This is a genomic window from Nocardia albiluteola (assembly GCF_018860155.1).
Classification (GTDB): domain Bacteria; phylum Actinomycetota; class Actinomycetes; order Mycobacteriales; family Mycobacteriaceae; genus Nocardia; species Nocardia albiluteola.
On record NZ_JAHKNI010000016.1, the window covers coordinates 57,672 to 113,947 of the forward strand.

Consider the following 56,276-nt stretch of genomic DNA (forward strand, 5'->3'; position numbering starts at 1 on the left):
CACGCGCGGCGATCCGCTCCACCCGGGGCCGGCGGATCCGCTCGTAGGCGGCGAAAGCCGTTGCCGGATCGTCGAAGTCGCGCAGGCAGCGGGCCAGCTGAATCGCCGATTCGATGGCTTGCGAGGCCCCCTGGCCGGTGCTGTTGGACGGGGCGTGCACCGCGTCGCCGACGAGTACCATCCGATCGCGGTACCAGGTCGGGACCGGCGGCATGATGTGCATTCCGCCGATGACGACCAGATCCTCCGGGCGGGTATTGCGGGCGAATTCGCCGCCCGGGGTGTCCTGGCCGTAGGTCTCCCGCAGGATGCGCAGCCAGTCCTCGCTGGGCACCGCGCGGGCCTCGGACATGCTCATGTACTCCTTGTTCGGCAGGTTCGCACCCCACCCCACCCGGCCGTCGGGCAGCGCGTAGTACAGGTAGTAGGCATTCTTGCCGAATGCGAAAATCATTGTCTCCGAGGGGACATCGATCGTGCAGTCGGTGTTGGCGCCGAAGCCGAGCAGTCCGGTGTAGTTCGCCTCGGGGGCATTCGGATCGACCAGCGTGCGAACCTGCGACTTGATGCCGTCCGCACCGATCAGAATGTCCGCGGTGGCGCTACTGCCGTCGGCGAACCGCGCCGTGACGCCGTCGGCGTGCTCCTCGACGCCGACCAGGCGCTTGCCGTACTCGAAGGGGACACCCGCGGCGACGGCGTGATCGTGCAGCACCCGGTGCAGATCGCCGCGTTCGACCACCTGCAGCGGTTCGATGCCCGTCAGGCCGGGCATCTCGACCGTCTTGTGCCCGAACGACATTGCCGTGTGGCGCATCGGCAGGGCCACCTTGCGCACCGGATCACCCGCGCCGATGACATCGAGCGCGGCCAGGCCGTTGGCGGCGAATCCGAGGGTGCTGCCGATGTTGTACGCCGGACCCGGATAGGCCTCGTAGACGCGGCCCTCGATACCCGCCATCTGCATCGCGGTGCCGGCGACCGGACCGGCGACGCCGCCGCCGATGATGAGTGCGGAGCGAATTGCGGACATGAGAATTTCTCCCTTGTGGATGGGTGTGGATGCCCGATCCGATCCACGCACAGGGAGCCCGGTTATCCTGTAGTTGCCAAACTTGGGCCGGGTTCACCTGCACGGATGCGGTTCGAGACGGTGATTCGATCGGGCCCGGTGGGGTGTTGCCGCACCTTGCCGGGCTCGGTTTCATTGCGTGCCTGAGGAATTCAGGCCGGACGGGTGAAGTCCCCCCTTTCGACCTGCTCGACGATCTCGGACATCGCCATGTTCGTGGCATGAAAGTTTCGCCACATCTCGATGTGGGGGAAGGTGCCCTCGGCCAGCTCGGTGCGCAGGCCGCGCACCCAGGCGATCTCGGCGTCCAGGATCGCGATGTTGAATTCGGCCTCGATCAGGAACAGTCGCGGCACTTCGGGCGGGCATTTCGCGAGCTCCGCGCGGGCGGCGGCGACATCGCGCTCCAGCCGCTCGAGCCGGGTGCCGAGCAGGGCGATGACCTCGTCGGGCGGCAGCATCGCCACGACGGACAGGCCCGCGGAGAACCGGTGATGCTCGAGCTCGGGGGTGGAGACGATCTCGCGGATCCAGTCGACGGCCTCGGCTCGGCCGGCCTCGGTGATGGCGTAGATGGTGCGCTCGGGGCGTGCGCCGTCGCGTTCGCTGCCGACGATCTCGAGCAGGCCGTGCTTCTCGAGATTCTGCACCACCGTGTACAGCGACCCCATCTTGATGTCCATGTCGCGGTCCTTACCGCGCTCGACCAGCAGGGCTGCGATCTCGTACCGGTGCATCGGCCGCTCGGTGAGCGTCGTCAGCACGGCCAGGGCCAGCAGGTTGCCGACCTTCCGCTTCTTCGCCATGTCACCTCCTAATATTCGTCTACAAATATACGGCTACGAGTATTCGTGTGCAAGTATTGGATGCGGAGAAACGACGGCAGCTCAATAGACTCGGAGGCGATGGTTGGTCGCGGCGCCGGACGGGCCGCGACCGCGCCGGATTCGAGCGTGAGGTGGGGCCGGTGGAACGCAATGCCGAGGGCGGACTGGACCTGATCCAGCTGCGTACCTTCCTGGCGGTCTATCGGGCGGGGTCGGTGACCGCGGCCGCGCGGCTGATCGGGCTGTCCCAGCCCACGGTGACCACCCAGCTGCAGACACTCGAAAAGCGTTTCGGGCGGCAGCTTTTCGAGCGGCTGCCGCGTGGGGTGACCCCCACCGCCGCGGCCGACGAGCTGGCCGCGCGACTGGCGGGACCGCTGGACGCGCTCGAGGCGATCGCCGGCGGAGGTGTGCAGGCGCCCGCGGCGCAACCGCCGGTGCAGCTGGCGGGTCCGGCCGAAATGCTGGCCCTGCTGGTGCTGCCCGCGCTGGCCGCGGCGGTGGCCCAGGGCGTGCGGCTGACGGTGACCAGCGGTCTGGCCGAGGATCTGCTGGCCGGGCTGCGCACCGGGCAGTACGACCTGGCCGTGTGTACGGTGCGGCCGCGCGGGCGCACCGTGCACGCCGAGGCCCTGATGGACGAGGAATTCGTGCTGGTCGCCGCCCCCGACGTGGCCAAAGGCATCGATACCGAGCGCCTGCGGCGCGGCGCCCCCGCGGCCCTCGAGGCGGCGCCGCTGCTGACCTATGCCGCCGATCTGCCGATCCTGCGACGCTACTGGCGGCACGTGTTCGACACCCGCCTCGACGCCGAACCAGCCGTGATCGCGCCCGATCTGCGCGCGCTGGCCGCGCTCGTCGCGGCGGGTGCGGGAGTCACCGTACTGCCGCGTTATCTCATTGCTGCGCAGTTGGATTCGGGCGATGTGGTGCCGCTGCTGGAACCGGCCGACCCGCCGATCAACACCGTCTTCCTGGCCCGGCGCATCGGTGCGCCCGCCCGTCCACACGTGGACATGGTGCACGACGCCCTGCTCGCGGTCGGACGCAGCTGGTGAGGGCCCCAGCGGGCCTCGATTCAGCCGGCCCGCTCCGCTCGGTCGCGCAGGATCCGCGCGGATACCTCGTCGGCCGGTAGGAAGGCCTCGAGGTGGAGTTCGGCGAGGGTGATGTCGGTGGCCGTGGCGAAGGAGGTCAGGGTGGTGATCAGGCGCAATTCGCCTGCCTCGCTGTGCAATCGGAGCGGCACCGCGAATCCGAGATAGCCGGGGCCCGGATCGGATTGCGGCAGATAGGATTCCAGCTCGGCGATGAACTCCTCGAGTTCGGGGTCGGGGCTGATCCGGACCCGGTTGCGCAGGGCTTCGGTGACGTGGCGGCCCCATTCGGCGAGATTGGCTATGCGCGGGGCGAGGCCGTCGGGATGTAGCGCCAGGCGGCGCACATTGATCGGCGCGCGAAGCAGTTCGGGTGCACAGCCCTCGGTGAACAGGTTGAAGGCCGCATTGGCGTCGATCATGATGCTGTGCCGGTCCACCACGAGGGCCGGATAGGGCATGTGGCCCTCCAGGATCGCGCGCAGCGCGGTGCGGACCGGCGCCAATTGTGGTGTGTCCATGCCGGATTCGCCGAATATCGGCGCGTAGCCCGCCGACAGCAGCAGCGCGTTGCGCTCGCGCAGCGACAGCCCCAGCGATTCGGCCAGCCGCACCACCATCGCCCGGCCCGGCTGGGAACGGCCCTGTTCGAGGTAGCTCAGATAGCGCTGGCTGGTGTCGGCGCGCAAGGCGAGATCGAGCTGACTCAACCGCCGCATGCCGCGCCAGCGGCGCAATTCGCGGGCGAAGGCGGGCTCGGCCAGGGTTGTCGTCATGGTTCCATCGTCAACGCCGCGGGCGAGCCGCGCCATTCCCCGCAGGGAATCGCGCGGCGGCACCGGCCTCGGCACACTCGACGCCATGAACGACGAACTCACCGACAACACCGTGAAAGAACTGGCCGACCGCTATGTGGCCATGTGGAACGAGCCCGATCCCGACCGACGGCGTGCGCTGGTCCGCGAGGTCTGGTCGGTCGACGCGCACCAGGTCGTGGTCAATCCGCCCGAGCCGATCCGCGATGCCGCCCGCAACCACGGGATCGTCCCCCCGGCCCTCGAGGTCCACGGCTACGACGCGATGGACGAGCGGGTGACCCGCGCCTTCGAGATGTTCGTCGAGCCGGGCGAATACGTCTTCGAATTGGACGGTGCCGCCGCAGCGCAGGCCGGGGGAGCCGTGACACTCACCTGGGTCATGCGCACCCGGGCCGACGGTGCGGTGGCGGGCTCCGGCTTCGACGTGTTCACCCTCGACGCCGACCACCGCATTCGCACGGACCACCAGTTCGTGGCGTAACCCGCCCGGGCAGAACGGGTGCCGCGAGTACCGTCGAGGCATGGTGAATCCCGCTTTCCAGCATCGCGTGGTGACTACCTTCCAGCGGTATATCGGTAATCCGATGCTGCGCCGCTCGCCCGCGCAAACGCTGCTCGAGACGACCGGCCGGGTCAGCGGGCAGCCCAGGCAGACCCCGATCGGCGGCGCCCGCGTCGGGAACTCGTTCTGGCTCGTCTCGGAATTCGGCGAGCGATCCCAGTACATTCGCAATATCCAGGCCGACAACCGGGTGCGGCTGCGGCTGCGCGGGCAGTGGCATTCCGGGACCGCACATCTGCTGCCCGAGGACGATGCGCGGGCGCGGCTGCGCACCCTGCCGCGCTACAACAGCGCGGCGGTCCGGGCCGTCGGCACCGACCTGCTGACGGTGCGGGTCGACCTGGACTAGCGGGTGCGGACGGATCACGGTCTGAACAAGATCCGCGTCAGACCTCCCAGCCTGCAACGATCTTGGTAACGTGCCTGGTGAATGGGCTTTCGAACCAGCAGTGCAACTGGTGAACGAAAGGTTCCGGCTATGGCATCACCGAACGAGGCACCACAGGGCGGTGAGAGCGACACCGCCCGGAACGTAGCCGTAGCCACGGTGGCCGTTGCCATCGTCGGCGTCGCGATTCTGGTCGGGGTGCTGTTGAACCGGTCGAACAAGGATGTGCAACCCGCGGACTCCTCGACGCCGGCGGCCGCGACCACCCGCAATCCCTATGCCGCCGTCCCGGTCGCCACGGCCGGCGCCACCCAGCCCCATGCGGAGGGCGACGACTGCTCGCACGATCACGTTGCCATGCGCTGGCAGCGACGCGAGGACAAGTGGGTGTGCGCGGCACCCGGGCTGGTCAGCGCCGACCACCGAGTCGGTGACGACTGCTCGCACGACGGTCTCCTCGCGCACTGGGTGATCGGCGCCGGACCGGCGTGGGCCTGCGCAACGATCCCGGCTCCGGACGCGGGTGCCGCCGCGCCGCCGCAACCCGCGCCGCAGCCGGTGGAGGCACCCGCCCCAGTGCCGCACCGTCCACCGCCGGTCGCCGAACGACCTGCCCCGCCGCCGGTGGCCGAACGCCCCGCCCCGCCGCCGGAAGCCGAACGCCCCGCCCCGCCGCCGGAAGCCGAACGCCCCGCGCCTGCCCCGGTGCCCCAGCCTCCGCCACCGCCGCCGCCGGTATTCCAGCTCCCCCCGATCCAGCTGCCCCCGATCTTCCCGCTGCCGCCCGCGCCGCGACGGTAATCGCGCAGGCCCGCGCTACAGAGGTCACCGCGGGCCTCCGCGTCGCCGAGGTAACCCGAGAGCCCACGCCACCGGCTCGGTAGGGTGCAGGAATGCCCCGCGACCTCGCCGACCTGCCGTACGCTCGCTTTCTCGAAGCGTTCGACAGCGTGGTCGAGCCCGACTGCGAGTACGAGAGCGTGCACCTGGACGGCCTCAGCATCGAGGCGCCGGACGCCCGCGGCGCGCGCTTTACCGAATCGGCGTTCACCACGGTCGATTTCACCGGCGGCGCGATGAGATACGGCCGGTTCGATGACGTCTGGTTGCGCGCGGTCCGATTCATCGGGACCAATCTGGGCCAATCCGGCTGGCTGAACTCCGAATTCGTCGAGTGCGCCCTGTCCGGCGTCGAGGCCGTCGGCGTGCAGCTGCGCCGAATCCGTTTCGAGGGGTGCAAATTCGATTCGGTGAACCTACGCAACGCGGCCCTGCAGGACGTGACGTTCGCCGACTGCGTGCTGCGTGACACCGATTTCGCCGAGGCCACTCTGCGCCGCGTCAGCTTCCCGGGAACCCGCCTGGACGGCATCACGCTGCACGGTTCGAAGCTGCAGGATGTCGACCTGCGCGGCGCGACCACCCTGGACCTGACCGCCGGGATCGACGCGCTGAAGGACGCGACCATCAGCACCCCGCAACTGCTGGACCTCGCGCCGGCCTTCGCCCGCGCGGCGGGAATTATCGTGCGCGACAACTGAAGCCGTTAGGCGTGCGCGGTCTTGTCGCCGTCCACGACCAGCTGCGCGCCGGTGAGGTAGGTGTAGTCCGGCGAGGCCAGAGCCAGGCTGAACTCCCGCCGGTTCCCGCGCTCGAATCCGGTGGGCCGCTGGCGGATTCGGCCGGATCAGGCCGGAGCGGGCTCGGGGGTCCGCGGCCGGACGGTGGCGAAGCCCGGGAGCCACCGGTTGACCAGTGGGATCAGCAGATGGATGAGGGGGCCGATGCCGAATGCGTAGACGACGGTGCCGACACCGACACTGCCGCCGAGTAGCCAGCCGGTGAGCAGCACGGTCGCCTCGATCGAGGTGCGGATCGGCCACACCGACCAGCCGGTGCGGGCGACGAGGCCAGTCATCAGTCCATCGCGCGGGCCGGGGCCCATTCCCGCGCCGATGTACAGCACGGTGGCGACGGCATTGAGGAGCACCGCCGCGGCCATCGCCCCGATCTGCAGGCCCAGGTTGTGCGGGTGCGGTAGCCAGCGCAGGCCGTTGTCCACCGCGACCGCGATCACCACCACATTGCTCACCGTGCCCAGTCCGGGCTTCTGCCGCAGCGGAATCCAGGCCAGCAGCACGGCGATTCCGGTCAGGGCCGTCACCGTCCCGAAGCTGACCGGCACATGCCGGGCGACGCCCTGATGGAACACGTCCCACGGATCCAGGCCGAGCCCGGCGCGGATCATCACGGCCATCGAGAAGCCGTACAGCCAGAGTCCGGCGTAGAGGGCGAGCAATCGGCGAAACAGCATAGCGGCAATCATGCGGCATCGCTGGACCTTTGAAACAGATCCAATCGGAGACCACTGGACTCTCATTGGCTGACGAGTTCCGCTCGTCATTAATTCGGATGACCGGGTGGAGGAGACCGGCTACCGTGGCCGTATGCGGAATCGCCTGAGCACATCCTGGTGGCTGCCCTGAGGGCGGCGCCGATTTCCGCGTGATCATTCACCCCGCGGCCGCCCGAGTCGGGCGGCCGTTTTCGCATCTGCGACACCGTGGCGTCCGGCCGAGCGGCATACTCTCGAAAGGACTCCCATCATGTCTCGGCGCATCACCGGACTCACTCCCTCGGGGGAGCTGCATCTGGGCAACTACTTCGGTGCGATCAAACCCCTTGTCGACCATCAGGTTCCGGGGAAAACCATCACCTTCGTCTCCGACCTGCACGCGCTGACGCTCGATCACGACCCAGCCCAGGTGCGCAGGCGAACAATGGAATTCGCCACGATGCTGCTGGCGGCCGGGGTCGATCCCGAGCGCACGGTGCTGTTCGTGCAGTCCCACGTCGCCGGGCACGCCGAACTGCACTACCTGCTCGAATCCGCCACCGGATACGGCGAGGTGCGGCGGATGATCCAGTTCCGGGAGAAATCCCGCAACCGCCGGCACACCCGGGTGTCGCTGCTGACCTATCCGGTTCTGATGGCCGCGGACATTCTGCTCTACGACGCGCTGGAGGTGCCGGTGGGCGAGGACCAGCGCCAGCACGTCGAACTGGCTCGCGATATCGCCGAGCGCTTCAATGCCGCATACGGCCCGGTGTTCACCCCGCCCCGCATGGTCAATCCGCCGGTCGCGGCGCGCATCATGGATCTGACCAGGCCCACCGCGAAGATGAGCAAATCGGTCTCGGCCGCCGGGTCGCTGCGGCTGCTGGACCCGCCGGAGGTGTTGCGCCACACCGTGATGCGTGCGGTGACCGATGCCGGTGACACGGTCGAGTACGACCCCGCCTACCGTCCCGGCCTGGCGAATCTGCTGACCATCCTGGCCGCGTGCACCGGCGAGGATCCGGCCCGCCTCGCCGGGACCTTCCGCGGCTACCGGCAGCTGAAGGAGGCCGTTGCCGATGCCGTTGTCGCCGTGGTCGAACCGATTCAGCGCCGGTACGCAGCGCTCGGCGAGGATCCCGATCAGGTACGGAAGATCCTGCGGGACGGTGCGATCCGTGCGGGGGAGATCGCGCGCGGCAGAGTGGACGAGGCGAAACGAGCGATCGGGCTGCTTTCGGCTTGAAGCGGTGCGTCCCTGTCTGTTTCGAGGCGAGGTGTCGGCCGTTCAGAGCCCGGAAATGCCCGCCAGCTGGCCGATCCCGTCGGTGACGGCCATGGCGACCGCGCCGCCGACCACCACCCGCATGATCGCGCGGCGCGGGTTGCTGCCGCCGAGGCGAGCGCTGGTCCAGCCGGTCAGCGCCAGGGCGATCAGCACCGCGCCGAAGGTGACCGGGATCCGCCACGACACCGGGGGCAGCAGGATCGCCAGCAGCGGAAGCAGCGCGCCGGCGGTGAACAAGATCGCGGAGGAGATCGCCGCCTGCCAGGGGCTGGTCAGCTCGGTGGGGTCCAGGCCCAGCTCCGCCTCGGCGTGCGCGGTGAACGCGTCGTGGGCGGTGAGCTCCCGCGCGACCTGGCGGGCGGTCTCGGGGGACAGGCCCTTGCCCTCGTAGATCTGGGTCAGCTCGGCGAGCTCGAAGTCGGGTTCCTCGGCGAGTTCACGGCGCTCCTTGGACAGCAGGGCCCGCTCGGTGTCGCGCTGGGCGCTGACCGAGATGTATTCACCGGCCGCCATCGAGATCGCACCGGCGGACAGGCCCGCGATGCCCGCGGTCAGGATCGCCGAGCTGCTGGTCGTCGCGGCCGCGACGCCGACGACCAGGCCCGCGACCGAGACGATGCCGTCATTCGCGCCGAGCACCCCGGCCCGCAGCCAGTTCAGTCGCGACGTCATTCCGTCGCCGTGGGGTTCGTGCGGATGCGTTCCGGTCTCGGAGTTCTCGTCCACGATGAGCAGGGTAAACCCGATCTGCGCGGAGGTCCGGTATCCCATTGTTTCCGCCAGGGGTGCGGTTCGTGTCACCCGGGTGGGATACCGCTGCGGTGTGGTGCGGCTGTTGCGCCGATCGACCGCGCGGTAGAGATCGGTAATTACCCTGAGGCGCCGGAGGCGATCTCGTCAGTAGCATCCGAAGGGTGGCGAATCCTCTTCTCACGCGAGTCATGTCCACCGTTGCCGGTCAGCTCGGGAATCCGCACGGTCCGCTGGGACGGGTGGTGGGCACGGTCCTCAATCGTGGCAACCGGTTCCTGATCGACGCGAGTATCGATGCTGCCGAGGTCGCGTCGGGCGCGGCCGCCGCCGATGTGGGATTTGGTGGCGGCGTGGGGTTGTCGGTGCTGCTCGAGCGGGTCGGCGCCGAGGGCACCGTGCACGCGGTGGAGCTGTCCCGGGAGATGCTGGCGGGGGCCAGGTCCCGGTTCACCCGGGAAATCGGACAGGGACGGTTGCGGGTGCTGGAGGGCTCGCTGACCGAGCTGCCGCTCGCCGATGCGAGCCTGGACTCGGTAATCACCGTCAACACAGTGTATTTCGTGCCCGAGCTGGATCGGGCCTGCGCGGAGCTGGCGCGGGTGCTGCGGCCCGCGGGGCGGGTGGTGATCGGCATCGGCGACCCGGACGGCATGGAGAAAATGCCGTTCACGGCCCACGGGTTCCGGTTGCGCCCGACCGCCGAACTGACCGCCGCGCTCGAACGGGCCGGGCTCACCGTCGAGCACCGAGTCGTGGAGAGGAAGCCGCTCCCCGGACATCTGCTCATTGGCAGCCGGGCCTGACCTCCGATCGAGCTGACCGGACTGCTCCGCTGCACGACTCCCCGCTCCGGTGTCCAACCCGTCACCTGTGCAAAATTTTTCGCCTCGCCGTCCAGCGACACTCGACCAGTGGTCGGCTCCGCGTGGCCCGCTCTATCGTCCCTGGGCGGTCGCCGAATCCATCTCTTGTGCAAGCGCATCGGTGAAGGCATCGACATCCTCCGGGGAGGTATCGAAGGCACACATCCAGCGGACCTCGCCGGTGCTCTCGTCCCAGATGTGGAACGCGAAGCGCTTGCGCAGGCGTTCGGTGACTTCCGATGGCAGCACGGCGAATACGGCGTTGGACTGGACGGACCGGGTGATGCGCACACCCTCGATCCTCTCGGCTGCCGCGGCCAGTCGCGCCGCCATGGCATTGGCGTGCACCGCATTTCGCCGCCAGAGATCGCCCGCGAGGAGCGCCTCGAATTGCGCGGAGACGAACCGCATCTTGGACGCCAGCTGCGTGGAGGACATACGCAGGTACTCGATGTCGCGGATCCGGTCCGCGTCCGGCACGACCACCGACTCGGCCAGCATCAGGCCGTTCTTGGTGCCGCCGAACGAGACGATGTCCACGCCCGCGTCGGTTGTCAGCTCGCCCAGCCCGGCGCCCAGATACGCTGCGGCATTGCACAATCGGGCGCCGTCGAGGTGGACCAGCATGCCCCGCTCGTGGGCATGGTCGCACAGTGTGCGAATCTCCTCGACCGAATAGCAGGTACCCAGCTCGGTGCTCTGGGTGATCGAGACGGCCAGGGGCTGGGCCCGGTGCTCGTTGCCGCGCCCCCACGCCTGCCGGTCGACGAGCTCGGGAGTCAGTTTGCCGTCCGGCGTGGCGACGGGATAGATCTTGATCCCGCCCACCTTCTCCGCGGCCCCGCACTCGTCGCCGTTGACGTGCGCCGACTCGGCCGTGATCACCGCGCCCCACCGGGGCAGCACCGCCTGCAGCGCAACGACATTGGACCCCGTGCCGGTGCAGACCGGATAGAGCCGGGCACGCTCGCCGAAGTGGCGGGCGACGATGTGCTGCAGGCCCGTCGTGTAATCGTCCGCGCCGTAGGCCGGCTGGTGACCGCCGTTGGCCAGGGCCAGCGCCTCGAGCACCTCGGGGTGCACTCCGGCCCAGTTGTCGCTGGCGAAATTGCGCACGTCCGGATCGTGTTTGCGCATCGCATCGGTCAACGGAAGGTCCTTTCGTCCACGCCGGTCGTGGGTCGGTGCCGCCCGCACGGCCATGGGCGTTCCGGCGAGTCCGGCCCACGATCGGGCGTGTTGTCGGCGATCACCTCGGTGAGGGTACGCGCGTTGACCGGTCGAAAATGCACCCGCCGGGCACGTCGAGATGTGGTGTGGGCGGCCGCGGCGTCATCGGGATGTGGTTCAGGCGGTCGGCTGCGCGGTCGGACGCGGCACTGTCGTCCCGATCTCGGCCGAGGCCCGGACGGCATCGAGCAGGCGGTGCACGTGCACGCCGTGGGCGAAGTCCGGCACGGTGGTGGTGCCCGAGCGGATGTCCTGTGCGAGTGCCGCATAGAGTCTCGCGACGTTGCCGGCCTCGATGTCGAGGGGCGTGCTCGCGAGCGGATCCCGGTCCGGGAGCTCGGCCCAGGCGCCGCCGTCGCGGGCGCCCAGCAGCCGCAACTCGCTCATCTGCAGCCCGCCCGGGCCGTTCTCCCCGGACACGATCGCCAGATCACCGGCGGTGCCGCTGATTTCGATCCTGGTACGGCCGTCGGTGACCTTGGCGTCGTGGAGATGGACCGACACCGGGACGCCGCCGCGCGTGAATGCGCTGAGCAGCAGCTGGTCCGGGCTGGTGACCTCGATGCCCGCGCCGGTCTCCGCCACGACCGCGCGCGGATGCCGGATCGCCAGGCGCGCCGAGACGTCGGCGAACTCGCCGACGAGGTATTCGACCGCGTCCAGCGTGTGCCCGCCACCGATGTCGACCATGCCCGCGCCGCTGCGGTGATCCAGCGTGTAGGCCGCCCACGCCGGTACCGTCCCGCCCGCGCGCAGCCCGCGAGCGGAATAGACGGTCGCTGAAATCAGCTGTCCGACATAGCCTTCCGATATCAGCTGCCGGGCGCGCACGATCGCGGGCGCATAGCGGGCCTGCAGGCCGACGGCGTGATGCACCGTCGTGGCCGCGGCGAGCTCGGCCAGTTCCGCCGCCGCCGCGGTATGCCCCGTGAGCGGCCACTCGCAGTAGATGTGCTTGCCCGCCGCCAGCGCCGAGCGGATCGGTTCCGCATGTGCCGGCGCCTTGATGGTGACGGCCACCAGATCGACGTCGGGTTCCTCGGCCAGCGCCCGCGGGTCGGTATAGGCGTGCTCGGCGCCGAAGAGACGGGCCGCCTCCCGCGCGCTCTCGGGGCGGCTGGTGGCGACGGCGGTGATCCGGAAGTCCGGAAGTGCCTGCAGCGCAGGAATATGCGCGCGTACCGCCCAGCCGCGGTCGGGGCTGGCGCCGATGATGCCCACTCGGATGGGGTCCATGCCCGGTTCCTCTCATAAACGGACTGTGCAAGTCCGTTTATACCTAAGCGGACTCGATGAGTCCACTTTGATAGGATGGTTGCCGTGCCCACCGCCGTGGATCGGCTGCTCGCCGACGAATCCGCCGCCGCGCCGCGCGCGGATGCCCGGCGCAACCTGGAACGCCTGGTCGCCGCCGCGCGCTCGGCCCTGGCGCAGGTCGGAGTCGAGGTCACCGCGCAGGAGATCGCCGAACGCGCCGGAGTCGGCAAGGGCACCTTCTACCGCCGGGTGCCCTCCCTCGAGCTGCTGCTGCAGGCGGTGCTGGCCGAGGTGCTGGAGGAGATCCTCGCCCTGGGCGACCGCGCCCTCACCGATGTGGACCCGTGGCACGGTTTTACCGAATTCGCCTCGGCCTACGTCCGATTGCGCGCCGAGAGCTGCGGGGTGAACGATGCCCTGGGCGGCACGGGATTCCCCGGGCTCGACGGTGTACTCGCCGAAATCCGCACGCGGCTGCGGCATCTGGTCGAGGGCGCGCAGCGCGCGGGCGCGCTGCGCGGCGACATCGCCTGGCAGGACGTGGCTTTCCTGCTCGCGGGGGCCGCCACGGACGCGAACACCATCGGTTTGCGCGCCGCGCCCGACCAGTGGTCACGCAACCTCGCGGTCGTGCTCGACGGGCTTCGCACACGCTGATCCCGTCGGGCCCGAGAGGGGGGAGCGGCTGCCGGTCATCATCGGACGGCCTGGGAAAGCTCGGTTGCTCGAGAACTCGTGCGGGCGGCCGGGCTTCGCCGATGGATGCGGTCGTGTTGGCCTCGGCGGCCGCGCTTGTGGCCGGGCGTCCGCACGCGGCCGGGCTTGGCGGGAGGTAACCCAGGTCAGGGACGCTCGTAGAACCCGTCCGTGCGGGCACGGGCATGCGAGACCGCCGCGCTCATCACGTCGCGGGGCTTGGCCCCGGCGGGGGACTTGCCGTTCACCGTGGTCAGTGGCTCGGTCAGGGCGAAGAGCTGGAAGGCGTAGCGGTGCGGGCCGTGGCTCTTGACCGGGGCCGGGCCGGTGTAGCCGCTGCCCCAGCCCGAGCGCAGCAGTTCCACGCCCGGCGCCGGATTCGTGGCGGTGAGGCCACCGCGGGGGAGCGCGGTGAGGGCGGGGTCCAGCAGGGCGAGAGCGTGTACGAACGGCAGGCCCATGGGTGCGTCCGGATCCTCGACGACCAGCAGGAGCTGTGCGGTGCCCTCCGGCGGGGTGGACCAGGCCAACGCGGGCGAGAGATCCTGGCCGCCGATCCGTTTCGAGGCATGCCGCGGGTCCAAAGTCGTCTCGTGCCCGAAGTCGGGGCTGGTGAGCTCGAAACTCGCTCCGCCGCGCAGGTTTTCCAGCTCCCAGGCGAGGTTGTGGTCACCGGCCCTGCGGTTCTTCAGCAGCTTTCCGATGATGGCCATGAAGGATTCTCCCTTGATGTCGTAAAGGTCAGAGCTTGCGTGCGGCGGCAGGTGACAGCAGCGGCTGTGCGAACCGCAGGATCTCCTGCGCGGCATCGAAATCCGTGGAGGTGTGGGTGTTCGGACCGTCTTCCCATTCGGGCGGAGTGGGCTTGCCCGGCCAGGTGTGCCCGCCGCCGAACACGGTCCAGTCCGCGACCCGGGCACCGCCCACGCCGCCCTCGACGGTGTGACGGCTCGATCCCTCGGTGGTGATCGTCGTGCCCTCGCCCGCGCATCGGTCGATGTCGCGCCAGTGCGCGGCGGTCTCCGCCAAGCCCAGTGTCTGTCCGCGTAATTCGCCGTCGGGACCCCGGTGCCGCGAGAAGCCGCCGGTGATCGGCACCGCTTCGTCGGCCGTGCCGTTGATGAGCAGCGCCGAGACCGCATGGGTGGGCTCGTGCCCGCGCAGCGCCACCGGCAGGCCACCGGCCACCGCCGCGACAACCGGTACCAGCTCGCTCAATTCGTGCCCCGCCAGGTGCGCCATGAATGCGCCGTTGGAAATGCCCGCGGCGACGGTCTGCTCTCGTTCGGTGCCGTATTGTGCTGCGCACCAGTCGATCAGGGCTCGCAGGAAGGCGATGTCGTCGACCCCGTCCGCGTCCGCGACGGTGACTCCCCGCCCGTCCGCCCAGCAGCCTTCGTGGCCGTCGGGGTAGACCACGGCCACGCCGTAGGCGTCGGCGAATTCGCTGAAGCGCATCCAGGAGTCCATCAGCGGTCCGGCCACCGGCGGCCGCTGCGGCATCTCCGACATGTTGCCGTGCAGCGCCACGATCAACGGCGCCCCGCTGTGCCGCGGCGGCCGCACGCTGAACGTGCGCGCCCGTCCGTCCACGGTCAGTTCGCCGGTCTTCAGGTCCTCGGCCATCGGTATCCCCTCTCGTCAGCTGGACTGCACAGTTCAACTGCGCAGTCTTACTGTACTTTAGGGAGTTATGACCGATCGCACAAACGAACCCGTGGGCCTGGCGGAGGATCTGCAGCAGTTGGTCGGCGTCCTGGTCCGGCGCATGCGCACCGCGTCGCCGGCTCGCGAGCTCTCGCTGACCCAGGTCTCGATCCTCAAGCGCCTGGACCGCGAGGGCCCCGCCACCGTCGCCGATCTGGCCCGCGCCGACAAGATTCGCCACCAGTCCGCGGCCACCGCGGTCGCTACCCTCGTAGACCGCGGTCTGCTCCACAAGTCCCCCGACAAACACGATCTACGCCGCAAACTCCTGCACCTCACCCCGGAGGGCCACCGCATCCTGGCCGAACGCCGCGAAGCGGGCCACGAACACCTCGCCGACCTCCTCGCCGAGCGCTTCACCACCGCCGAACGCGCCCACATCGCCGGATCGCTGGTTTTGCTGCGGCGGTTGCTGGACTGAACCGTCCCTGGCGACGTTGGTGGTTGCCTCAACTTCGCCGCGGGCGTGTCGTCGCATCCGTGTGCCCAACGCGCCGCCGATCCTGCGAGATCGCCGTCGGCGCACCGGGTACGCTCGTGCCATGGTGATGCGATCGACGGCACCGATGGTGTACGCCTTCGTCGTGTCACTGTGGACCGCGTGGGCGGCCGCGCTGCTGATGGTGGCGGGTGAGCCCAATTCGCTGCTGGCCGTGGGCGCCGCGGTCCTGCTGACACTGACGGTTGCGGCTTCGCATCCCACCGGGATGCGGTTGCTGCGGGTCGTCGCGCGGACCGGTCCGCCGGTCTCGGCGCAGCGGCGGCGGCGCGGATCCTTTCTGCGCCAGAGCAATCCGGACACCGCGGGGCGCGCGCGGCCCAGGGCGCCGGGACACGCCGGCTGATCGTGCCCCGTCGCGGTCGGCCTCCTCGCTGACCCGTTCACCCATCGGCCCGTTCGCGGGTACCTCGCAGTGAGGTCTTGTCCCATGCTCGATGTTGTCTACTACCCTCTCTCAGCGGTGCTGTGGTTGTGGCACAGCGCATTCACCGCCGTGCTCGGCGCCGCCAGCGGCCTGGCCTGGGCGCTTGCGATCGTCCTGTTCGTCCTGACGCTGCGGGCGGCGCTGTTCAAACCCTTTGTGGCGTATGTCCGTTTCCAGCGGACGATGTCCGTGCTGCGGCCCAAGATGAAGGAGCTGCAGGCCCGGCACGCCGACGATCGCGAGCGGCTCACCGCCGAGATGCGGGCGCTGCAGAAACAGCACGAGTTCAGCGTGTTCAGCGGCTGCCTGCCCATCGTCGCGCAGATGGTGGTGTTCCTGGGGCTGTTTCATGTGCTCGCCTCGTTCGACCGCACCGGTTCCGGATCCCTGGTGGTGCGGCTGCTGGGGCATCCGCCGCGGATGAGTGCGGCCCAGAACGCCGCCACCGCCAACTACCTGTTCTCGCCCGCGCAGGTGCAGTCGTACGTGCACGGGCAGCTGTTCACCGCACCCCTCTCGGCGACCCTGCTGACCTCGGGCGCCGGGTGGGTTTCGGTTGCCGCGGTGGCGATTCCGCTGGTGGTCCTCGGCGCGGTGTGCACGCATCTGACCGCTCGCGCCTCGGTGACGCGCCAGACCGAATTCACCCCGCAGACCCGGCTGATCAACCTGATGACGATGTGGCTGTTTCCGGTCTTCACGCTCGCCGCGGGCCTGGTGATGCCTGTCGGCATCCTGGTGTACTTCGCCACCAGCAACGCCTGGACATATCTGCAGCAGCTGATGGTGCACAGGCGGTTGGGCCCGGTCGGTGGGGAACCGGCATCGGCCGCCACCGATGCCGGACCCTCGGACTCCGCGCCGCCCGGGCTGCCGGAACGCTCTGTGCAATAGCGCGATTCGCGCCGCCCCGCCCCGGTGGTGTTCCCGTTCTACCCCACGGAGCCCGATGCCTGCGGTAACGCCGCGGAGGCGCCCTCAGCGTGGTTCGCCCGGGCGGGCAGATCCACCGCCGCGCCCGGGCCCTCGGGGTGGGCGATCACGACCATCGCAACGAGCAGAATCTGTTCGAGCTCCACCCTGTTCGCCGCCATCCGGGCGATGATGCCGAAGCGGCGTTCGGGACCCTGCGGCGGGATCAGGACCTCGCGGCGCCCCCGCGTGGCCACGAACATCTGCCAGCGGGAGTCGAACCGCGTCGGCCAGCCGTCGCGCACGGCCCGGTACACCTCGAGATCGAGATCGTGGTGACGGGATGGGTCGATCATCAGATCGGCGATGCGTTCCTCGGCCCGTTCGAGCAGGGCCTGGCCCTGCATCGGCACATATCGAGCCTGCAGCGCGATCCGCCGCCGGTACTCCTCGACCGGGCCGCGCAGTAGATCCCGGTGACGCTGCGCCTCGGCGGTCAACTCGAAACTGCCATCGGACGTCGACGAGCGGAGCTCGGACATGAACACGCCTTTCCTAGGGTTGCGGATTACCTTGTGGTGCAACCTGACCGGCGTCCGATGCCCCCAGTATGCCGCAGGGGTACGACAAGTTTCGCCGCCGCCCGCACCTGCGCGATGCGGACACCGGCGCAGCTCCGCGATCGGGGCTGTGCGATCGCGGCATCCGATCATGGATGCGAGCTAACTGCGCCGACAGAGTATATCGAACATGCGTTCGAATTCCTACGATTCCGGTCGGCGGACTCGCGCGATGCGTGCCCGGGGGTGGACGATGCGCTGCGACCGCCGGGATACGCCGCCAACCCACGGGGATCACGGGTGATGTGATCTCCGCATCAGGTCACTCGGCCGCGTCGGTGATCTCGGGCTCGAGTGTCCGGGGCCGGTGGGACCCCCAGCCCGCCTCCGCCTCCGCGCGCATGCGTTCGACCATGTGCGGGTAGTGCAGCTCGAAGGCCGGTCGCTCCGAACGAATTCGGGGTAGCTCGTAGAAGTTGTGGCGCGGTGGCGGGCAGGAGGTGGCCCACTCGAGGGAGTTCCCGCTGCCCCACGGATCGTCGATGTCGACGACCTGGCCGTAGCGATAGCTGCGGAAGACGTTCCACACGAACGTGATCATCGAGAAGCCCAGGATGAACGACCCGATGGTGGAAATCGTATTGAGCGTGGTGAATCCGTCGGTCGGCAGGTAGTCCGCGTAGCGGCGCGGCATGCCCTCCGCGCCCAGCCAATGCTGCACCAGGAAGGTGGTGTGGAAGCCGACGAAGGTGGACCAGAAGTGCAGCTTGCCGAGTCGTTCGTCCAGGAATCGCCCGGTCATCTTCGGGAACCAGAAGTAGATGCCCGCGAAGGTGGCGAACACGATGGTGCCGAAGAGCACGTAATGGAAGTGCGCGACAACGAAATACGTATCCGAGACGTGGAAGTCCAGCGGCGGGCTGGCCAGGATGACCCCCGACAGGCCGCCGAACAGGAATGTGGTCAGGAATCCGATGGACCACAGCATGGGCGTCTCGAACGTCAATTGGCCCTTCCACATGGTGCCCACCCAGTTGAAGAACTTCACCCCCGTCGGCACCGCGATCAGGAAGGTCATCACCGAGAAGTACGGCAGCAGAACCGCTCCCGTGGCAAACATGTGGTGCGCCCACACCGCCACCGACAGCGCGCCGATCGACAGCGTCGCGTACACCAGTGTGGTGTAACCGAATACCGGTTTGCGGCTGAACACCGGAATGATCTCGGTGATGATCCCGAAGAACGGCAGCGCGACGATATACACCTCGGGATGGCCGAAGAACCAGAACAGATGCTGGAATTCGATCGCCCCGCCGTTGGCCGGGTCGTAGATGTGGCCGCCCAGGTGCCGGTCCACCTCCAGGCCCATCAGCGCCGCGGTCAGGATCGGAAAGGCCAGTAGCACAAGCACGCTCGTGACCAGAATGTTCCAGGTGAAGATCGGCATCCGGAACATCGTCATGCCCGGGCAGCGCAGGCAGACGATGGTGGTGATCATGTTGACCCCGCCCAGAATCGTCCCGACGCCCGACAGCGCCACGCCCATGATCCACAGGTCACCCCCGACGTCGGGGGAGTGCGTGCCCGCGCTCAGCGGCACATAGGCCGTCCAGCCGAAATCGGCTGCGCCGCCGGGGCTGATGAATCCGGCCGTCGCGATCGTCGCACCGAACAGATACAGCCAGTAGCTCAGCGCGTTCAGGCGCGGGAAGGCCACGTCGGGGGCGCCGATCTGCAGTGGCAGTACGCAATTGGCGAACCCGAAGACGATCGGGGTCGCATAGAACAGCAGCATGATCGTGCCGTGCATGGTGAACAGCTGGTTGTACTGCTCCGGCGACAGGAACTGCAGCCCCGGCCGCGCCAGCTCGGCCCGCATCAGCAGCGCCATGAGCCCGCCGATCAGGAAGAACGAGACCGACGTGACGATATACATGACCCCGAGCAGCTTCGGGTCGGTGGTGGTGACGATATTCCAGATGTAGGAACCCTTAGGGGCGACCCGCCTGGGATACGGCCTCACGGCGTCGATCTCGGCGGCGCCCGGAGCCGGTACTGTAGCCACAGATCCTCCTCGCGCCCACCCGCCTTCGAGTGTGGCACCGCGGGAAGATCGTTTGGCCGGAACCGATCAGTGATCGGCCCGCTGCGGGCGCGTCAGGAAATGCCGGCGGTGAGCTCGCGCATGCTGCGCACCACCAGCGGGGTGGGGGATCCCGCGATGTCGTCGTCGGCCCACTCCTCGAGCGCGACGCGGATCGCCCCGGCCGCCGCCGCCGCGGTCAGGCGCCGCCGCAGGGAGTCGGCTTCGGGTGCACGCTCGGTCAATATGTCCAACAGGGCCCGCTCGCCGTTCAGATTGACCCGGTGCCAGACCGCGCGCAGGGCTGGATCCTCGCGCATCGCGCGGAGCAGGCCGCGCGTAATCTCCAGTTCGTGGCCGTCATCCTCGGGGGTCATCGCACGCGCCGCGGCGGCCTCCAACTCCGCGGGCGTCGGCAGCTGAGCCGGTCCCGCGGCGAGCCTGTCCAGCCAGCGGGACGCGCCCATCGAAAGCAGCGGTTCCACGGCATCCTCTTTAGTGCGGCAGTACCGGTAGAAGGTGCGCAGGCCGACCCCGGATTCGCCGGCGATCCGCTCCGCGGTGACCGCGGCGGTGCCGTGCTCGGCGAACAGGCGCGCGGCGGTGCGGGCGATCTCCAGACGGGTCTGTGCCTTGCGCCGCTGCGCGAGCGTCGGGCGGGGCGTGTGCGCGCCCGGCGTGGCCATCATCGGGCACCTCCTTCTCCGGCGCTATCGTACCCGGTCTTGCCATAGTGGCACGGCGTGCCACATCGGCGTAATGTGTCAGTTGACAGCTATTTCACCTGGTAAAGGAGAGTTTCACCATGGAGCGTTTCGCGAATCGTCGTGTACTCATCACCGGCGCGGGCTCCGGCATAGGCCGCGCCACCGTGCATCGGATCCTGTCCGAGGGCGGCACCGTCGTGGGCGCCGACGTCAACGAGGCGGGCCTGGCCGAGACCGCCAAGCAGGCCGCAGAGAAGGGCGCCGCCGACCGCCTGACCACCCTGACGATCGACATCTCCGACGAGGCCTCGGTGCAGGCCGGCGTCGGATCGGCCGTATCCACCCTCGGCGGCCTGGACGTCCTGGTCAACGCCGCGGGCATCCTGCGCTCCGCGCACACCCACGAGATGCCGCTCGCCGACTGGAACCGCATCATCACCACCAACCTGACCGGCACCTTCCTGATGATTCGCGAGTCGTTGCCCGCGCTGCTCGAGTCGGGTCACGGCGTCATCGTGAACTTCGCCTCCACGTCGACCTTCTTCGCGCACCCGTACATGTCGGCCTACGCCGCGTCCAAGGGCGGCATCATGTCGATGACCCACGCCCTCGCGGCGGAATACGCCAAGCAGGGGCTGCGCGCGGTGGCCGTGGCGCCCGGCTCGATCTCCAGCGACATGACCGACGGCCGCGGCCCCGGCATCCCCGCGGACGCCGACATGAGCCTGTTCATGAAGCTGATCCCCGCCATCGGCCAGGGCTTCGCCTCGCCCGACACCGTCGCCGGCGTGGTCGCGATGCTGGCCTCGGACGACGGCGCCTTTATCACCGGCACCGAGATCCGCATCGACGGCGGCACGCACGCCTGAATTCACCCACCCCGCCGGGCTCCGCAGGCTCCGCCGGCTCACCGTCCCCGCGGATCGCCGCGCCCGGCCGCCGCGGCGGCCGGCGGACCCGAACGGCTCCCGGGTGCGGGAAAGCCGGGACGTAGAGCGGAACGTGTTCTACTGTTTTCGGCATTCGAACCGAGAAGGGAGCCGCGATGGATCTCGTTGCGCTCGAGCAGATCCGTGCGCTCAAGTACCGGTACCTGCAGGCCCTGGACCTGAAAAACTGGGACGCGTTCGCCGAAACGTTCGCCGAGGACGCCACCGGCGATTACGGCTCACCGTCCGGCGGGCGGCCGCTGCAGTTCAGCGGCCGCGACGCCATCGCCGGATACATGCGCACCTCGCTCGAGGCGAACATCATCACCGTCCACGTCTGCACGCATCCGGTCATCGAGGTCGACGGCGAAACCGCCAGCGGCACCTGGTGTCTGGAGGACACCGTGATCGTGCCCGAATTCGACGTCATGATCCGCGGGGCCGCCTACTACCACGACCGGTATCGAATCGTGGACGGCGAGTGGAAGATCGCGCACACCGGCTACCAGCGGATCTACGAGGCGCGAATGTCGCTGAAGGCCACGGAATTCACGCTGTCGGTCAATCCATGGGCCGACCGCGGTCGCTGAGAGTTCCCGCTCCGGTGACGGTCACGGCACCGCCAGCGCGTGATCGCGGCGGACCGCGGAAGGTGTTGCGTCCCACCAGCGTTGACAGCAGCGCGTGAAGGTGGACTGCTCCGACAGGCCCAGCAGCGAGGCGATCTGGCTCATCGGCAGATCGGTCGTGGTCAGGTAGCGGTGCGCCTCGGCGCGGCGCACATTGTCCAGGATCGTCGCGAAGCCGGTGTGCTCGGCGGCCAGCCGGCGCTGCAGGGTTCTCGGATGCAGTGTCAAAATTCTTGCCACGGCGGATATTTCGGGCGCGGTCGTGCCCAGCATCTGCTGAACCGCGGCGCGCACGCGCGGCACGATGGAATCCCCCTCGCCCGCGGACTGCTCGTTGAGAAAGGCGATCGCCAGGCGCGAAAGATGTTCGTCCCCACCGGGCACCGCGCGTGCAGCCAGGCTGCTCGGGACGCGAAGTAGCGCGGCCGGGCGATCGAATCGCACGGGGGCGCCGAAGAATTCCTCGTAGGTCTCGCGCGGGGCCGGCGGGCGATAGGGCAGTTCCACCGAGCGCAGTCCATAGGGCCCGTCGACCAGCAGCAACAGGGTGCGGTGCAGGAATGCCAGGCCCAGGTCGGTGCCCTGGACCGTGACCGCGCGTCCGAGCTCCACGCCGTAGTGCAGCGCGGTGATGGTGCGGTCCCCGTACGGGTCGGGCTCGAGCGTCAGGCTCAGCGCCCGGGCGTGCACGAACAGGTAGCGTGAGGTGCATTCCAGCGCGTCGGCCAGGGTCGGGGAGTTGCGGATGGCCAGTGCGAGCGGGCCGAGCATGCTCAGGTCCTGCCGGGTCGCGATGCGCAGGCCCAGGTCCGGGCAGTTCAGCTCGGCCGCGGCGGTCTCCAGGGTCATCGCCATCAGGTGGTCGGGGACCAGCAGATCGTCGGCGTCCAGCGCGGCGACCGGCAGCCCGGCCCGGGTCGCGAAGTCCTCCGCATTGCCGCCCAGCTCGGCTACCGTGGCGCGAAACCCCCGCAGCCCGGCGGATCTGATCACCGACATGTCGTCCAGAATCAAATACTTGTCGCGCAGAGTCAAGAAGGAGGCCGTGTGGCCCAGCACACTGAGGGTATGGAGCATGTCGACGTCGTCATCGTCGGTGCCGGTCTGTCCGGTATCGGCGCCGCCTATCGGTTGCAGACCGAGCTGCCCGGCAAGAGCTACGCCATCCTCGAGGCCCGCGAGGCGATGGGCGGCACCTGGGATCTGTTCCGGTATCCCGGCATCCGCTCGGACTCGGACATGTTCACCCTCGGCTACCCGTTCAAGCCGTGGCGCGACGCGAAGTCCATCGCCGACGGGCCTTCGATCCTGCGGTACGTCCGGGAAACCGCGGCGCAGTACGGCATCGATTCCCGGATTCGCTACGGCACCAAGGTGATCGCCGCGGAATGGTCCACCGCGGATGCCCGGTGGACGCTGACCCTGCAGCAGGGCGGCGAGACCCGCACGCTCACTTGCGGATTCCTGTACAGCTGTGCGGGCTACTACGACTACGACCAGGGGCATGCGCCGCACTTCCCCGGCGTGGAGAGCTTCGCCGGGACGATGGTGTATCCGCAGTTCTGGCCGGAGGACCTGGACTACGCGGGCAAGAAGGTGGTCGTCATCGGCAGCGGCGCCACCGCGGTCACCCTGGTGCCCGCCATGGCCGAGCAGGCCGAGCGGGTCACCATGCTGCAGCGCTCGCCGACCTGGATCTCGGCGGTGCCCGGCCGCGACAAGTACGCCGACAAGATCCGGGAGCTACTGCCCCCGAACCTGGCCCACCGGGTCATCCGCACCAAGAACATCCTGTTCAACGTCGGTTTCTACCAGTACTGCCGGCGGCGGCCCGAGTCGGCGCGCAGGCTGCTGACCGGCATCGCCGCCCGCATCCTGAAGGACGAGGCCCTGGTGGCCGAGCACTTCACGCCCAGCTACAACCCGTGGGACCAGCGGTTGTGCGCGGTCCCGGACGCCGACTTCTTCAAGGCGATGCGCAAGGGCAAGGCGGATGTGGTCACCGATCACATCGATTCCTTTGTGCCCGAGGGGATTCGGCTGAAGTCCGGCCGCGTGCTCGAGGCCGACGTCGTGGTCTCGGCGACCGGGCTGAAAATGCTTGCGTTCGGCGGCATCTCGCTGACCGTCGACGGTGAACCGGTCGCGCTGCCCGAGCAGTTCGTCTGGCAGGGCGCGATGCTCACCGGCGTGCCGAACTTCGCGGTGTGCATCGGCTACACCAACGCCTCGTGGACGTTGCGCGCCGATCTGAGCTCGCGCCTGGTCTGCAAGGTGCTCGCGCACATGGACCGCCGCGGGCTCGACGCGGTGGTGCCGGAGCCGCGCGGTGAGCTGAACGAGCGCCCCCTGCTGGATCTGAGCTCGGGATACATTCAGCGCTCGATCGGCGATTTCCCGCGTCAGGGCGACCGCACCCCGTGGAAGGTGCGGCAGAACTACATCCTCGACTCGGCCACCACCATGCGCGCCGATCTGGACAAGACCCTGCGCCCGGTAACGAAATCTGCTGCGCTGCAGCGGGTCTGAGGTAGTCGGAGGCCGATGGCAGCGTCGGTACGACGGTCGGGCTACCTGTGATCGCGATGTCTGATTTCCGCCGGTGTGGGCGGCGCTCCTGCGGCAGATTGGTAGTGGGAAACACGACGAGATCTGCGAAGGGACGTGCGATGACCGTGTACACGACGATGGACAGCCCGGTCGGGGAGCTGCTGCTCGCGGGCGAACCGTCCGGGGCTTCGGTGGTGTTGACGGTGGTGTCGATGGCGGGCGGACGGGGCGCCGCGGTGCGGCCGGACTGGGTCCGGCATCCCGGCGCCTTCGCCGAGATCATCGCGCAGCTGCGGGCGTACTTCCGGGGCGAGCTGCACCGGTTCGAGATCGAATACGACGGCGCCGGAAGCGATTTCCAGCAGCGCGTGTGGGATGCGCTGGACGAGATCCCGTACGGCGACACCGTCACCTACGGGCAGATCGCCGCGCGGATCGGTGCGTCCCGTGCCGCGGTGCGGGCGGTGGGTGCGGCGATCGGTGCGAATCCGCTGCTGATCGTTCGGCCCTGTCACCGCGTCATCGGTGCGAACGGGTCGCTGACCGGCTACGCGGGCGGAGTGGAGCGCAAGCGCGAGCTGCTGGAGCTCGAGGGCGCCCGCGTCGCGGTGTGAACAGGGGTCCGGCTGCGGGCCGGACCCATCACCGCGCGATAGTTTTCTCAGCAAGGTTTTAATCAGGTCGCCTTGCCTGTAATGCAGTCTGGATGCAATATAAACGTATGGCTTACACCGCCTCCTCATCAGTGAGGCGGAGTCTCGACCAACCGCGTTGATATTCGTCGTCCGTATCGGTGGCACGCCCATGCTTCGTGTCGTGTGGGTCACCTCGATCCGGTCCACCAGGTGCAGGAGGCACAAGCGATGACCGATCAGGAACTGATTCAGCGGGCCGCCCAGGCCTACGTGTACGGGTTTCCGCTGGTGTTCGACGTGGAGCAGGTCGACAGGTTCGTGCGAACCGGATTGGGCGCCAACCCGCCCACACCCTTCAACACCTTCGGCCACACCCCGGGCCTGGCCAAACCCTCGGATACGTTCGTCACCGTCAACAACGACACGCTGTACTCGATCGCGCAGATCGATCTCGGTGTCGGCCCGATCGTGCTGCGCGTGCCCGCGTCGGACCGCTACTACGTGCTGCAGTTCGTCGACGCCTGGACCAACAACTTCGCCTATATCGGCACGCGCGGCACCGGCAACGACGCGGGGACGTATCTGCTAGTGCCGCCCGGGTGGGCGGGGACCGCGCCCGATGGAACGACTCCGGTGCGCTTCCCCACCCGCGTGGCATCCATCGTCGGGCGTTACGCCGTCGCCGGCCCGCAGGACCTGCCCGCCGCAAAGGCACTCCAGGACGCGCTGACCCTCGAGCCGCTCGAGCCCGGGCGCGTCCCGGCCGGGGTGCCTGAGATCGCCGCCGACGCGAGCGCGGCACTCACCTTCTTCGAGAAGTTCCGCACCTGGTCGCAGGAGTTTCCGCCGGCCGCGCGCGACCTGCCGGTGCAGCGGACGTTCGCCGCGCTCGGGCTGACCGGCGAGGTGCCCGTCGCCGATCTCGCCGAGCCGGTCCGCGCCGCCCTCGGGGCCGGGTACGAGGCGGGCAGGGAGATGCTCGAGCAGTTGGTCCGCGGCAGCGCCGCTGACGTCGTGAACGGCTGGGTGCAGTCCTTCCGCATCTTCGACTACAACCTGGACTTCTTCGAGATCGGCACTCGCGACGAGCCGCAGTGGAAGATGGCGGAGGGACCCGTGCGCTTCGCCACCCGCGCGGCCGCCGCGCTGGGCGGGCTGTGGGGCAACCACGGCTACGAGGCGGCATATTCGCCGATCTACCTCGACGACAAGGGCGAGCAGCTGACCGGCGAGCGCACCTACACGCTGCGCCTGGATCCGATCCCGCCCAATGCCGGATTCTGGTCGCTGACCATGTACGACGTCCCGGACTACTACCTGGTCGAGAATCCGATCGGGCGTTATTCGATCGGCGATCGCACCCCGGGCATCGTGTTCGACACCCACGGCGCGCTCACCGTCACGATCAGCCATACCGAACCGGAAGACCCTGTGGCGCGGGCGAATTGGCTGCCGTGCCCGGCCGGTCCGTTCCGTCCGCTGCTGCGCGTGTACATCCCGGACCCACAGGTCCTGGACGGCCGCTACGTGCCCGCGCCGATCGAGCGCCGCGCCTGAGGCGGCCTCTTCCGCCCGGCCCTCGATCTATCGCCGATCAGAACGCCTCCCTCGCGGACATGTGGGCGAAGTTCCGCACCATGCACGGTCCGCGCCATCTGCTCGACGGCGCGGCGCCCGCGATCGGCTTCCTGATCGGGTACAGCACCGTCGGCCCGAAGCTCGGGATTTTCGTGGCGATCGCGATTGCCCTGGGGCTGGGGGTATTTCGTGTTCTTCGTGGCGATTCCGCGAGGGTGGTGGCGACCTCGGTCGCCTGTTCTCGGCACCGTCGCCCTGTTCTTCGGAAAACCTGCCCTTGTTGCGATGATCGCGGTCACCTGGTTGTGGATCGTGCGCTCCCGGCGCTCGCGGGCGTAGCCTGTAACTCGCGTCACAAGATCTCGGATTCGACGAGAGTGCGAGAACGATAGGGCGCATCGTGAGTTCGACGGAAATTGCCGGGGGGGGGGCTCGGGGCTCACTCGGTGGGACAGCGGGTTGAGCAGGCGAATCAGGCAGCCGGAAAATATATTCTGCCGAAATCCGCAGGGCTGCTGCGCGGCTCCGAGTTAGGTATGTAAACCCTTGGTATGCACTGGTTTACCTCGTTATGGGTAGCCTTCCATTGCTGGTAGACGGCCTGATAATTGGTTAGCGTAGTCGTGTGCTGAGTGATGAGGCAGTGCTCGAGAAGGGCGTTGTGGTTGCACCGCAGGTGCATCCGGAGCCGCATGGGAATGGTCTGGCGTCGCGGTTGAATTGGCTGCGGGCCGGAGTTCTGGGCGCCAACGACGGAATTGTTTCCGTGGCGGGAATTGTCGTCGGTGTGGCGGCTGCCACGGCGACGCGGTCGACGATTTTGACCGCGGGTATCGCGGGGCTGGCCGCCGGCGCGGTGTCGATGGCGCTCGGGGAGTACGTATCGGTCAGCACGCAGCGCGACAGCGAGCGTGCGATTCTCGAGGTGGAGCGCCGGGAACTGGCCGAGCAGCCCGAGGCGGAGCTGGCCGAGCTCGCGGCGATCTACGAGGGCAAGGGCCTGTCCGCGGCGACGGCGTGGAAGGTCGCCGAGGAGCTGACCGAGAACGACGCCTTCACCGCGCACGCCGAGGCCGAACTGGGCATCGACCCGACCGACCTGACCAATCCGCGGCACGCCGCATTCTCCTCGGCGCTGTCCTTCACCCTCGGCGCGCTGCTGCCGCTGCTGGCGATCCTCACTCCGGTCGCGCTGCGGATTCCGGTCACCACCGTCGCCGTACTGGTGGCGCTGGCGATCACCGGCGCGGTCGGGGCGAAGCTGGGGCAGGCCCCGGTACTGCGCGCCACCGTGCGAGTGCTCGTGGGCGGCGCGCTGGCGATGGCGGTCACCTTCGGGATCGGCCACCTGGTCGGGCTGGTCGTTTAATGGGCGCCGTCGGCGAAGCCGTCCGAAACCGCGCATGGCCGGAGCGAATGCGGAGGTACGCCTAGCCGAAGGCGTTATGCCTTGGCCGGCGCCAGATCTCGCTTGCGCGCCTCGCGCGCCAGCGCCCGGTCGCGCTGCTCCTCGAACCGCACGCAATCGCCCTGTAGCTTCTCCAGGTATTCCCCGAGCTGATTCCGGATCCGGTCGCCCTCGGCGCCGAAATCGTTGCGCTCGAACACATTCCACTTGCGCAACACCGGCATCACCACCTCCTCGAGGTGCTGGCGCAGATCGTAGACCCCGTGCTTGGCCATCAGCACGCCGTTGCGGCGCCAGTCCGGCATGCCGTAACCGGGCATCTGGAAGTGGCACACGATCTCGGCGATCGCCGCGAGGGCCTGATCGGGCGACAGGTCCAGCGCCGCGCCACAGACGTTGCGGTAGAAGATCATGTGCAGGTTCTCGTCGGCGGCGATGCGCTGCAGCATGCGATCGGCGATCGGGTCGTCGCACACCTTGCCGGTATTGCGATGCGACACCCTGGTGGCCAGCTCCTGGAAGGTCACGTAGGCCACCGAATGCAGGAATCCGCGATCGGTGACGTGTTCCAGCTCGGCGCCGGCGTCGCGAAGCATCTTGATGGGGTTGTAGCCCTGGGTCATGTGCACCATCCGGGCACGCTCGAGCGCGACCGGATCCACCGCGCGGGTGACCACCAGGTAGTCGCGGATGACGATGCCGTGGCGGTTTTCCTCGGCGGTCCAGCGGCCGACCCAGGTGCCCCAGGCGCCGTCCTGGGAGAAGTTCTCGGCGATCTCGCGGTGGTACGAGGGCAGATTGTCCTCGGTGAGCAGGTTGGTGATCATCGCGGCCTTGGCGACCTCGCTGAGCGTCGACTGCTCAGGATCCCAGTCCGTCCCGCCCATTGCCGCGAAGTTGCGACCGGAGTCCCACGGCACGTAGTCGTGCGGATGCCACGGCTTGGCCATCGACAGATGTCGGTCAACATTCTGCTCGGCGATGGGTTCCAGCTCCATCAGCAGTTCGAGCTGAGTCAGCTTCCTGGCCACGAACAAGCCCTTCCTCATGTCGGATCGGCTATCTGTGAATGAGACGGTGCACGAAGAAACCCGGTACAGTGCAATAGCGATCGGATTGCTGCGTGTCACATGGCAACTCCGGTCGGTTCCGCCCCCGATAATGTAGTCCGACCCTGCCGGGCACTCGAGGGCAGGAGGGCGCGTCGCATTAAAGAGGACCGAACTCCTGCTGAAGTGGTATTCGATGTCCGGTTCACGCCGTTTCGGCCGCGCTCGCGCCGCGATCGGCGCCGAAGACAGTCCCGTACCGGGACTATTCGCCAGAGGATTGCCATCGAAAGTGAGCTGAGCATGATGAGTGTCAGCAGTAAGGGTTTTCCCAGCGTGGTCGTCACCAGCCTGGCAGCGACCACGTCGATCGCCGGGGACGTCGACTCCACGTGGAAGGGACTGCTCAACGGGGAGAGCGGCATCGACGTCCTCGAGGACGACTTCATCGAGCAGTTCGAGCTCCCGGTGCGCATCGGCGGGCATCTGAAGGTCAAGCCGGAGGATTCGCTGACCCCCGCGGAGGTCCGGCGCCTGTCCTACGTCGAGCAGATGGCGCTGGTGCTGGGCCGCGAGGTGTGGCGCAACGCGGGCAGCCCGCGGGTCGATCCGGACCGGCTCGGGGTGTCGATGGGCACCGGAATGGGCGGCGCGGAGATCTACATCGACATGACCAACAAGATGCAGCGCGGCGGGTATCGCAAGGTCAAGCCGCTGGCCGTCCAGCAGATCATGCCCAACGGCGCCGGCGCGGTCATCAGCCTGGAGATCGGCGCGAAAGCCGGTGTCTCGACGCTGGTTTCGGCCTGTTCGTCCGGTTCGGAGGCGATCGCGAACGCCTGGCGAATGATCGTGATGGGCGATGCCGACATGGTCGTCACCGGCGGCGTCGAGGGATCGATCCAGGCCGTGCCGATCGCCGCGTTCACCATGATGCGCGCGATGAGCACCCGCAACGACGAACCCAAGCGGGCGTCGCGCCCGTTCGACAGGGATCGCGACGGATTCGTCTTCGGTGAGGCGGGCGCGATGATGGTGGTCGAGACCGAGGAGCACGCCAAGGCCCGCGGTGCCACCATTCACGCGCGGCTGATGGGCGCGGGCGTCACCTCCGACGGCTTCCACCTGGTGGCCCCCGACCTGAAGGGCAAGGGCGCGGCGCGGGCGATCAAGCGCGCCATCGAGACCGCGGGACTGTCGAAAGACGATGTGACGCATGTGAATGCGCACGCCACCGCGACGCCGATCGGCGACACGTCCGAGGCGCTGGCCATCAACGCCTCGATCGGCAACCACGCCTCGGTCTATGCTCCCAAGTCTGCTCTGGGGCACTCGATCGGCGCGGTCGGTGCGCTGGAATCGGTGCTCACGGTGCTCAGCATCCGCGACGGCATCGTGCCGCCGACGCTCAACCTCGACAACAAGGATCCGGAGATCGACCTCGATGTCGTGTCCGGACAGGCCCGTTCGGGCCGGATCGACTACGCGGTGAAGAACTCGTTCGGCTTCGGCGGGCACAACGTGTCGCTGGCCTTCGGACGATACTGAACGACCGCGACCGGAGCGCCTGCTACTCTTCGGGCTTCGGTGTCGATCCGTGTTCGGTGTCATCACACCTCGTAGAGGTGTGCGTGAAAAAGGATGGGGAATGATCGGCAAGACCTGGGATGACTATCTCGATGAGCAGGGCAACATCAAGATCCGGGGCGACTCGACCCTGATCGACTTCGTCGACATGCACAGCGCGGCGAACGGAGATGAGCTCGCATACCGCTACATCGACTACTCGCGCGAGCGTGATGGTGAATACCTCGAGCTCACCTGGCGCCAGTTCGGTATCCGATTGCGCGCGGTCGCGGCGCGACTGCAGCAGGTGACCAAGCCGCGCGATCGCGTGGCGATCCTGGCCCCCCAGGGACTCGACTACGTCGTCGCGATGTTCGCCGCGGTCTATGCGGGGAATATCGCTGTGCCGCTGTTCGATCCGGAGGAGCTGGGTCACACCGGCCGGGTGCATGCCGTGCTCGGCGACTGCCGGCCCTCGGCGATCCTGACCGCGAGCTCGGCCGCGGCCCGGGTGCGCGAAATCTTCCGGGAGCTACCGGCCGCGCAGCGGCCCCGCATCATCGCGGTCGACGCGATCCCCGACAGCGTCGGCGAGAGCTGGACGATGCCGGATATCGACATCGACAGCGTGGCCTATCTGCAGTACACCTCGGGCTCCACGCGGGTTCCAGCCGGTGTCGAGATCACCCATCGCGCAGTGGGAACGAACCTGCTGCAGATGATCGACTCGATCGGCATCGACTGGAACGCGCGCGGTGTCACCTGGCTGCCGATGTTCCACGACATGGGCCTGCTGTGCGTGATCCTGCCCGCGGTCGGCGGCAAGTTCATCACCATCATGTCCCCGAGCGCGTTCGTGCGGCGGCCGTACCGCTGGATCAAGGAGCTCGCCGCGGCCTCCGACGGCGCCTCGACCTACGCTGCCGCACCGAATTTCGCGTACGAGCACGCGGCGGTGCGCGGCCTGCCGAAGCCGGGCGAGGACCTGGACCTGTCGAACGTGATCGGGCTGATCAACGGTAGCGAGCCGGTGTCGGTGGCATCGATGCAGAAGTTCAACGACGCGTTCACCCCGTACGGGCTGCCCAAGACGGCGATGAAGCCCTGCTACGGCATGGCGGAGGCGACGCTGTTCGTCTCGGCCACCAAGCGCGACGACGAGGCCAAGGTCGTGTACGTCGACCGGCGCGAGCTCAACGCCGGGCGCATGGTGCCGGTCGATCCGACGGCGGAAAACGCTGTGCCGCAGGTGTCCTGCGGATACGTCGCGCTGTCGCAGTGGGGCGTGATCGTGGACCCCGCGACCGGGGCCGAGCGCCCGGACGGCGAGGTCGGCGAGATCTGGTTGCACGGCAACAACATGGGCATCGGATACTGGGGCCGGGAGCAGGAGAGCGAGGACACGTTCCGCAACCGGCTCACCGCCCGGCAGCCGGACAGCCACGCCGAAGGCACTGCGCCGGAGGCGAATTGGATGAGCACCGGTGATTTCGGGGCCTACTACGAGGGCGAGCTGTTCATCACCGGCCGGGTCAAGGATCTGGTCATCGTCGATGGCCGCAATCACTACCCGCAGGATCTCGAGCTGTCGGCGCAGGAGGCCTCGGACTCCCTGCGTCCCGGGTTCGTTGCCGCATTCTCCCTGGCAGCCAACGAGATCCCGCAGTCCATGCTCGACGCCGGTGCGTCGGCGGGTTCGGAGCAGCTGGTCATCGTTGCCGAACGAGGCACGGGCGCAGCGAAATTGGATTCCGAGCCCATCGCCGAGGTGGTGCGCGCGGCCATCGCCGCCAAGCACGGCGTGACCGTCCGGGACCTGCTGCTGGTGCCCGCGGGCTCGATCCCGCGCACCTCCAGCGGCAAGATCGCCCGGCGCGCATGCAAGGCGGCGTACCTGGACGGCACGCTGCGCGGCGGGCGTCGCCAGCAGGAGTTCCCGGACGCCGAGGCGTAACGATCGTCACATCGGGCGGGCTCCGGCGGATCTTTCGCCGGAGCCCCGGGCGGATTGCTACACCGCGCCGCCCGTCAGGCCCAGCACTCGCGGTAGCGACGGGCACCCGCCTCGGCTCCCGGACCGCGCCGAGCACGGCCGGTGGTCCCCGAGCAGGCCGCCGCGAATGCGGTCACCGTCCGGTCGATGCGGGGCGCGGATATGTGGCAGACTCGGCACGGCACGATGCGGCCGCTCGACGACCGTATCTACCCGCCCCACCGGCTCCGCAAGTTCGACCAGGCTTGCCACCCCGGATGTGTGGAAGGATATGCGGGAGTGGAGATTGCGATGGAGCTGAGCACCATCGAGCGCCGGATCGCCGAGGATCGGCGAGCGGCCGCGCACGACCGGACGGCCGAGGCCGAACTCCGGCTGGCCGAATCCCTGTGCGACGCGGCGCGTGCGCTGATCGCCACCAAGACCGCCGAGGGGAGCCGCGACAGGTCGCCCGCCGCGCTCGAGCCCGCGCAGGAGGCGGTGCTGATCCGGCTGCGCTGGCTCATGGCCGGACACGTCACCGCGCAGTTCGCCGGCCAGGTCACCGACGCGCTGCGGTTGTTCGAGGAGGCCGCGCGCACCATCGGCCACCGGGAACTGGCCACCTCGACCATCCGCCAGGCCTGCGACGCGTATCACCAGGTGGCACAGAAGTATCCGGCCGCGGCCGCGGTCTGCGCCGACGGGCTGTCCAAGTGCGGGGTGTGGCTGTGCCGGCTGGATCCCGATGCGGCCGTGGACGCCAGCGCCGAGGCCGTGCGCATCCGGGCGGGGCTGTTCGCGGCCGATCCGGAGCAGTCGGGCCGCTACTACCTGGCCAGCCTGAACATGCTGCTGCGCACGCTGATGATCGGCCGCGCGCGCAAGCAGGCCCTGGCGATGTACCGCGAGCGGTATGCGGCGTGGACCACGCCCCAGATGACCACGCGGCTGCGCGAGACCCGCATCTCCGAACTCGACTTCACCGCCAAAACCGCGACCGCGCTGGAGAAGCTGCACTGCCAGACGCTCGAGCGCGCGGGATACCTGACCCAGCAGCGGATCCTGTATCAGACCTCGGGTGACCTGTCCACGATCGAGGAGATCAACTGGAAGTTGGGCCTGATAGGGCTCAAACCCTTGGTCGCGGGGGCGCTTCCGGACCTGCCGTCCAAGCCGGTGGAGATCGCCACCTCCTTCGGCGCGATCGCCGTGCGCTGCACCAGTCCAGACGGACCGGCCCAGGTGCGCGCCGCGGTCGTCGCCGCCTTCGCCGAGGACGGCGCCGAGCCCACCGTCAGTGCGAAGTATCAGGGCGTGCACGAAACGCACTGGGGCATCCCCGATCCCGAGATGAACACGGCCGAGCGCCTCGGCGACGACGTGGTGCTGGTGCAGCGCAGCGGCGGCAGCTGGATCACGGTGGCCAGCCTGCGCTGGGAACTCACCCCGTGCGGAAAAAATCCGCTGGCACTGCGTCTTTCGCAGCGCTGGCCGGTGATCACGGTGAACACCATCGAGCAGATCTCCTACGAATTGTGCTGGTACGCCGACGGGGTGGCCACCCAGTACGCCGCGCTGGGGCGGCCCGCGGGGCAGCTCCCGCTGGACAAACCGCTGGCCCCGTTGAACTTCGCCGCCCTGTCCGATTACGGCGCCGATTACGCCTCGGAAACCCAGGTGCGCGCGGCATTCGGCAATACTGCGACATTTTCCAAGCTGACCAACCTGCCCGTCAGCGGCATTCGGCAGGCCGGGCAGGCACATCCGCTCACGGAGTACGGTGATCAGGTGATGTTCTTCCGCGCGAAGAAGACGGACTGAAATGTCCGACGCTGCCACGTCGCAGGCGTTGTCGCCGCCGTGGGAATATCGGGGGCGCGTCTACCTGGTCTGGAGGGTGACCGACGTCAACGACCGCGACGGCTTCGGCTGGGAACTCGAGGATGTCGGCCCGTCTCCGGGCCGGGGGATCGTGCTCGAGGTGTTCAAGGACGACGCCGCGGGCGGATTCATGTTCACCGCGTTCACCGACCATCCGCTGCCGTTCGAACTCGTCCACCGGTTCGTCGCCGAGACCGCGCGGGAAATTCAGGGTCGATAAGGTCCCCGCGTGGCGTTGTGAGGGGGATTACAGAGGCGAATTCGGCTGTTCTCACAGTTGGTGGGCAACCGACCAGAATCGCAACCGTTTCGTGTCGGTCGGTTGTTCATCCACGCATTCGACCACGTCGAACCACTGTTATCGGGTTTTTCGCGCGCCGGCCGTGACGTGTGCGAACTGCCGGTCCGGGCCCAGCCGCGGGGGTCGGGGAGGACGTTCGGGCCGGTCAGGGAGAGGTTGTGGTGCCGGGCAGAAAACGATTTGCGCCACGATGCCTGACCGAATGTATAGTTGGCATTGGCAACTAGTTGTATGCGCTAACCAAAGTCTGTAGATGAGGGAGAAGGTGAATCCCCATGACCACCCTGGCCCCCGTGGCCTCCACGTCCGATACCGCTGTATCGGACGACGCCGATCGTCTCGGCGCCCAGCTGATCCGGTTCATGCGGGCGATGAACCGAACGAAGACGCAGCTGGCGGCGCACGGACCCGACGGGCTCGACAAGCTCGCCTATGCCGTGCTGTTCTGCCTGGTCCACGACGGTCCACAGCGAACCGGCAAACTCGCCGAGCAGCTGCACGCTGAGATTTCCACCATCAGCAGGCAAACCAGATCCCTTGTCACACATGGCATGGTCGAACGCCGGGCCGATCCCGTCGACGGCCGCGCCTGCGTCCTCGCAGCCACCGAGGAGGGAGTGCGGGTCTTCGAGGAGAACCGCCGCCAGCGCAATCTCTGGCTCGCCGGCATTCTTGCCGACTGGCCCGTGGGGGAGCGATCCGCCCTGATAACCCTGCTCGATCGGCTGAACGCCGATATCGAGACGACTACTCCATGTACGGCCGAACCGAAATAAGGCTAGAAAGACTATGACGACTACGACTACCGAGGCGCCGGCAGCACGACCGGTGGCGGTGGACGCGCCCCCGATGCTCTCGCATCGGCAGATCATGACAATTTTGTCGGGTCTGCTGCTGGGCATGTTCCTGGCCGCCCTCGATCAGAACATCGTGAGCGTGGCGATCGTGCGCATCGCCAACAGCCTGCACGGGTTCGACCAGCAGGCGTGGGCCACGACGGCCTATCTGATCACCGCCACCATCAGCACCCCGCTGTACGGCAAGCTCGCCGACATCTACGGGCGTAAGCCGTTCTTCCTCACCGCCATCACCATCTTCGTCATCGGTTCGGCGGCGTGTACCTTCGCCACCTCGATGTACGAGCTGGCCGGATTCCGCGCCTTCCAGGGCTTGGGCGCCGGCGGCCTGATGTCGCTGGCCATGACGATCATCGGCGATATCGTCCCGGCCCGTGAGCGCGTGAAGTACCAGGGCTACTTCATGATGACCTTCGGTATCTCCACGGTTCTGGGACCGGTGCTCGGCGGCTGGTTCTCCGGCTTCGACCACCTGTGGGGCCTCGAGGGCTGGCGCTGGGTGTTCCTGGTGAACGTGCCGATCGGCATCATCGCGCTGGGCGTGGTCACCAAGGTGCTCAACGTGCCGCACCAACGACAGAACCACAAGGTCGACTACTGGGGCGCGATAGCGCTGACCATCTGCGTGGTCCCGCTGCTGATCGTGGCCGAACAGGGCCGCACCTGGGGCTGGGGCACCAACAAGGCGATCATCTGCTACGCCATCGGCGCGATCGGGCTGATCCTGTTCGTCTTCATCGAGTACCTGATGAAGGACGCGGCGCTGATCCCGCTGCGGCTGTTCAAGAACTCGACGTTCAGCATCGTCATCGCGGGCGGCTTCATCGTCGGTGTCGCGATGTTCGGCGCGATCTCCATGGTTCCGCTGTACTGGCAGGTCGTGCGCGGCTACTCGCCGACCAAGGCGGGGCTGCTGATGCTCCCGCTGGTCGCGGGCATCATGATCGGCTCGCTGATCTCCGGTCAGATCACCCGGTACACCGGGCGCTACAAGTTCCTGCCGGTGGTGGGCACCTTCATCATCGCGATCGGCGCGCTGCTGTACTCGCAGGTCCACTACGACACCGCGATCTGGCAGCCGCTGCTGTTCAGCGGCGTCATCGGCCTGGGCCTCGGTGGCTGTATGCAGACGCTGATCATTGCCGCGCAGAACGCGGGCCCGCGCACGGACATGGGCGTGTCGACCGCGTCGGCGACATTCTTCCGGCAGATGGGCGGCACCCTGGGCGTCGCGGTCTTCCTGACGATCATGTTCAACCTGTTGCCGCACAAGATCATCGACGCCTTCGGCGGGCACCTGCCGCACGGCTTCGACGCCTCCAAGCTCGGCAGCATCCAGAGCAATACCAGCGGCATCGCGGCGCTGCCGTCGATGGTCAAGGATCCGATCCTGATCGGCTTTACCAACTCGCTGCACGGGGTGTTCTACTCCGCGGCCGGCGTGGCGCTGGTGGCCTGCCTCGTGCTGCTGTTCATGAAGGAAATTCCGCTGGCCGATCCGAAGGCCACCCCGCCCCCGATCGAGGGCGCGGAGGCGCTGGTGGACGCGGACGACTGGCAAGAGAGCCAGGTCTGGGAGGGCGCCGCGCGGGCGATCTCCGAGCCCGAACCGGTACTGGCCGGTGCGGTCGCGGGCAGGCATGCCGCGATCGAGCGCAACGGCAACGGCGTTGCGGCACATACGAATGGAACGGCGGTGTCACAGATGGCGGTCATGAGTTCGGCGGCCGAGTTCACCTCGTCGAACGGCGGGGCGCGCACGATCGGCGGCCGCGTCCGCCGCGAGGACGGGCGACCGGTCTCCGGCGCCGCGCTCACCCTGATCGACACCCGCGGCCACCAGGTCTCGCGCGGGACCGGCGATTCCAACGGCGGCTACAGCATCGGCGCCCCGGCGTCCGGCAGCTACGTGCTGATCGTCTCGGCCGGCGGGCACCAGCCCGCGGCGGTGAACGTCACCGTCGGCGATCGGCCGCAGTCGCTGGACATCTCGCTGCAGGGCTCGGGTGAGCTCTCGGGTGTGGTGCGCGCGGCCGGGCGGCAGGAGCCGATCCCGTCGGCGACCATCACCCTGACCGATATGCGGGGCGAGGTCGTGGGCGCGGCGGTCACCGGCGCCGACGGCGGGTACGTCTGCCACGGCGTGGTGTCCGGCGTGTATACGCTGGTTGCGGTGGCCGAGCACATGCGGCCGAACGCGATTACGCTGAATGTGCCCGAGAGTGGGCTGCTGCGTCACGACGTGGAGCTCTCGCCGATGACGGTGCTGTCCGGCGCCGCGTGGGCCAACGGTCACGTGGTGCCCGACGCCCAGGTCACGGTGCTCGATGCGACGGGCACCCCGGTCGCGAGCGCACGCACCGATGAAGAAGGCCAATACGTGGTGTCCGATCTGCCCGAGGGCGAATACACGGTGGTCGCCAGCGGCTACCCGCCGGTGACCAGCCAGGTCACCGTCGCCGGTGGCGAGATCAGCCATGACGTGCGGCTCGGATACGAGGAGGCGGCAAACCGGTCATGAATGGACTGACTGCGCGTATTCACACCACCGAGGGCTGGCCGGTGCCGGATGCGGTGCTGACGGTCACCGACCTGACCGGGCGCCAGCTGGCCCGGGCGGTCGCCGACGCGACGGGGGTGGCGGCCACCGAGCCGCTGCCCGCGGGCGTGTGCACCGCGATCATCACCGCGCCGGGCTTCGCGCCGGTGGCGCAGGTCGCGCGGGTCGGCGGCGATGGTTCGGGCAGGCTCGGGGAGATCACCCTGGCGCCGGAGGCGGGCACCGTCCCGCTCCTGCCGCCGGGCCCGTGGACCATCGATCCGGTGCACTCGACGGTGATCGCGACCGCGCGGCACCTGGGCATCGCGAGCATCAAGGCGCGCTTCGCCGAGGTGAGCGGACGGCTGGACATCTCCGAAACCCTGGAGAAGTCAACGGGTTTCGCAGAGATCAAGGCCGCGAGCATCGATACCGGCATCGGGATGCGCGACGACCACCTGCGCTCGGGGGACTTCCTGGACGTGGAGAAGTACCCGGTGATCTCGTTCAGCGGCAGCGGATTCCGCCGCACCGGTGGCGACACCCTGGTGATGCCGGGTGAACTCACCCTGCACGGCCAGGTCCGCCCGATCGAGCTGGATGTCACCTACGGCGGCTTCGGCCCCGACCCGTGGGGCGGCACCCGCGCCGCCTTCCATGCCGAGATCCAGTTGCACCGCAACGATTTCGCGATCGACTACAACGCCATGGTGCGCGCGGGCATTGCCGCGGTCGGCACCGCGGTGAAGATCGATCTGGATATCGAGCTCGTGCAGGGAGAGTCGCTGCCGCAGATGTAGCCGCCCCGCACGACGAGGCCGCCCCGGTTCGGTGAGGGACCGGGGCGGCCTTTGTGTTGTCCGGTGTACGTTACTGTGCCGCAGCGGAATTGCCGACCCGCGGCGGGTTCGGACGGTGCAGGGCGGTATTCAGGTGATAGGCGCCGCCGAGTCCGTGGAAGACCGCCATGACCAGCGCGCCCGCCGATGCGCAGACGATGCCCGCGGCGGCGTGCGAGGGGATGTCCGCCCAGTATCCGAGCGCGGCCGCCAGCGCGAGACCCAGGGTCCCGGCGATCGCATTGAGCAGGGCGGAGTTGCCCCAGACGTTCGGGAATTGTTCGCCGACCATGCCTTTGACGAAATGCGGGACCGCATTCGCGCCCATCAGGCCGGCCAGCGCCGAGAGCAGGACCGTAAGCAACACGGGAACCACCTTTATTCAGTCAACAATGTAGACCGAAAGTAGCAGGGCCTGCCGATTCGGTCAACGGCGTAGACTGAGCGGATGAGTGCCCGACCCGCCACCCGCGCCGAGCAGCGCAGCGCCACTCAGGCGCGAATCCTGCGGGCGGCGCGTGCCCTGTTCGCCGAGGCCGGCTACGAATCGACCACCATCCGCGCGATCGCGACCGAGGCGAACACCGATCCCGGGCTCGTCATGCGCTACTTCGGGTCGAAGGCCAACCTGTTCGCCCAGGTCGCGGGCCTCGAACGGGACGGTGAGGTGGGTGGTACCCCCGAGCAGGCGGCCGAACAGCTCCTGGCTGTCCTGGAAAGCAAGCTCGTCGAGCAGCCGATGGATGCGTTGGCGGCGATCCGATCCATGTTCACCCATCCGCAGGCCGCCGACGACGTCCGTGTCGCCATGACGGCCGTGCAGCGACAGGCTGCGGCGCATATGGCCGATACCGACGCGGACCTGCGCGCCGGGCTCATCGGGGCGATCACTCTGGGGGCCGTCATCGGGCGGCATCTGCTCCAGCTCGACGGGCTGCGCGATGCCGACCCCGAGCGGATCACGGCACTGCTCCGGCGTGCTTTTCACGATGTTGTGCACGGTGCGCCGGAAGGCGCGGCCGAGTATGAAGATGCCCAGGGCGTGTCGGGCGAATAGGGGATATCGAGCTCGTGCCAGGGAGCAGCTGTCGTGGATGTAGCGGCCCTGCGCGATGCGGCCCCGTTTTCGCTGAGGGCCGGTGCGGTGAATGCTCTGTGGCGCTTGGCGTTCCCCCTCAAAAGTGGGGGAGGTTCGTGTCGGCGGGCTGCGCTAGATTTCGGGCGTGAGGGAGAGCGAATCGGTCGTGCGGGAGCTGGTGCGGGTCAGCGTCGTGGCTGGGCGCAGGCTGGCAACGGTCCCTAGGGGTCGCGAGCGGGAGCTGGCGGGGGTCATGGCCGATCCGGACCCGAGTGTGCGGCGGCGCGCGTGGGATGTGCTGGATCAGGCCGTCATCGAGGCGGACGAGGACAGGGCGACGCCCGCGATCGTCAGGGTGTGGACCGCCGAACAGGCGCACTCGATACTGACGGACCGGGATGCGGATATTCGGCGGCGGGCGTGGGGCGTCCTGTCCGGCCGCGACCACTCCGCCGGGATTGAGCCCTACCTGGTGATTCTGCGACTGCTGCTCGACGATGCGGCCGAGTATGCCCGGCCCGACTGCCTCGAAGCGCTCAGGAGGGCCCCGCTGTGGGCGTTCTTCGAGTCGATGATGGACCATGCGGCGTTGATAGAGCCTCTTCGCGGCCCATTGCTGACCGTGTTGGGCCTGCCCACGGCCTCGCTCCCAGCGGTACCGCCCGGGCATGTCGCATCGCCGGTCCGCTGCTGGCGAGACCCCTGCGCGGATTCCGGTGATTTCGTCGCCGCGGCGCGGTGCCCGCATCTGCCGGTTCTCCTTGCGCTGCTGGGCAGTCCGGTTCTGGAGGTGCGCGATGCCGCCGTCAAGGCGATCGTCGAGTTCGGCCCCGGCGTGGCCGGTGTGGTGCGGGGGGTGCGGAGGTCGGGCTCGCGGGCGCGGCGCGCGGCGCTCTGGGCGCTGGCCGAACTGGGCTGGGACTGTCTGTCACCGGCGGACCTGACCGCGCTCGAGCGGTTGATCCGAGGCAAGCAGCGCCATGAGGCGGCACCCGAGCCCGAGCGCGACAGCATCGGCATGGGTTCATGGTTCGCGCTGCCGACCTCCGACCAGGGCGCGGTGCTGCGAGCCCTCGCGCTACACGATCCGATTCCGGCGACCATGCGGATGGGCTTCGGGTTTTGGCGGAGGCAGCCCGTGTATCTGGACATGCATATGTATTCGCCGGAGCTCCAGGAACGGTATCAAAGCTACCCCGGTCCGCAGGTGTTCATTAGCCCTGTGCTGGACGGATGGACTCTCGCGGTGCACGACGGGGCGCTGCGCATCGCTGACTCCGAAGACTGGGACGCCGAGCTGTACTTGCGCCTCGCGGATCTGAGTCGCACGTTCGGGACGGCACATTATTACTACCAATTCGATCTCGGCCACGGAACTTCGAGCGAATGGTGCATCGCCGTGGAGGGCCGGATCATGCTCCACGTGCGGTGCTGTGCGGGCGAGATCGACTTCGGCCGCGCCGATGCGCTGGGCGAATCGCCGACGGTCGATCGGTTGCGTGCGTGGCTCGAATCCAACGACCATGGGCTCGGGCACCGGCCGCCACCGCCGCTGCGTCCGGACCTGGCATCGCAGGTGAACGCCCTGCGCACCCACTTCGGCCAGGATCCGTTACCGACCGGAGCGAACAGCGGGCTGGTACCGATATCGGACGAGGCCATCCGGGAATGGGAGTTCGGCGTGGAGGGAGCAGCGCCCCGGCTGTCGGTAAGCCCGGAAACCCTTGGGCCGCATACCCGGATCGAGGGCACGGGCGTCTTGGCCGTGCCCGCTCAGCTGCGCGATCGGGTCCGCCGCGGCCGCATTGCGATCTGACGAGTCGCCGGGCGCCGTCTCCCGGACGATCTGACGGTACTCGGGCGTCTGATGATCGGCTGAAGATGGGCGCTGTGGACTTCATTCCGTGCACGAGTCGGGCTTTGATGGAGGTACGGATCGCGGAGCCCTGTGGCGAATATCGCGTATTCGGTTGCCGTGCAAGCTGATTCGAGAGGAATGAAATCGTGACAAGGAACTCGAGCACCGGCTCGCCGAAGGGGCGAGTGGTCGGTCGGATCGCGTTGGCGGCCGCGCTCGTCGCCGCACCGATGTTCACCGCGGCGGCCGCGATGGCCGAGCCCGTGCCGCAGGCGGCGACCCATGTCGTCGCCGGACCGGGAATCGTGCAGGCCGACTACGACGACTGGTACTACTGGCACTGCACCCGCTGGCACGAATACTGGCGGCCGCGTTGCCATCCCCAGCCGCAGCCCCAGGTGCTGCCGCCTACCGGGAGCAGCCTCTAGTCTCGGTCGTCGCGACGCCCGGCACGCGGGGGCTGCCGGGCGTGGGCCGCTGGGTGCGCGGAGCCGGGCGTGTGGGCGGCCACTGGGGCGTTGAGCGCACGGACCTTCCCGGACGGACCGGCCGGCGAAGAGGTGTCCGGTGCGGCCGTGCAAGGCGCCCCCGGTGATTGGTACCGCGTTCACACAGCCCACCCGACGCCTGGCGGGCGGCGAGCATCCCCGGCTGCTGGCGAAATCTTGACGCCGCCTGCGAACCATCAATGGTAGTAGCCGGGAATACTGGTCGGACATCTAGCGAACGGGGATGGTCGACGATGGTGGACAAGACGGGCACCGCATACGGCCCGATAGTGATCGCGGCCGGGGAGTATCGGCTACCTGAAGGGCGGCGGCTGGTCAGCGACAGCCTCGCAGCGGCAATGCTGCCCGGGACGATGCGGTGGATTGTCGGCCCGGCGCCGTTACGGCGGCTGCTGATGTCCATGACCGACCGCGAGGCATCAGGGCTGTGGAACAGCATCGCCTGTCGCAAGCGCTATTTCGACGACCGGCTCGCCGAAGCGATCGACGAGGGCATCGAGGCGGTGGTTCTGCTCGGCGCCGGATTCGACACGCGCGGTTACCGAATGGCCGCGCCGCGCGGTATCCCGGTCTACGAGGTGGACATGGCGGTGAATCTCGACGCGAAGCGGAAGCGAATGCCCGTGCCCGTCAACGTTGTTCAGGTGCCCATCGACTTCGAAACCGATGATCTGGGCACCATGCTGGCCGCGTGTGGCCACCGGCCCGAGGCGAGGACCCTCTTCGTCTGGGAGGGCGTCACCCAGTACCTGACCGAACCGGCGGTGCGCGCCACGCTGCGGTTCCTGAGCACGGCGGCATCCGGCAGCCGGTTGGGATTCACCTACGTCCCAAGGGATTTCCTCGACGGCACCGAAAGCTACGGCGCCGCCCGGGCGCACCGGCGGTTCGTGCAGGGGCGCGACCCGATCTGGACCTACGGGCTGAGCCCGGCCGAGGTCGAGCCGCTGCTGGCCGAATACGGTTGGCAGCTGCGCGAACAGGCCGACGCCGCGGGGCATACGAAGCGGTATCTGGAACCGCTCGGGCGGTCGGGTCCGGTCTCGGATATCGAACGCTGCGTCTACGCCGCCAAGCCCTGAGCTACCGCTCGGCCTCGAACGCCGCCGCGACCACCGGGCGAACCTGATCCATTGTCGCCGTGCCGATTTCGCGCCGGACCGAGGTCATGTCCACCTCCGGTAGACCACAGGCCACCGCCCAGTGCCACGGTTCCAGATCGCCGTCCACATTGAGCGCGAAGCCGTGGCTGGTGACCCCGCGGCTCTGCCGCATGCCGATCGAGACGATCTTGCGGCCCGTCGCGGTGGTCCACACGCCGGTCAGCAGTTCGGAACCGGGCGGAGTATCGCGGCGCTGTGCGGCGACCCCGAGTGTCCCCAGCGCCTCGATGAGCCGGAACTCCACCTCGCGGATATAGTCGACCACCCCCTCGCCGGCCGCCAGCTTCACGATCAGATACCCCACGAGCTGCCCGGGACCGTGATAGGTGAGCTGCCCGCCCCGGGTCGTCTCCACCACCGGGATGTGACGGGCCGGGTCGGGCAGATGCTCGAGCGGGGTGCGGCGGCCGATCGTGTACACCTGCGGGTGGCTCAGCAACCACAGCGTGTCCGGGCGTTCGTCCCGCTGCCGCTCTTCGACCATCTCGGCCATGCGCTCCATGGCCTTGTCGTAGTCGACGAGATCGTCCTGGATCAGGGTCAGCGGCCGAGACTTCATACGTCGAGGGTACGTCCGCGCGAGTGCGGGCTGCGCCGGGTGCGGGCCGAACGCGCCGACTCGGTCGGAAGGGCCCGCGCCGTGCCGGGGGTTCACCCTCGACCAGATCCCGGGAAGCGCACGCCCACATGGGATCCCGGTAGCGCGAAGGGAATCTCGTCGGCGTTCCCGGGGCGGGCTCGACGCACAGCCGAGGACCGCCGCGCCTGTGGCGCGGCGGTCTCTCCGGGGCACCTAGCGGGCAAGCTGCAGGGCGAGGGTGGCTGCAGCGGGGATCAGGTACAACACCGGATACAGGGTGGTGCTGTACGAGCGGGCGCGCAGGGTGGTCAGCACCGCGCCGAGGAAGTACAGGATCAGCCCGATGGCCGCGGCGACGCCGAGACCCGGGATGGCCATTCCGACGACCAGGCCCAGCGCCCCCGCGCCCTTGGCCAGTGCGAGCCAGTTCCACCACGACTCCGGGACGCCGTAGTCCTTCAATGGGTCGGCGACGAATGCCTTCTTCGCGAACAGCGAGTAGCTCGAGAAACCGATCCACAGGGCCGCGACGACTCCGACGATGTAGTAGGCGATGTTCATGGGAATCCGTTTCCTGTTCAACTTGTGCGAATGGTCTTGTGCTGGACTGACGATGCAGGGGGCGCGAGCGTGACATGTGGTGCTGTGCTCCGGGGCACATGCGTGTGTCGTGCCGATGCCGGCGGGTGGAATGCGCTCGTGACGGCGGACCTGCACCGCCGGCTCGACGTATCGCCCTGCGTGCGGGTTACCCGACACCGATCCGGCAGGTTCGGCCACGCGCCCGAACGGGCTCTACGTGCGCACGGCGTCGGTCACCCGTGTGCGTGAGCGGCGCCTGTGTAAACGGGACTCGGTACATGTCGGTCCTGCTGGGTACGGTCGAGGTCAGGTTGTCGGATTGAGAAAGGAGCGCTGAGCGATGACGGTTGCCGATGTGCTGACCGACGGATTCGAGCGGATACGCGAGGTAGTACACGAGGCGGTGGACGGCCTCGACGCCGAGGCGCTGAACTACCGCGTCGACCCGGGCGCCAACTCGATCGCATGGCTGGTCTGGCACCTGACGCGGGTGCAGGACGACCACGTGGCCGAGGTCGCGGGCCTCGACCAGGTATGGACCGCGAAGGGCTGGTACGACAGGTTCGCCCTGCCGATCGCCGAGAGCGCCACCGGATACGGCGACAGCGCCGACGACGTCGCCCGCATCCAGGCACCCGCCGAACTACTCACCGGCTACTACGACGCGGTCCACGAGCAGACGCTGCGTTACGTCCAAGGCCTGGTCGATGCCGATCTGTCCCGCGTCGTCGACACCCGCTGGGACCCGCCGGTCACCCTCGGCGTGCGCCTGGTCAGCGTGATATCCGACGACCTCCAGCACGCCGGCCAGGCCGCCTACCTGCGAGGGGTGCTCGCGCGCACGAGGTAGCGGGGCATTCGGCGGCCCGTCTGAGCGGGGCATACGGGCCTTCATGGGTGGTACCGAATATGGCATGGTGAAGACCACTGTTTATCTGACTGATGAGCTGGAGATGCGACTCCACGCGGAAGCCGCAGCTACCGGTGTGAGCAAGGCTGAGCTCATCCGCCGGGGTATCGCCATGGTGCTGGCAGCGTCCGATCGGCCGCGGAGTACGACACCGCTGCCGGTCTTTCACGGTGGTCGGCCTCGCACGGTGCAAGAGATGGATGACGATATCTACGATCACATCAAGCAGCGCGCGGCGCGGCGATGATCATCGTTGCCGACCTCGGCCCTGTTTGCGGCGTTCGACGCCGATCAGCCTGAACATCGGTCAGCGCTGGAAGTGATGGAACGACAGGATGACTCGTACGTCGCGGCTGGTGGTCGGTCCGCCGACCGTATTTCCCTGTTCGCGTAGTTGATTCGGTGTGCCGCGGGCTGGTCGGGCCGCATCGGGGCGACGTCGAGGGTGCCATGGGCTGATCGCATGCTCGCGCTCGGGCTATCGAGGTGAGCGCGGCCAGCGGCTCCGGCCGCCTGAGCGGCGGAGGTGCGGCCGGGCGGTTCGCGAGAGGCTCGTGGCGGCGGTCCAGCAGTTGGTGAGTGGCTACGGACAGGCGATTGCGCGGCCTCATAGTGTCGCAGCCAGGAAACGCGTGATGTGGAGGACCAGTGGACTCGAAACTTGCCGAAGACCTCGCCGATTTGCCCGCGCTGCTGAATACCGTCAGTGCCGAGGCTGGGGAGGTTCTGCTGGGACTGGACAAGCGGCCGGTGGCGATGGTGCAGCAGCCACAAGCTCCGGCCGCGTTGCCGGAGGCAGGATCCGGTCTGCACCAAGCGCTTTCGGAGTTTCGGGGGCGCTGGGAACCGAGGTTCTCCGGCAGCGCCGGGCCGCGGTATCTCGGATTCGTCACCGGCGGTGCGACACCCGCGGCCATCGCCGGAGACTGGATGACCAGCGTGCTCGACCAGAACGCGATGAGCGGTGAGGATTCCGCGGCCATCGAGCTGGAGCGCGAGACGATCGGCTGGATCGGCGAGCTGTTCGGGCTGGCGGAGCACCGGGGCGCCTTCGTCACCGGGGCCACCACGTCGAACTTCGTCGGGTTGGCGATCGCGCGAGAGTGGCTGGGCGAACAGCTCGGGGTATCGGTCGCACAGGACGGTGTCGGCGCGCTCGGCCCGGTTACCGTGCTGTCGGGCACGCCGCACTCGAGTATCTTCAAGTCGCTGTCGATGCTCGGAATCGGCCGCGGCAGTGTGCAATTGGTTTCCACCCAGCCCGATCGGGAGGCCGTCGACGTCGACCGGCTCGCCGACGCGCTGGGCGCACTGTCCGGACGGCCGGCCATCGTAGTCGCCAACGCGGGCACCGTGAACACCGTCGATTTCGACGATCTGCGCGCCATTGCCGCACTGCGGCAACGCTTTCCGTTCTGGCTGCACGTGGACGGCGCGTTCGGTGCCTTCGCGGCGCTCTCGCCCGAGCATGCACACCTGGTGGACGGTCTCGCCGCAGCCGACTCGGTGTGCGTCGACCTGCACAAGTGGCTCAACGTCCCCTATGACGCCGCGGTGCAGTTTACCCGCCGCCAGGACCTACAGGTCCGAGCCTTCCTGAATTCCGCCGCCTACCTCACCGCCCCAACGGACACACCGGATTTCGGCCACTTGGTGCCGGAGAACTCGCGCCGGCTCCGCGCCCTCGCCGCCTGGTTCACCCTCGCCGCGTACGGCCGGGCAGGATATCGAGATATCGTGCAGCGCAACATCTCCTGCGCCGCACAGCTAGGCGAGGCGCTGACCGCCACCGGCCGATTCCGGCTGCTGTCGCCGGTCCGCCTCAATGTCGCCTGCTTCACCCTCGCCGACCGGCCCACCCCGGAGCGGGTGCACGCTCTCGTCCAGGCGATCGCCGATACCGGCGAAACTTTTGTCACCCCAACGGTTTACAACGGAATCCCCGCCATCCGAGCCGCCTTCAGCAATTGGCGCACGACCTCGAGGGATGTGGTGCGGGCAGGTGCGGCGATCAGCAAGGCGGCCGAAGGAATCGAATAACGGACAACCTCCTCATCTTCGCTGCGCGCGGTCAACTCTTTCCGTGTTCCTGGAAACGGTGGATCGGTTATGTCCCCTGCCGAAAAGCCCTATCTCACAACGATTCCCACGAGCAGTAACCTCGGGCTGAGGGGTACGATCCGCGCCATGTCACAACCGATAACACACGATAACCACAGTATCGAGGCGTTCTTGCAGGAGCCGGATGCGGCGCGCCTAGCCGAGATTGTCGCCGCGGATGGCGCGATCGGCGCGCTCGACGCCGCGAACGTGCTCGACCGACTCGTGACCGATGCCGTCGGCCGGCGCAGGGAGGACCCGGACGGTTTCGCGGCGCGGATGGCGTTGGTTCCAGCCCTCATCGACGCGGGTGTGGAGGTCAATCGGATCAGAACGCATGGGGGGTCCCCGCTGGCCTACATCATCTACATGGATGGGCTCGGCACCGAGGAACGGATTGCGTTGGTACGTCAGCTTGTCGACGCAGGTGCTGATCCACAGCTGCGTACGCCCGGCGAGACTTCTCACCGGGGCTCGGCGGCCGGCGCGCTGGCCGATCGTCGGGACCGCATCGCCGATCTACGCCCGCTGCTGGAGCCGACGCTCAACGACGAGGGCCGGACCGATGCGTTGATCACGTTGCTGATGAGGCTGGTATTGGACGGTGGCGACCATGGACACGTGGCCGCGGATGCCTGGCTGACAGATCTGATCGTCACAGTGCCGACCGTCGACCTGGTCGGGGGGTTGGGGCTGGCCCCGGTGCACCTGGCGGCATTGAGCGGCGACGTCGAGGTTCTGGCCCGGATTCTGGCCCGGGCCGACGATCCGAACATCGCGGTGACCGGCACCGACCGACTGTCCGTCCGACACAGCCATTCCCTGCGGTATCTGCCGGGGATGACCGCAGTCGATCTGATCGACCGGGTGCTGTTCGAGATCGATCTCGCGGCGCCGAATATCCCCGACTGGAAGCGCGATGACCACCGAACCACCGCGGACCAATTGTCTCGGTGCCGGGCCGAATTGATCCGAGCCGGCGGGCACACCGCGGCACCCGAGCCGCCCCGGCCTCCGGTGCGGTCGATGGACCTCATGGCCGATGAATGGCTGACCGCTCACCTGGTAGCCGGAAGGTCCATGTACGGCAAGCTCGATCTCGAGATGCTTGAAACCATGTGCGCGAACATGGACACGCTGGCGCAGCGGCTCGGCCTACCGCTCGTCGTGCTGTACATGGGCCAGACCGACAACACGCTCCCCAATGAGTACGCCGACTGCGTCATCGGACTGCACGTTGGCCGCGCCGAAGGGTCCGGCCTCACCGAGATCGCGTACGCCGATATAGCCACAGCACTGGAAAAGGCGCGAGCGCTGCCCTGGGACGAGATCGTCGATCAGATACCCGAAGGCACACTGCGCAACTCGCTGAGTAACAAGACCGCTATCGACGTCCTCGGTGGTGCGGTCGGGATGGTAGCCGGGTTCCAGCTCGCTTTCGGCGTTCCGGTCGACCTGCCCGACGAGGGCGACGAGTACGAGGACGAGGATGAGGACGAGCGAGACTGGGACGACGACGACGCGGTCGCCGAACTGCTCAACCAACCGGGCGGCCTCGCCGAGGTGACCCCAGATCTGGAAATCATCACCGGATGCGACCAGGGTTACATCCGAAGCCGGCCCGTCTACGGCATCGATGTGGCCTGCGGAGGCTATACCGACGTACCGATCGACATCGACTTCACCGCCGATGCACACGCTGCCCGAATCGCCACACTCGGTCAACTTGCCGACCGGGCGTCCTACTACCTGACCAGCATCTTCGACTGACTCCCACCGCGATCAGCCGGGAAAGGCCGGACTCGGGCCCGCCGGGGCGCCGATGCTCACACCCCGCAGGGAATTGTCTGTATCGGTCGTACGGTGAATCCTGTTGTTCGTCAACGGCATTCGATAAGGACTACTCGGGGGTTCGGGAGCATCGACGAGAAAGGTCCGGCTCGACTACTAGTCTGCGGCCTTACGCAGCGTTTTTCCCGCCTCGCGCAACGGGTTCGGGGCGCCTCGGAGGAGGTATGCCTCTGCGCGTAGGAGATTCGGTGCGTCGCGGAGCGGGCTTGGTGGGTCGGCCAATTGCAGGGCCGCGTCGTCGCCGTCCTGGGGGATGTCCGCGTCGGGGGTCGGGTCGTCGTTCAGGTAGTCCTGGGGGTGGGCGCTGCGCCTGCGCTGGCGCCGGTTGTAGGCGATGCTGCTGACGAAGGCGGCCGCGATGATGGCGACGCCGACGAGGCCGGTGCCGATCTCGTTGATGGGGTGGCCGGTGGACCACAGCAGCAGCACCGCGAGGGTGCCGATTGCCCAGTGCGCCCCGTGCTCGAGATAGACGTAGTCGGCCAGGGTGCCCTTGCGGACCAGGTAGACGGTGATCGAGCGGACGAACATGGCGCCGATCAGGCCGAGGCCCAGGGCGATGATGATCGGATCGGCGGTGATGGCGAACGAGCCGATCACGCCGTCGAACGAGAAGGAGGCATCCAGCACCTCCAGGTAGAGGAACCCGAAGAAGGCCGCGCGCCCGGTGGCCATAGCGACCCGGGACGGCCCGGCGGACTGCTCGTGCTCGAAATGCGCGCCCAGCCCGTCGACCAGGAGATATGTGACGATGCCCAGTGCTCCGGCGACCATCACCACATCGGCCTTCTCGTCGGGGGCCACCGCGCCCGCGACGACGACCAGCACGATCAGCGACACCACGACCGGGAACATGGTGAACCGGCCGAGCCGCGCCAGCGGGCGCTCGATCCAGCCCAGCCAGGTGGTCTCGCGCTCGGCGCAGACGAAGTTGAGGAACAGCAGCAGCAGGAACATGCCGCCGAACGTGGCGATCTTGGGATTCGCGTCGTTCAGCAGGGCCTCATAGCTGGGCTGCCCGTCCGGGAACGACAATGCGCCGTTGCCCGGCGGGTGCAGAGCCAGACTCAGCGCCTGCATCGGCCCCAGATGGGCGCTGATCGCGACCACGATCAGCGGGAACAGCAGCCGCATCCCGAAGACCGCGATCAGCACGCCGACCGAGAGGAACATGCGCTGCCAGAATCGGCTCATCCGTTCCAGCACACCGGCATTGACCACAGCATTGTCGAAAGACAGTGATACTTCGAGTATGCCGAGTACCGCAGCCAGCACCATGGCCTGCGGGCCACCGTAGAGTAGCGCTACCACCAGCGCCACCGCCGTAACGAAGAACGACGGAGCAAATACTCGCACAAACATGACGCGCCTTTCGTCAGCCCTGCCTGAGCCCGCGGCGTGCTCTCCGACGGATTACGGCACCGTCGTGGTGATCGAAACCCTTCAGTAGATTCTGACAGCCGCGTGGCACACACGACAATCGTTACGGGGTGCAAGTCGAAAAGACGCAGGTGCAGCGGGTGCGAGTGACAAAGGTCATGGAGTGTCGAACCGTGGCGTCCACGAGTCGGCCGTGCCTGGAGAGGGCGATTCGCCTCGACCTACGGCCATTCCCCGCGCTGTTCGGCCAGCACCATCCGCACCTGAGTCATCAAGGCCCGCACCAGGTCCGTGCGGCTGTACTGCCCCCGCGCGCTGAGTGCGTCCAGGGTGAGGCCGTCGACCACGGCCAGCAGGATTGTCGCGTGAACCTCGGGGAAGGCGATGCCGCCCGCGGCCAGCTGCGCGCCGAGCTCGTCCCGGATCTCCGCGAGGGTGCGGCGCTGAATCTCGGCGAGGGAGTCGTTCGTAGCCGCGCGGGCGGCGAACGCGAGCATCACGCGGGCCTCGCGTTCGCGCTCGTCGTCCAGCGGAAGTAGTTGCCGCAGCGCGCAGCTCAGCCGATCCTCGAGCGGTGCCTCGGGGTCGACCCCGGCCAGGCGCCCGCGCACGCGGTCGACGAGCTGGGCGAAGGCGAAGGTGTAGAGCTCGTCCTTCGTCGTGAAGTGGTGCTGCACCGCACCGATCGACACCCCCGCGGCCTGGGCCACCTCGCGAATGCTCGCCGCCTCGAGCCCCCGGCTGCCCGCGATATCGAAGACGGCGTCGGTCAGCAACTCCGGACTCGTCGATCCGTATCTCCGCACATCGACAACCATACACTCGTATGGAACAATACGATCGTATGGAAGCCCTTCCGAATACGGAACGCCGCACGACATCCCGGTCCCGCGCCGTCGGCACCGGGTCCCTCGTCATGGCCGCACTCGTGTGGATCTGGTGGGCACTGGATCCCACCGCCCCGCATTCACCCTTGCTGCCCGGGGTGGTGACCGTGCTGCTGGCCGTCAATATCCCGCTGACGGCGCGGTGGCCGGACCGCAAGCGGGCCGCAGTCGCCGCCTTCCAGCGTCTGCTACTGAACCCGGCCGTGCGGTTGATGTTCCGAATCGGCTTCGTGCCCTTCGGATATGCGTTGATCGAGACGGTCGGCCGGCGCACCGGCCGCCGCTATCGCACCCCGGTCGGCAACGGCCTGACCGGAAACACCTTCTGGATCATCGCCGAACACGGCTACCGCGCGGGATACGTGGCCAATCTCGTTGCCGAGCCGTCGGTTCGGGTGAAGTTCCGGCGCGGTTGGCGTTTCGTCTGGCATACGGGCCGCGCCACGGTCCTGCCCGACGACCCGCCCCTGCGCAGGCAGCGCGAGCTGTCCCGCCTACATCCGCTGCGCCTGCTCAACGCGATGGTGGTCCGAACCCTCGGCACGGAACTGCTCGTCATCCGCATCGACCTGGATGCCGAAACACCCTGAGGCTCAGCTGGATATGCGGGTCGATCCGCCTGTGTCCGAGACCGAGGCCCGGCGAGCCGAATCGACCGGCGCGATCGCGGATTCGATGCGGGACAGGGGATCTCACGACAAGGCTCGGTACATCCGAACATTGGAAAGGGTGCTCGGGGACCAGGTGTGTGTGGGCGACTTGGCGGTTTGGTGCGTGCGCCGCGGTAGTCGATGAGGGGTTGCCTGGTCAGCCAACCCCGAGCAGCGCCGCCAGGTGCCGCGGGGACGGGGAGCCGTGGGCGAGCATGGCATCGTGCCACTGCCGCAACGGCATCCCGGCCGGACGGGCGGCGGCGACCGCGGAAACCTCGCTGTAGCCGACGAAATAGGTCGATAGCTGGGTGGAGCTCAGCTGGGCGCGGCGCCACTTGCCCGCGGCCTCGCCCTCCTCCTGGAATCCGCGGCGCAACATCAGATCCATGGCCTGGTCCTGCGTCATGCCGTCGCAGTGCACGCCCTGATCCAGGATCGCGTTGATGGTCATGCGCAGATGCGATTTGAGCCGCTGCAGCCGCACCGGCAGGCCGCCGAAGCCGTGCTCGGACATCAGTTCCTCGGCGTAGACGGCCCAGCCCTCGATGAAGGTGCCACTGGCGCACAGCCCCCGCGCGGGCGTGGAGCCGCGGAATCGCCGGGCGTGCGCGAGCTGTAGATAATGGCCCGGCATCGCCTCGTGCACGGTGAGATTGCGCATCATATGGTTGTTGTACTCGCGATAGAACGAGGCCGACCGCTCGGCGCTCCAGTCCGCGGGCGTCGGCGCGATGGCGAAAAATGTTGGTAGGTCCGCCGTTTCGAGCGGTCCGACGGAATCGCAGTAGGCGACGGCGACGCCGCGGGCGAACTCGGGCATCTCCTGCACGACCAGTGGGTCCTCGATCAGGGTTGCCAGATCATGCTCGGCCACACAGTCTTTCGCCTCCTGCAAGGCAGCGGTCGCGACGGCGACAACGGTGTGGTTGTCCGGATGATCGGCGGCGAGTGCATTCAGCGCAGCCCGCACGGTGTCGTCGTCCGGCGCGGCGACGCCGAGGAACTCACCTGCGGCCGACCGTATTTCGTCCGAAACCCGCTCCAGGTGGGCATGTGCGCGATCCAGCACCTGAGCCGCGCCGAGTTCGGTGTCGAGGGTGTGCCAGAGCTTGGCCTCCCAGAGCCGCCGGCCCAGGCGGGGATCGCGCTCGGAGCGGTCGAGCCGGTCGCCGAGCCAGCCGGTGAACTCCTCCAGTGCCGCCACCGCCGCGTCGGCGACCGGGGCGATCCGTGCGCCCGGCACCTGTGCGGCCAGCGCGGGCGCCTGGTCGCGGATCAATGCCGCGACCCCGCCGAACTGCCCGATCGCGGTCTCGACGTGGACGCGGGGGCACTCGCCCAGCGTGGTGCGCGCGGTGGCCAGGGCATCCGGCAGCGCCGTCAGCCGGGCGGCGAGGAGCTCCAGCCGGTCCCCGGGCGGGGCGAAGGGCCGCTCCACGAGGCCGTACAGCAGCGGTCCGGGGTTGTGCACCAGGGGATTCCACTCGTGCTCGCGCAGCTCCTCGATCGTGAACAGCCTGCCGTCGACCTCCTGCTGCAGCAGCGCATGATCCACCCGGTCCTGCGCGCCGAGCTCGTCGTCGTCGATCTCGGCCAGCGCATGCGAGGCCTCGCGCAGCATGGCGGCCTGCGCGCGCACAGCCTCGGCCGACAGATCCGGCAACCGGTCGTCGGCCCGATGGTCGCCGACGTAGTACGCGGTCACCGGGTCGGACGACAGGATCGCATCGATGATCCGCCCGGCCCGCTGCACAAAGCTCTCGGTCATGCGCGCGACGTTACCCGGTCATCTCCCGGCCGCATCGGCATGCGATCCCGACGAAATCCCGACGAATCTGTCAGTAGTCGGGTCGACTGTGCGGGCACGAGTGCGTCGTGCCCGGGCGCGCGGCCCGGTGACGAAATCGAGGGTCTCGGATCCACACGGCTCCACGGTGATCGGCCAGTAGGACCCACAGATTCGCGAAGGAGCGCGCAGGACGGGCCCGGCGATCGTCGTGACTCTTGTGCGAACAGACCACGACGTGGAGTCGGGGTTGCGGCGGATCAGTACCAGTGGTGGAGCTGCCAGAACGCCCAGGCCCCGTCCGGACTGCCGTAACGTTCGCACATGTAGTCGTACGCCCAGCGGATCTGAGTGGCCGCGTTGTACCGCCAGTCCAGGCCGTAGCCGGCCATCTTCTCCGGCGGCAGGGCCTGGCCGAGGCCGTACGCGCCGGTCTTCGGGTTGACCGCCACCACGTTCCAGCTGCTCTCGTGTGTGATGACCTGGTCGAACGAGGGGAACTCGCCGGTCGGAACGATCATCAGGGCCACCGCCCGGGGCGTGATGCTGGTGAGCGGCAGGATCAGGCCCAGCCCCATGCCGGTCAGATTCGGCCCGAGCCGGGCCGATCCGGTGGCGGATCCGCTGGCCGAGCCGCTGGCGGATCCGGTGGCCGCCGAGCCCGTCGCGGCGGTCGGCGCCACCTCGTCCGCGCACAGGACCGTGCAATCCGCCCGGGCCGGGGGTGTGGCGCAGAGTGTCAGGGCTGATATCGATAGTGCTGCGGTGCAGAGCAGTTCGGCGGTGAGCCGGGACGGTCGCTGTATCGACATGTCGAGTCCTTCCACATCGACCGGCGAGGCCGGCACATTCGAATTGCGAAAGGGAGCTCGACACAGCAAATCACGAGCTCATAGCCGTTTCGGTAAGGCGGTCACACTGTGTCCGCACCGTTACAAGATCGTTTGGAAACGCGCGGCGTGTCCGAGGTGGACCGGGCGCGGCGTTCGCCGCCGGACGCGTGGCTCAGGTCAGATAGCGCGTGAGGTGGGGCAGCGCCTCGACGGGGTGGCGGGCGTCGATGCCAGCGCCGATCTCGCTGTACTGCCAGCCGGAGCTGGTGCGCAGGAGCAGGCCCATGATCAGTCCGGTGTGCGGACCCCGCAGCAGCGTGTGCCGCGCGACCTCCGCGCCCGTGCGCGCATCGACCAGGCGGCAGAAGCCGTTGCGGACGTCGTTGAAAGTCTGTCCCGTATAACAGGTTACGAGCAGCACTATCGCGGTGATCCGCTCGGGCAGGCGGCTCAGCTCGATGGTGATCAGCTCGTCGTCGCCGCTGCCGTCGCCGGTGAGATTGTCCCCGTGCAGGCGCACCGCGCCGTCGGCCGCGCTCAGCTGCTCGCTGTAGGCGACCTCGATCAGCTCGGTGTCCGCGAACAGCAGGGCCGCCGCGTTCAGATCGATGTCGTCCGGGCGCGCGCGGAACATCCGCCACCGCGGGGGATCCCAGCCCAGCCCCATGGCCAGATAGTCGTGCGGCGCATCGCCCGCGGTGGGCAGTGGTATCGGCACCGTCTGCTCCCTTTCGTGGGAAGTCCCCGGTTGAGGAATCAATGTTGTTGTCCCACTCTAGGTGCCGGGCGCGAACCCCGACCGGCGCGTGCTTGGGCTTTTCGGTCGGGGCACTTGTGATTTCCGGACGCGGCATGTGTTGAAGCGGACACATGTTGTGTCATTTCGGACATATTCACGACTCCGTGCGGTACGCGGCTGTTCCCACCATTAGGGTTTCCATCCAATAGACAGCCAGGGTCGGCTGTGTAAGTAAGTGGTGAACAGGTGGCCGCGGATGAGCTCGATATCCCCGACGTCGGCGCAAACGGACAACCCGAGTCTGGTGGGGCGCACGCCGGAGGTCCTACGGATCGCCGCCCAGATCGACAGAACCCTCTCGGGCCGAGGGGGATTCATCATCGTCGAGGGCGAGCCGGGGATCGGCAAGACGATGCTGATCGAACAGGCCGCCACCATGGCGACGGTGCGTGGGATGCGGGTGCTCCGGGGGGCGGCCGCGGAGCTCGAGGAACGGATTCCCTTCGCCGCCATGACTTCCTGCCTCGGGAAGCCGCCGCCGGAGAGC

At 68.1% G+C, this 56,276-nt stretch carries 56 protein-coding genes (2 of these 56 cut by a window edge); 34 read left to right on the forward strand and 22 right to left on the reverse strand.

Going from position 1 to position 56,276, the window contains the following annotated elements:
* Together KO481_RS35115 and KO481_RS35120 are read right to left on the reverse strand one after the other, a co-directional pair.
* Positions 1-1,033: the 5' portion of an FAD-dependent oxidoreductase gene (locus KO481_RS35115; RefSeq protein WP_215922819.1), read on the reverse strand. The gene continues 173 nt to the left of window position 1, outside the view; 1,033 of the gene's 1,206 nt are visible here — the first part of the coding sequence; the start codon lies at positions 1,031-1,033; its stop codon lies off the left edge, out of view.
* A 191-nt stretch (positions 1,034-1,224) separates the two neighbouring features.
* A complete protein-coding gene (locus KO481_RS35120; RefSeq protein ID WP_215922820.1) occupies positions 1,225-1,878 on the reverse strand; it encodes a PadR family transcriptional regulator in 654 nt (217 codons plus the stop codon).
* Positions 1,879-2,039: 161 nt separating this feature from the next.
* On the opposite strand from KO481_RS35120, the gene KO481_RS35125 reads away from it, so the two are divergent.
* Positions 2,040-2,957 (forward strand): LysR family transcriptional regulator, encoded by a 918-nt coding sequence (locus KO481_RS35125; protein ID WP_308166898.1) that lies wholly within the window; start codon positions 2,040-2,042, stop codon positions 2,955-2,957.
* A gap of 20 nt (positions 2,958-2,977) precedes the next feature.
* On the opposite strand, the gene KO481_RS35130 is transcribed toward KO481_RS35125, so the two are convergent.
* Positions 2,978-3,772 (reverse strand): helix-turn-helix domain-containing protein, encoded by a 795-nt coding sequence (locus tag KO481_RS35130; RefSeq protein WP_215922821.1) that lies wholly within the window; start codon positions 3,770-3,772, stop codon positions 2,978-2,980.
* Between KO481_RS35130 and KO481_RS35135 the strand changes: the two genes are divergently transcribed.
* The 4 genes from KO481_RS35135 (at position 3,771) to KO481_RS35150 (ending at position 6,305) form a co-directional block, all read left to right on the forward strand.
* Positions 3,771-4,295 (forward strand): hypothetical protein, encoded by a 525-nt coding sequence (locus tag KO481_RS35135; RefSeq protein WP_245401974.1) that lies wholly within the window; start codon positions 3,771-3,773, stop codon positions 4,293-4,295. The two genes, KO481_RS35130 and KO481_RS35135, sit on opposite strands and share 2 nt — an antisense overlap.
* A 40-nt stretch (positions 4,296-4,335) precedes the next feature.
* Positions 4,336-4,725, forward strand: coding sequence for a nitroreductase/quinone reductase family protein (locus tag KO481_RS35140; protein ID WP_215922822.1), 390 nt, complete (start codon positions 4,336-4,338; stop codon positions 4,723-4,725).
* A 129-nt stretch (positions 4,726-4,854) separates the two neighbouring features.
* On the forward strand, positions 4,855-5,565 hold the full coding sequence (locus tag KO481_RS35145) for a hypothetical protein (protein WP_215922823.1): 711 nt from the start codon (positions 4,855-4,857) through the stop codon (positions 5,563-5,565).
* A gap of 92 nt (positions 5,566-5,657) precedes the next feature.
* Positions 5,658-6,305 carry a pentapeptide repeat-containing protein gene (locus KO481_RS35150; RefSeq protein ID WP_215922824.1) on the forward strand — a complete coding sequence of 216 codons (648 nt, stop codon included), beginning with the start codon at positions 5,658-5,660 and terminating at the stop codon, positions 6,303-6,305.
* A 146-nt stretch (positions 6,306-6,451) separates the two neighbouring features.
* Here KO481_RS35150 and yczE read toward each other — a convergent pair whose 3' ends face one another.
* Entirely contained in the window at positions 6,452-7,078 is a 627-nt protein-coding gene (gene yczE, locus KO481_RS35155; RefSeq protein WP_215922825.1) for a membrane protein YczE, read from the reverse strand.
* 292 nt (positions 7,079-7,370) lie between these two features.
* On the opposite strand from yczE, the gene trpS reads away from it, so the two are divergent.
* Positions 7,371-8,348 (forward strand): tryptophan--tRNA ligase, encoded by a 978-nt coding sequence (gene trpS / locus KO481_RS35160; protein WP_215922826.1) that lies wholly within the window; start codon positions 7,371-7,373, stop codon positions 8,346-8,348.
* Between the two features lie 42 nt (positions 8,349-8,390).
* Here the strand turns inward: trpS and KO481_RS35165 are convergent, their stop codons facing one another.
* On the reverse strand, positions 8,391-9,062 hold the full coding sequence (locus tag KO481_RS35165) for a VIT1/CCC1 transporter family protein (RefSeq protein WP_245402004.1): 672 nt from the start codon (positions 9,060-9,062) through the stop codon (positions 8,391-8,393).
* A 269-nt stretch (positions 9,063-9,331) separates the two neighbouring features.
* Between KO481_RS35165 and KO481_RS35170 the strand changes: the two genes are divergently transcribed.
* Positions 9,332-9,946 (forward strand): class I SAM-dependent methyltransferase, encoded by a 615-nt coding sequence (locus KO481_RS35170; protein ID WP_215922922.1) that lies wholly within the window; start codon positions 9,332-9,334, stop codon positions 9,944-9,946.
* A gap of 132 nt (positions 9,947-10,078) precedes the next feature.
* Here the strand turns inward: KO481_RS35170 and KO481_RS35175 are convergent, their stop codons facing one another.
* Together KO481_RS35175 and KO481_RS35180 are read right to left on the reverse strand one after the other, a co-directional pair.
* Positions 10,079-11,143, reverse strand: coding sequence for a threonine aldolase family protein (locus KO481_RS35175; RefSeq protein WP_215922923.1), 1,065 nt, complete (start codon positions 11,141-11,143; stop codon positions 10,079-10,081).
* A gap of 210 nt (positions 11,144-11,353) precedes the next feature.
* On the reverse strand, positions 11,354-12,472 hold the full coding sequence (locus KO481_RS35180; RefSeq protein WP_215922827.1) for a Gfo/Idh/MocA family protein: 1,119 nt from the start codon (positions 12,470-12,472) through the stop codon (positions 11,354-11,356).
* Between the two features lie 84 nt (positions 12,473-12,556).
* Here KO481_RS35180 and KO481_RS35185 point away from each other — a divergent pair, with 84 nt between their 5' ends.
* Positions 12,557-13,150: a TetR/AcrR family transcriptional regulator gene (locus KO481_RS35185; protein ID WP_215922828.1), complete on the forward strand. Its 594-nt coding sequence runs from the start codon at positions 12,557-12,559 to the stop codon at positions 13,148-13,150.
* A 185-nt stretch (positions 13,151-13,335) separates the two neighbouring features.
* Here the strand turns inward: KO481_RS35185 and KO481_RS35190 are convergent, their stop codons facing one another.
* Together KO481_RS35190 and KO481_RS35195 are read right to left on the reverse strand one after the other, a co-directional pair.
* Complete coding sequence (locus KO481_RS35190; protein ID WP_215922829.1) at positions 13,336-13,902, reverse strand: YbhB/YbcL family Raf kinase inhibitor-like protein; 567 nt, start codon at positions 13,900-13,902, stop codon at positions 13,336-13,338.
* 28 nt (positions 13,903-13,930) lie between these two features.
* Positions 13,931-14,815, reverse strand: coding sequence for a CE1 family esterase (locus KO481_RS35195; protein WP_215922830.1), 885 nt, complete (start codon positions 14,813-14,815; stop codon positions 13,931-13,933).
* Between the two features lie 67 nt (positions 14,816-14,882).
* On the opposite strand from KO481_RS35195, the gene KO481_RS35200 reads away from it, so the two are divergent.
* The 3 genes from KO481_RS35200 to yidC all read left to right on the forward strand — a co-directional run bounded on the left by KO481_RS35200 (position 14,883) and on the right by yidC (position 16,716).
* A complete protein-coding gene (locus tag KO481_RS35200) occupies positions 14,883-15,317 on the forward strand; it encodes a MarR family winged helix-turn-helix transcriptional regulator (RefSeq protein WP_215922831.1) in 435 nt (144 codons plus the stop codon).
* A gap of 121 nt (positions 15,318-15,438) precedes the next feature.
* Complete coding sequence (locus tag KO481_RS35205; RefSeq protein WP_215922939.1) at positions 15,439-15,741, forward strand: DUF6412 domain-containing protein; 303 nt, start codon at positions 15,439-15,441, stop codon at positions 15,739-15,741.
* An 84-nt stretch (positions 15,742-15,825) separates the two neighbouring features.
* The gene (gene yidC / locus KO481_RS35210; RefSeq protein ID WP_215922832.1) at positions 15,826-16,716 is read left to right on the forward strand and encodes a membrane protein insertase YidC; all 891 of its coding nucleotides are present in this window, start codon (positions 15,826-15,828) and stop codon (positions 16,714-16,716) included.
* A gap of 38 nt (positions 16,717-16,754) precedes the next feature.
* Here yidC and KO481_RS35215 read toward each other — a convergent pair whose 3' ends face one another.
* From KO481_RS35215 to KO481_RS35225, 3 genes are all read right to left on the reverse strand, one after another.
* Entirely contained in the window at positions 16,755-17,276 is a 522-nt protein-coding gene (locus tag KO481_RS35215) for a hypothetical protein (protein WP_215922833.1), read from the reverse strand.
* A 340-nt stretch (positions 17,277-17,616) separates the two neighbouring features.
* Positions 17,617-19,326, reverse strand: a complete 1,710-nt coding sequence (gene ctaD, locus KO481_RS35220; RefSeq protein ID WP_372452169.1) for an aa3-type cytochrome oxidase subunit I — start codon at positions 19,324-19,326, stop codon at positions 17,617-17,619.
* Positions 19,327-19,451: 125 nt separating this feature from the next.
* Complete coding sequence (locus tag KO481_RS35225; protein ID WP_245401976.1) at positions 19,452-20,066, reverse strand: TetR/AcrR family transcriptional regulator; 615 nt, start codon at positions 20,064-20,066, stop codon at positions 19,452-19,454.
* Positions 20,067-20,182: 116 nt separating this feature from the next.
* Here KO481_RS35225 and KO481_RS35230 point away from each other — a divergent pair, with 116 nt between their 5' ends.
* Positions 20,183-20,953 carry an SDR family NAD(P)-dependent oxidoreductase gene (locus KO481_RS35230; protein WP_215922835.1) on the forward strand — a complete coding sequence of 257 codons (771 nt, stop codon included), beginning with the start codon at positions 20,183-20,185 and terminating at the stop codon, positions 20,951-20,953.
* Positions 20,954-21,129: 176 nt separating this feature from the next.
* Positions 21,130-21,603: a nuclear transport factor 2 family protein gene (locus tag KO481_RS35235; RefSeq protein ID WP_215922836.1), complete on the forward strand. Its 474-nt coding sequence runs from the start codon at positions 21,130-21,132 to the stop codon at positions 21,601-21,603.
* A gap of 21 nt (positions 21,604-21,624) precedes the next feature.
* Here KO481_RS35235 and KO481_RS35240 read toward each other — a convergent pair whose 3' ends face one another.
* Positions 21,625-22,719, reverse strand: a complete 1,095-nt coding sequence (locus KO481_RS35240; protein WP_245401977.1) for an AraC family transcriptional regulator — start codon at positions 22,717-22,719, stop codon at positions 21,625-21,627.
* On the opposite strand from KO481_RS35240, the gene KO481_RS35245 reads away from it, so the two are divergent.
* The 4 genes from KO481_RS35245 to KO481_RS35260 all read left to right on the forward strand — a co-directional run bounded on the left by KO481_RS35245 (position 22,711) and on the right by KO481_RS35260 (position 27,774).
* On the forward strand, positions 22,711-24,171 hold the full coding sequence (locus KO481_RS35245; RefSeq protein WP_215922926.1) for a flavin-containing monooxygenase: 1,461 nt from the start codon (positions 22,711-22,713) through the stop codon (positions 24,169-24,171). The genes KO481_RS35240 and KO481_RS35245 overlap by 9 nt on opposite strands.
* 140 nt (positions 24,172-24,311) lie before the next feature.
* Positions 24,312-24,806: a methylated-DNA--[protein]-cysteine S-methyltransferase gene (locus KO481_RS35250; protein ID WP_215922837.1), complete on the forward strand. Its 495-nt coding sequence runs from the start codon at positions 24,312-24,314 to the stop codon at positions 24,804-24,806.
* Between the two features lie 249 nt (positions 24,807-25,055).
* On the forward strand, positions 25,056-26,384 hold the full coding sequence (locus KO481_RS35255; RefSeq protein WP_215922838.1) for a DUF1254 domain-containing protein: 1,329 nt from the start codon (positions 25,056-25,058) through the stop codon (positions 26,382-26,384).
* Positions 26,385-27,033: 649 nt separating this feature from the next.
* Positions 27,034-27,774 carry a VIT1/CCC1 transporter family protein gene (locus tag KO481_RS35260; protein WP_372452170.1) on the forward strand — a complete coding sequence of 247 codons (741 nt, stop codon included), beginning with the start codon at positions 27,034-27,036 and terminating at the stop codon, positions 27,772-27,774.
* A gap of 74 nt (positions 27,775-27,848) precedes the next feature.
* Here the strand turns inward: KO481_RS35260 and KO481_RS35265 are convergent, their stop codons facing one another.
* The gene (locus KO481_RS35265) at positions 27,849-28,844 is read right to left on the reverse strand and encodes an acyl-ACP desaturase (protein WP_215922928.1); all 996 of its coding nucleotides are present in this window, start codon (positions 28,842-28,844) and stop codon (positions 27,849-27,851) included.
* 324 nt (positions 28,845-29,168) lie between these two features.
* On the opposite strand from KO481_RS35265, the gene KO481_RS35270 reads away from it, so the two are divergent.
* The 7 genes from KO481_RS35270 to KO481_RS35300 all read left to right on the forward strand — a co-directional run bounded on the left by KO481_RS35270 (position 29,169) and on the right by KO481_RS35300 (position 38,781).
* Complete coding sequence (locus tag KO481_RS35270) at positions 29,169-30,410, forward strand: KasA/KasB family beta-ketoacyl-ACP synthase (protein WP_215922929.1); 1,242 nt, start codon at positions 29,169-29,171, stop codon at positions 30,408-30,410.
* A 100-nt stretch (positions 30,411-30,510) separates the two neighbouring features.
* Positions 30,511-32,382, forward strand: coding sequence for a long-chain-fatty-acid--AMP ligase FadD32 (gene fadD32, locus KO481_RS35275; RefSeq protein WP_245401979.1), 1,872 nt, complete (start codon positions 30,511-30,513; stop codon positions 32,380-32,382).
* A gap of 318 nt (positions 32,383-32,700) precedes the next feature.
* A complete protein-coding gene (locus KO481_RS35280; RefSeq protein ID WP_308166899.1) occupies positions 32,701-34,224 on the forward strand; it encodes a hypothetical protein in 1,524 nt (507 codons plus the stop codon).
* 1 nt (position 34,225) lies between these two features.
* Positions 34,226-34,504: a hypothetical protein gene (locus tag KO481_RS35285; protein WP_215922839.1), complete on the forward strand. Its 279-nt coding sequence runs from the start codon at positions 34,226-34,228 to the stop codon at positions 34,502-34,504.
* A gap of 356 nt (positions 34,505-34,860) precedes the next feature.
* Complete coding sequence (locus KO481_RS35290) at positions 34,861-35,361, forward strand: MarR family winged helix-turn-helix transcriptional regulator (RefSeq protein ID WP_215922840.1); 501 nt, start codon at positions 34,861-34,863, stop codon at positions 35,359-35,361.
* Positions 35,362-35,374: 13 nt separating this feature from the next.
* Entirely contained in the window at positions 35,375-37,963 is a 2,589-nt protein-coding gene (locus KO481_RS35295; protein WP_215922841.1) for an MFS transporter, read from the forward strand.
* Positions 37,960-38,781 carry a YceI family protein gene (locus tag KO481_RS35300; protein WP_215922842.1) on the forward strand — a complete coding sequence of 274 codons (822 nt, stop codon included), beginning with the start codon at positions 37,960-37,962 and terminating at the stop codon, positions 38,779-38,781. The genes KO481_RS35295 and KO481_RS35300 overlap by 4 nt, the downstream gene beginning before the upstream one ends.
* 70 nt (positions 38,782-38,851) lie before the next feature.
* On the opposite strand, the gene KO481_RS35305 is transcribed toward KO481_RS35300, so the two are convergent.
* Positions 38,852-39,187 carry a hypothetical protein gene (locus KO481_RS35305; protein WP_215922843.1) on the reverse strand — a complete coding sequence of 112 codons (336 nt, stop codon included), beginning with the start codon at positions 39,185-39,187 and terminating at the stop codon, positions 38,852-38,854.
* An 81-nt stretch (positions 39,188-39,268) separates the two neighbouring features.
* Between KO481_RS35305 and KO481_RS35310 the strand changes: the two genes are divergently transcribed.
* The 4 genes from KO481_RS35310 (at position 39,269) to KO481_RS35325 (ending at position 43,347) form a co-directional block, all read left to right on the forward strand.
* Complete coding sequence (locus KO481_RS35310) at positions 39,269-39,877, forward strand: TetR/AcrR family transcriptional regulator (protein ID WP_215922844.1); 609 nt, start codon at positions 39,269-39,271, stop codon at positions 39,875-39,877.
* 166 nt (positions 39,878-40,043) lie between these two features.
* On the forward strand, positions 40,044-41,714 hold the full coding sequence (locus KO481_RS35315; protein WP_215922845.1) for a hypothetical protein: 1,671 nt from the start codon (positions 40,044-40,046) through the stop codon (positions 41,712-41,714).
* 188 nt (positions 41,715-41,902) lie between these two features.
* Entirely contained in the window at positions 41,903-42,184 is a 282-nt protein-coding gene (locus KO481_RS35320; RefSeq protein ID WP_215922846.1) for a hypothetical protein, read from the forward strand.
* A 314-nt stretch (positions 42,185-42,498) separates the two neighbouring features.
* On the forward strand, positions 42,499-43,347 hold the full coding sequence (locus tag KO481_RS35325) for an SAM-dependent methyltransferase (RefSeq protein WP_215922847.1): 849 nt from the start codon (positions 42,499-42,501) through the stop codon (positions 43,345-43,347).
* A gap of 1 nt (position 43,348) precedes the next feature.
* Here KO481_RS35325 and lipB read toward each other — a convergent pair whose 3' ends face one another.
* Positions 43,349-43,987, reverse strand: coding sequence for a lipoyl(octanoyl) transferase LipB (gene lipB / locus KO481_RS35330; protein WP_215922848.1), 639 nt, complete (start codon positions 43,985-43,987; stop codon positions 43,349-43,351).
* Between the two features lie 234 nt (positions 43,988-44,221).
* On the reverse strand, positions 44,222-44,569 hold the full coding sequence (locus tag KO481_RS35335; protein WP_215922849.1) for a DoxX family protein: 348 nt from the start codon (positions 44,567-44,569) through the stop codon (positions 44,222-44,224).
* A 361-nt stretch (positions 44,570-44,930) separates the two neighbouring features.
* Between KO481_RS35335 and KO481_RS35340 the strand changes: the two genes are divergently transcribed.
* The 4 genes from KO481_RS35340 to KO481_RS35355 all read left to right on the forward strand — a co-directional run bounded on the left by KO481_RS35340 (position 44,931) and on the right by KO481_RS35355 (position 49,370).
* Positions 44,931-45,440 carry a mycothiol transferase gene (locus KO481_RS35340; RefSeq protein ID WP_215922850.1) on the forward strand — a complete coding sequence of 170 codons (510 nt, stop codon included), beginning with the start codon at positions 44,931-44,933 and terminating at the stop codon, positions 45,438-45,440.
* A gap of 43 nt (positions 45,441-45,483) precedes the next feature.
* The gene (locus KO481_RS35345; RefSeq protein ID WP_215922851.1) at positions 45,484-45,747 is read left to right on the forward strand and encodes a ribbon-helix-helix domain-containing protein; all 264 of its coding nucleotides are present in this window, start codon (positions 45,484-45,486) and stop codon (positions 45,745-45,747) included.
* A 401-nt stretch (positions 45,748-46,148) separates the two neighbouring features.
* Complete coding sequence (locus KO481_RS35350) at positions 46,149-47,540, forward strand: pyridoxal phosphate-dependent decarboxylase family protein (RefSeq protein WP_215922852.1); 1,392 nt, start codon at positions 46,149-46,151, stop codon at positions 47,538-47,540.
* Positions 47,541-47,687: 147 nt separating this feature from the next.
* The gene (locus KO481_RS35355) at positions 47,688-49,370 is read left to right on the forward strand and encodes an ankyrin repeat domain-containing protein (RefSeq protein WP_215922853.1); all 1,683 of its coding nucleotides are present in this window, start codon (positions 47,688-47,690) and stop codon (positions 49,368-49,370) included.
* A gap of 177 nt (positions 49,371-49,547) precedes the next feature.
* On the opposite strand, the gene KO481_RS35360 is transcribed toward KO481_RS35355, so the two are convergent.
* Together KO481_RS35360 and KO481_RS35365 are read right to left on the reverse strand one after the other, a co-directional pair.
* Positions 49,548-50,813, reverse strand: a complete 1,266-nt coding sequence (locus tag KO481_RS35360) for a DUF475 domain-containing protein (protein ID WP_215922854.1) — start codon at positions 50,811-50,813, stop codon at positions 49,548-49,550.
* A 239-nt stretch (positions 50,814-51,052) separates the two neighbouring features.
* Positions 51,053-51,637 carry a TetR/AcrR family transcriptional regulator gene (locus tag KO481_RS35365; RefSeq protein ID WP_215922855.1) on the reverse strand — a complete coding sequence of 195 codons (585 nt, stop codon included), beginning with the start codon at positions 51,635-51,637 and terminating at the stop codon, positions 51,053-51,055.
* Between the two features lie 38 nt (positions 51,638-51,675).
* Here KO481_RS35365 and KO481_RS35370 point away from each other — a divergent pair, with 38 nt between their 5' ends.
* Positions 51,676-52,308, forward strand: coding sequence for a nitroreductase/quinone reductase family protein (locus KO481_RS35370; protein WP_215922856.1), 633 nt, complete (start codon positions 51,676-51,678; stop codon positions 52,306-52,308).
* Between the two features lie 217 nt (positions 52,309-52,525).
* Here KO481_RS35370 and KO481_RS35375 read toward each other — a convergent pair whose 3' ends face one another.
* The 3 genes from KO481_RS35375 to KO481_RS35385 form a co-directional block, all read right to left on the reverse strand.
* Positions 52,526-54,139 (reverse strand): DUF885 domain-containing protein, encoded by a 1,614-nt coding sequence (locus KO481_RS35375; RefSeq protein WP_215922857.1) that lies wholly within the window; start codon positions 54,137-54,139, stop codon positions 52,526-52,528.
* A gap of 278 nt (positions 54,140-54,417) precedes the next feature.
* Complete coding sequence (locus tag KO481_RS35380) at positions 54,418-54,969, reverse strand: aggregation-promoting factor C-terminal-like domain-containing protein (RefSeq protein WP_215922858.1); 552 nt, start codon at positions 54,967-54,969, stop codon at positions 54,418-54,420.
* A gap of 193 nt (positions 54,970-55,162) precedes the next feature.
* Positions 55,163-55,708: a TerD family protein gene (locus tag KO481_RS35385; RefSeq protein WP_308166900.1), complete on the reverse strand. Its 546-nt coding sequence runs from the start codon at positions 55,706-55,708 to the stop codon at positions 55,163-55,165.
* Between the two features lie 277 nt (positions 55,709-55,985).
* Here KO481_RS35385 and KO481_RS35390 point away from each other — a divergent pair, with 277 nt between their 5' ends.
* Positions 55,986-56,276 carry the 5' portion of an AAA family ATPase gene (locus KO481_RS35390; RefSeq protein WP_215922859.1) on the forward strand. It continues 2,511 nt past the right edge of the window, so only the first 291 of its 2,802 coding nucleotides appear in the window; it begins with the start codon at positions 55,986-55,988; its stop codon lies beyond the right edge, outside the window.

Coding starts and splice junctions, on each gene's coding strand:
- trpS (WP_215922826.1), top strand. CDS start 7,371: ATGTCTCGGCGCATCACCGGACTCACTCCCTCGGGGGAGCTGCATCTG.
- KO481_RS35310 (WP_215922844.1), top strand. CDS start 39,269: ATGAGTGCCCGACCCGCCACCCGCGCCGAGCAGCGCAGCGCCACTCAG.
- KO481_RS35270 (WP_215922929.1), top strand. CDS start 29,169: ATGAGTGTCAGCAGTAAGGGTTTTCCCAGCGTGGTCGTCACCAGCCTG.
- KO481_RS35165 (WP_245402004.1), bottom strand. CDS start 9,062: ATGACGTCGCGACTGAACTGGCTGCGGGCCGGGGTGCTCGGCGCGAAT.
- KO481_RS35225 (WP_245401976.1), bottom strand. CDS start 20,066: ATGATGGCCACGCCGGGCGCGCACACGCCCCGCCCGACGCTCGCGCAG.
- KO481_RS35370 (WP_215922856.1), top strand. CDS start 51,676: ATGGAAGCCCTTCCGAATACGGAACGCCGCACGACATCCCGGTCCCGC.
- KO481_RS35380 (WP_215922858.1), bottom strand. CDS start 54,969: ATGTCGATACAGCGACCGTCCCGGCTCACCGCCGAACTGCTCTGCACC.
- KO481_RS35245 (WP_215922926.1), top strand. CDS start 22,711: ATGGAGCATGTCGACGTCGTCATCGTCGGTGCCGGTCTGTCCGGTATC.
- lipB (WP_215922848.1), bottom strand. CDS start 43,987: ATGAAGTCTCGGCCGCTGACCCTGATCCAGGACGATCTCGTCGACTAC.
- KO481_RS35180 (WP_215922827.1), bottom strand. CDS start 12,472: ATGGACCCCATCCGAGTGGGCATCATCGGCGCCAGCCCCGACCGCGGC.
- KO481_RS35120 (WP_215922820.1), bottom strand. CDS start 1,878: ATGGCGAAGAAGCGGAAGGTCGGCAACCTGCTGGCCCTGGCCGTGCTG.
- KO481_RS35170 (WP_215922922.1), top strand. CDS start 9,332: ATGTCCACCGTTGCCGGTCAGCTCGGGAATCCGCACGGTCCGCTGGGA.
- KO481_RS35360 (WP_215922854.1), bottom strand. CDS start 50,813: ATGTTTGTGCGAGTATTTGCTCCGTCGTTCTTCGTTACGGCGGTGGCG.
- KO481_RS35215 (WP_215922833.1), bottom strand. CDS start 17,276: ATGTCCGAGCTCCGCTCGTCGACGTCCGATGGCAGTTTCGAGTTGACC.
- KO481_RS35290 (WP_215922840.1), top strand. CDS start 34,861: ATGACCACCCTGGCCCCCGTGGCCTCCACGTCCGATACCGCTGTATCG.
- KO481_RS35285 (WP_215922839.1), top strand. CDS start 34,226: ATGTCCGACGCTGCCACGTCGCAGGCGTTGTCGCCGCCGTGGGAATAT.
- yidC (WP_215922832.1), top strand. CDS start 15,826: ATGCTCGATGTTGTCTACTACCCTCTCTCAGCGGTGCTGTGGTTGTGG.
- KO481_RS35200 (WP_215922831.1), top strand. CDS start 14,883: ATGACCGATCGCACAAACGAACCCGTGGGCCTGGCGGAGGATCTGCAG.
- KO481_RS35250 (WP_215922837.1), top strand. CDS start 24,312: ATGACCGTGTACACGACGATGGACAGCCCGGTCGGGGAGCTGCTGCTC.
- KO481_RS35130 (WP_215922821.1), bottom strand. CDS start 3,772: ATGACGACAACCCTGGCCGAGCCCGCCTTCGCCCGCGAATTGCGCCGC.
- KO481_RS35335 (WP_215922849.1), bottom strand. CDS start 44,569: ATGAACATCGCCTACTACATCGTCGGAGTCGTCGCGGCCCTGTGGATC.
- KO481_RS35230 (WP_215922835.1), top strand. CDS start 20,183: ATGGAGCGTTTCGCGAATCGTCGTGTACTCATCACCGGCGCGGGCTCC.
- KO481_RS35195 (WP_215922830.1), bottom strand. CDS start 14,815: ATGGCCGAGGACCTGAAGACCGGCGAACTGACCGTGGACGGACGGGCG.
- KO481_RS35135 (WP_245401974.1), top strand. CDS start 3,771: ATGGTTCCATCGTCAACGCCGCGGGCGAGCCGCGCCATTCCCCGCAGG.
- KO481_RS35235 (WP_215922836.1), top strand. CDS start 21,130: ATGGATCTCGTTGCGCTCGAGCAGATCCGTGCGCTCAAGTACCGGTAC.
- KO481_RS35355 (WP_215922853.1), top strand. CDS start 47,688: ATGTCACAACCGATAACACACGATAACCACAGTATCGAGGCGTTCTTG.
- KO481_RS35175 (WP_215922923.1), bottom strand. CDS start 11,143: ATGCGCAAACACGATCCGGACGTGCGCAATTTCGCCAGCGACAACTGG.
- KO481_RS35145 (WP_215922823.1), top strand. CDS start 4,855: ATGGCATCACCGAACGAGGCACCACAGGGCGGTGAGAGCGACACCGCC.
- KO481_RS35205 (WP_215922939.1), top strand. CDS start 15,439: ATGGTGATGCGATCGACGGCACCGATGGTGTACGCCTTCGTCGTGTCA.
- KO481_RS35150 (WP_215922824.1), top strand. CDS start 5,658: ATGCCCCGCGACCTCGCCGACCTGCCGTACGCTCGCTTTCTCGAAGCG.
- KO481_RS35340 (WP_215922850.1), top strand. CDS start 44,931: ATGACGGTTGCCGATGTGCTGACCGACGGATTCGAGCGGATACGCGAG.
- KO481_RS35255 (WP_215922838.1), top strand. CDS start 25,056: ATGACCGATCAGGAACTGATTCAGCGGGCCGCCCAGGCCTACGTGTAC.
- KO481_RS35300 (WP_215922842.1), top strand. CDS start 37,960: ATGAATGGACTGACTGCGCGTATTCACACCACCGAGGGCTGGCCGGTG.
- KO481_RS35325 (WP_215922847.1), top strand. CDS start 42,499: ATGGTGGACAAGACGGGCACCGCATACGGCCCGATAGTGATCGCGGCC.
- fadD32 (WP_245401979.1), top strand. CDS start 30,511: ATGATCGGCAAGACCTGGGATGACTATCTCGATGAGCAGGGCAACATC.
- KO481_RS35240 (WP_245401977.1), bottom strand. CDS start 22,719: ATGCTCCATACCCTCAGTGTGCTGGGCCACACGGCCTCCTTCTTGACT.
- KO481_RS35190 (WP_215922829.1), bottom strand. CDS start 13,902: ATGGCCATCATCGGAAAGCTGCTGAAGAACCGCAGGGCCGGTGACCAC.
- yczE (WP_215922825.1), bottom strand. CDS start 7,078: ATGCTGTTTCGCCGATTGCTCGCCCTCTACGCCGGACTCTGGCTGTAC.
- KO481_RS35375 (WP_215922857.1), bottom strand. CDS start 54,139: ATGACCGAGAGCTTTGTGCAGCGGGCCGGGCGGATCATCGATGCGATC.
- KO481_RS35140 (WP_215922822.1), top strand. CDS start 4,336: ATGGTGAATCCCGCTTTCCAGCATCGCGTGGTGACTACCTTCCAGCGG.
- KO481_RS35295 (WP_215922841.1), top strand. CDS start 35,375: ATGACGACTACGACTACCGAGGCGCCGGCAGCACGACCGGTGGCGGTG.
- KO481_RS35345 (WP_215922851.1), top strand. CDS start 45,484: ATGGGTGGTACCGAATATGGCATGGTGAAGACCACTGTTTATCTGACT.